Here is a 57,671-nt window from a genome sequence, read left to right as displayed (position 1 = left end):
CCAAGAATTTCGCCACGACGGAGCTGAAAAGAAACATCTGAAAAGCCCGGTCCCGTCAGGCCTTCAACACTCAGAAGAATATCAGAATCATCAATGGCACCCCGCGGCTGGAATTTCTCTTCAAGCTGAACAGAACTGCCAGACATAAGACGGATAAGCTGATCTTCCGTCATGCCGTCCATCGGGTACGTACCGACACTGCGACCATTGCGCAGAACAGTCACGGTGTCTCCCAGACTGAAAATTTCTTCCATTTTGTGCGAGACAAAAACAATTGCACAGCCACTGTCCCGCAACGTGGTAATGATGCGGAAAAGATGTTCCGTCTCGTTCGCCGTGAGGGAGGATGTCGGTTCATCCAGGATCAAAACCTTGAACTCATCCCGGCAGGCCGCACGCGCAATCTGAAGCAGTTGCTGATCTGATACGCTAATGCGACTGACGGTCTGTCCCGGCCGGGCATGAATCCCAAAGCGCTCGATAAACCGGGCTGCCTCCGCTTCCATAGCCTTCCGGGAAATCGTCAGATGACCAAATCCCGAACGATGGAACGGCATGAACATGTTTTCAGCAACCGTCATGGACGGAAACAGATTCAGTTCCTGCGGTACGTAAGCAATACGGGAGAAAAGGCTATGATCTGCCAGAGCATCCTGCCCCTCGATCAGGACCTTTCCTTCGTCAGGTGTGACAAGACCTGTCAGGGTCTTGATCAGCGTGGATTTACCCGCGCCATTTTCTCCGGCCAGGATATGGATTTTGCCCGGCTCAAGCACCAGATCGACGTGATCGAGCGCGACCACACCGGGATAGCTTTTACGGACAGCTTCAACCTGGAGAACCGCCATGATCGTTACTCCTGCCTCAGAGCCAGGCTCAGAGGGTTTTCTTGGTGATGACGTCGATGCCCGTATCGATGTATTTGGGTGTTTTCTGCCCCATCGCGCTCTGCCATGCAGAGACGACAGCCCAGTAACCCTGCATTTCCGGGCGGCTGGACGCTGTTGATTCCGCAACACCATCCCGAATAAGCTGAAGCATATCGTTCAGGTTATCGAGGCCGACTTCCTGGACTTTGCCTGCCTTCCCGCTTTCCCGGATGGCCTGCCCGATGCCGACAGGACCAGATGCATCACAGGCAACCCATCCCACGAGATTGGGGTGCGCCTGCATGATGGCAGAGGCCTGTTTCTGACCTGTCTCGATGCTGTCGTTGTCGATCCCGGTCGCGACAACTTTGATATCCGGGTATTTTGCAAAGACCTTCTTTTCACACTCTGCGCGCAAAGTGTGGTTAGGCGCTGTGGGCACGCCCATCATGATGGCCACTTCACCTTTTTTGCCAATCAATGTGGCAAGCCGTTCTGCCGCAATCGTTCCCTGCTCACAGAAATCGGCGCCCACTGCCGTAATATTCATGCCCTCCGGAGGAAGAGAGTCGAAAACGGTCATGGGAATTTTCTGCTCGATGGCTTCATCCATCGTCGCGCGATTTCCCTTCTCGTCCAGCAGATCAAGAATAAGTCCGTCAGGATGAGTAGCAATCGCTCTTTCAATGATGTCATTCTGGGAAGAGACATCAGCTGTTTGCGGCGCACGGTATTCGATTTCGATTTTCTGTCCCGTGGTTTTGGTGATCATGTCTGCTGCGGCACGAGCACCCGTATTGAGCTTGTCAAACCACGGATGGACAACTTTCGGAATCAGAACAAAGCGCAGCGGCGTGCTGGTGTCAGCGGCCTGTGCAGCAAGTGGCGTTACAGCCAGAACAGCACCAAGGAAAAGAGCTTTTTTCATGTTCGTCGTCTTTCCAGATAACCCGTTCCGGTATCAGATCGGAACAGGAAACGTATTTTCAGCAGTTGGATGTTTGCAGATGATGCTCGGAATATTTCCGGCTCAGTTCTTCAATGCCCGCAACGTTGCCTGCGGACGGCCCAGACGGGTCAAAGCTATGCGCCAGCCAGGCATCCACAATGCTTTTGGCCAGTTCCGGCCCGATGACGCGTGCCCCCATGGTGATGATCTGGGCATCGTTGGAAAGGGCAGCACGCTCTGCAGAATAGGTGTCGTGCGTTAGCGCAGCCCGAATTCCCGGAATTTTATTGGCGGAAATACAAACGCCAATTCCCGTTCCGCAGCACAGGATTCCCCGATCGAAATCCCCATGAGTGATCGCGAGACCAACCCGCTCACTCAGCTCCGAATAGAGCTCAGGATGATCATCTTCAGGGTGCGACATATCAACAACCGTATGCGGCGTTGTGGCGCGAAGATGTGCGGCAATGAGGCCTGCAAGACCTTCTCCGGCCCGATCGCCTCCAATCGCAATGCGCATGATTTTTCTCCGTCTTTATGGGTTACGTTCAGGGGAGGTGCTTGATCCGCTCGTCCTGACGGTGGAGATTTCCGCAATTTTCAGATTGATCCCCGCATTGCGGAGCGTGTCCTCCAGGTCTTTTTCGAGACCTGAATCCGTGATCACCACATCGAATTCCGTTAAATCGGAAAAACGATTGAGCGTGATGACACCAAATTTCGTACTGTCCACGAGCAGGATTTTGCGATCGGAAATATTCATCAAGGCCTGCTTGGCTTTGATGATATCCTGCTCCTGATGATACGCCGTCATTCCGCGAATTGCTGCGACGGACAGGAACAGCGTGTTGACGCGCAGCGATGCCGCGGCCTGCTCACACAGGGTTCCGAAGAACGCGTCAAAATCCATGTTATAGCGACCGCCAAGCAGCAGAAGATTCACATTGGGCTTGCTGGTGAACAGGTTCGCAGTGCCCATGCTGTTCGTGACAACTGTGAGAGATGCACTGTCAGTCAGACGCTCAGCCAGAACGCGGGATGTTGTTGAATCATCCAGTGCAATGATTTCACCTTCTTCGACAAGGCCTGCCGCCACAGCCGCGATGGCCTGTTTGGCCTCCATCGCACGATGGCTCCGCTGGGAAATACTGCCCTCTGAAAACGCTTTTGGAGGCGTAGTCACACCCCCATGCACACGACGTAAAACTCCGCGTTCCGAAAGGACCTGAAGATCGCGGTGAATGGTCATGCGGCTGGTGACAAAACGTCCGGCCAACTCATCAATCTGTGCACCACCACGATCCCGAACATAGTCCAGGATGTTCTGGCGGCGCGCAGAAGCCGAGCGCGTTTCAAAGGTTGCTTGGGGCATCATGCGATGACTCCCTCAGCCAACGCCCGAAAATGCTCCACATTCCAAGCAGCCCGCCCGACGAAAACACCATTCACATTGGGTAACGCGACATAGCCTGCTGCATTGTCCTGTGTGACACTTCCGCCATAGAGGAGTTTAACGGCCGAACCTGCACTGGATCCGGCAATGTTAATCAGGAGCTTCCGCAGGTGATTATGCGTTCTCTCAACGAAAGCTGCATCTGCAGGACGGCCTGACGCACCTATGGCCCAGACAGGTTCATATGCAATGAGAACCTGTGGAACATCGTCTTCAGACACCCCATGAAGGGCGATCTTCAATTGGCGTGCCAGAGTTTCGTTTGTTACGTTATAAGAATATTCATCAGCCGTATCACCGATACAGACGAGCGGCCTCAATCCGTGTCGCAGAGCCGCATGAACCTTGAGATTGACGGTCTGATCCGTTTCTCCAAAATAAGTCCGGCGTTCTGAATGACCAATTTCCACCAGTTCCGCGCCACATTCAGAAATCATGGTCGGGGAAATTTCTCCGGTCCACGCGCCCTCATCCTGCCAGTGCATGTTCTGTGCACCTACTGCCACACGGCTTCCCGAAAGCCTGTCACAGACATCCTTTAGAGATGTAAATGGTGGGATGACGAACGGCTGGAGAGTTGCCGGGAAAGGCATCCGTGCAAGCTCGTTCGCGGCCGCAACAGATGCTGCGGGTCCCTTGTTCATCTTCCAGCTTGTACCAACCCAGATAGCGTCACGCTCCATCGTCCATCTCCGATTTGAGCACCCGATTCGTAACAACTATACTGTTATAAATAACTTCATCAACGATAATTTCGTCACAAAATCCTTGTTATCCTATGGATCCGAAATGATATTTTACGAACATGGTAGAGACCGTTAATTCATAGTTCATTGATATTATTGGGTATAATATACGACAAGAGATATTTATTGAGCCGCCGGTATCCATCACATAAATACGTGATGAATGTTGCTTTTTGTGTGATATCTTCCGGGCGGCGGCTTTATCCTATGCCTGTACCGTCGAATTTCGAATTAAGAGCCGTCAAAGCACAAAGAGGCAGCGCCCAGCCTCTTTCGCTGACAGACAGCACGGCCGGATCAAAATGCGACGACACGCGCATAGTGAAAAAGGCTTGAAACAAAAAACGGCGGGACAAAGCCCGCCGTTTCTGAAGTCACTTTAATTAGCCTGCAATCAGGGCTGAACAACCCGGAGCACAAAGCCCGTCAACTCACTAACAGTCTCAGCCTCCGTCCGGTCAGCTCCCAGCCGCAGCTCAGGAGACAAGGGAGCTTCGTAAGGCGCTGAAACACCCGTGAACTCTGGAATTTTTCCCGAGCGCGCTGCAGCGTAGAGCCCTTTGGGATCACGCTGTTCGCAGGTTTCCAGAGGTGTATCCACAAAAATCTCGTGGAAGCCCTCACCCACAATCAGGCGCGCCAGATCACGGTCTGCCTGAAGGGGCGAGACCAGCGCGACAACCACGGCCTGGCCGCTCTCAGACAGAATTTTTGCGACATGCGCTGCACGACGAATATTCTCGCGACGGTCTTCCGGCGAGAAACCCAGATCGCTGCACAGTCCGGCCCGTAACGTATCTCCATCCAGAACGGTAGCTTTCACGCCCTGTCCCGCCAGAGACACTTCTGCCGCACGAGCCACAGTGCTCTTGCCCGAGCCAGGGAGCCCCGTCAGCCAGAACACGCCACTCTTATGACCACGCGTCTGAGCCTGCTGGACAGCAGAAATACGACTGGCTGTCGGATGGATGGCATGAACACCATCTTCAATCTCAGCCGGACCAATCAGCGGTGCGCCTCCAACAATCCGCTGATGACGATCGACCAGAACGCCACGTCCATCGCCCATTCCCGGAGAGAACGGGTCAAACAGCACGGCGTGAGAAGCAGCGAGCGTGATTTCAGCAAATCCGTCCGGTGGGACCTCATCGCCCTGACGCAATGTCAGGTCATCCAGATCGACAACCGCATCAATGGAGGCCACCGTCACATCATGCTCTGCTGTTGTCAGCCGTAGCGTGAAGCTTTCCCCTACACGAAGAGGCTCACCCCGCAGCCAGAACAGACGCGTGCGAATACGGGCAGAACGCTCTGGTGCTGACGCTTTATCATCTGCCGGGAACAGCAGGTCCCCACGATCCGGCACCAGATCCGGCTCCAGGCGCAGCGCAATGGATTCACCCGCACCAGCAACCGGCAGTTCCGGCGCATGCCAGCGGCAGACTTCTGCAACCGTTGCGATCTGGCCCTGGGCACCAATTGCCAGACGATCGCCCGCACGGACAGTGCCACGCTCGATCCGGCCGGCAACGTAACGCAAGCCATCAAAGCGATAAACGTCCTGCACCGGCATCCTAAACGGCAGAGACAGACGGGACGTCGGCGGCGGCACATTGGCCAGAGCCTCAATCAGCGTCGGCCCCTTGTACCAGGCAGATCGCTCGGAACGGCTGGCAATATTGTCACCATCACGCGCAGACGCCGGAACAACGGCTTCCACTTCGATTTCGAGACGACCAAGAAGCTGGCGGACATCAGACTCGGCCTGAACGATCTTCGACTCATCAAAGCCCAGAACGTCGGACTTGTTCAGCAGCACAATGACGTGCCGGATCCCGATCAGACGCAGCAGCATGGCATGACGCCGCGTCTGCTCCTGCGCACCCTCCTGAGCATCCACCACCAGAACGGCAGCCTCGGCATCGGCGGCACCCGTAATCATGTTGCGCAGAAACTGGCGATGGCCCGGCGCATCCACAATCACGAACTCACGGGAGCCTAGACGGAACGGAATACGCGTGGAATCAACCGTCACGCCCTGATCGCGCTCGATCTGAAGGGAGTCGAGCAGGAAGCTCCACTCCACCGCCAGACCACGCTTGCGGCTGCTCTCAACGATCTGCGCCAGCTTGCCGTCCTGAAGGCTGTCCGTATCGTAAAGCAGACGTCCAATCAAAGTGGATTTACCGTGATCGACGTGCCCGACGATCACGATCGGCGTGGCGGCCGCGCGATACGCTCCAGAGAGTTCCTGGGTTGCGATAATGTCACCCATCTTACAGATACCCCGCCACGCGTAGACGCTCGAATGCGTCTTCTGATTCATGATCCATGGCACGCCCGGCGCGCTCGGATGTCTTGCTGCTTTCCAGCTCGGCAATCACTTCGGCTACGGTCGTGGCATTGCTCTCGATCGGGCTTGTGATGTCCTGGTCACCCAGAGAGCGATAACGCTTACCATCCTTAGCAAAATACAGATCCACGAGGGGGATGCCTTCGCGTTCGATGTAGCGCCAGATGTCGATTTCCCGCCAAGCCAGCAACGGATGGACGCGAATATGCATGCCATCTTCATACGGCGTGGCATACTGGTCCCAGAATTCGGGCGGCTGATTGCGAACATCCCAGCGATGACCGGCGCCACGCGGGCTGAATACGCGTTCCTTCGCACGTGTGGCCTGCTCGTCACGGCGAATACCAGCAATCACACCGCGCAGCTTATGCTTGTCGATCATAGCCGCGAGACCCGCCGTCTTGCGCGCTGCAGAACGTGCAGCGGGCGGCAGGGACGGATCGATTTCTTCGACTGGTGGGCAGTATCCCAGAAGGAGATCCAGATCCCACTTCTTGGTGTACTCATCCCGAAAGGCGTACATTTCCGGGAATTTCTTCTCGGTATCCACATGCATGACCGGGAACGGTACGCGCCCCATGAACGCCTTGCGCGCCAGCCAAACCATGACGTTGCTGTCTTTCCCGAGGGACCACAGCAGCGAGAGGGGCTTCAGTTTCCGATAGGCTTCACGCAGGATGAAAATGCTCTGAGCTTCGAGCTGGTCAAGATCATCCATGACGCGCGGTTCCGCCAGGGTTTGTGTCCGCGTCATTGTCCGCTCCATGTTCATGCCGGCCGATGAATGCCGCATTCTGTCTTGGTCAGACCGGCCCAACGACCTGCCCGCCCGTCTTCTCCGTCTCCAACCGGCCGTGTGCAAGGCGCACAACCGATCGAAGTGTATCCTTTTGAAACCAGAGGATGCCGCGGCAGGTTCCGGCGGCGCATCTCTGCTTCAATTTTCTCTATGCCCCATCCCGCAAGCGGGTTGAGCTTCACGGTGCCATCAGGCTGTGGTTCCACAATGGGAAGAGCTGCCCGTGTTGAGGCCTGACTGCGCTTGCGCCCGGTCAGCCAGACATCAAATTCCGGAAGCACCAGTTCCAAAGGCTCCACTTTACGCAGGGCACAACAGGCATCCGGATCGAATGCCGCGAGCTGATCCTGTGGATCTCTGTTCTCAAGTTCCCGGGCTGGTGGAGAAATGGTCCGAACGTCCTGAAGGCCGAGCGCATCGGAAAGCTCATCACGATAGGAGAGCGTTTCCGGAAAATGGCGACGTGTATCCAGAAAGAAGACCGGCACAGATGGATCTATGCGAGCAATCTCATCCAGAAGAATGGCCGACTCAGCTCCAAATGAGGAAATAACAGCGACGCGGCCTTTCAGGCTCACGAGCGCCTCCTCAAGTGCGTGGCTCTCCGGTGTATCCAAAAGATGTTGAAGTTCGGATTGTGAGAGAGGCATTTACTGCACCCATATCCCTGTTCACACGCGCCAGAATCACGACGTGAAGGAGACATAGGCGCGCTTCACCAATTATTCAACTATTTTATTTTGTATAACCATATTAAATGGTTTAATTGAGTATTTCTCATCGATTGAAGTGCGGCAGAATTTTTGGCCTGATTTACCAATTAATGGTCAAATTTCCCGCAAATGACTCACCCCATAACACCATCATTCCTGAAAATTCCCCGCACCATAAATCTGGCACACTTCATGCATGAACCCAGATATGAAACTGCGTTCATCCTTTTTTGGTCAAGGCTTTCCGCGCTTCCTTGTCGGCCAGACCGTGCAGCCGCAGGTGGTGGCGGAACTGATAATAGGTCAGCCCCAGAAGATCTGCGGCCTGCCGCTGGCTGAACTGCGCCTCCTTGAGGGCCGCTTCCAGCAACGCACGTTCATGACCTTTGACTGTCTCAGCAAAATCCAGCGGGAAGGTTTGGGGAACGTCTCCCTGAACATGACCTTCCCCGATCGAGGCTGGAGCCATAACGCTGCTCCAGTCAGGCGTGACGAACGGATCAAGCACAATCTCATCCAGACGGCGCTCAGCCTGATCCATACGATACACGCTGCGCTCCACCACATTCCGAAGCTCACGGACGTTGCCAGGCCAGTCGTAGTCAATCAGCCGCTGCAAAGCTTTCTGGGAGAACCCCGCGAAAAGCTTTCGGCCAAGTTCCGCGCTCATCCGCGTCGCAAAATGGTCCGCCAGCAGGGGAATATCGTCCTGCCGGGCTCGCAGAGGCGGGACATTGACCACATCGAATGCCAGTCGGTCGAGCAGGTCCGGGCGGAATGTTCCGTCCCGCGCCATGGCCGGAAGATCAGCGTTAGTCGCACCAATCAGACGCACATCAACGCGAATTGTCTCACTGCCGCCAACGCGTTCGAAGCTGCCGTACTCGATAACGCGAAGCAGTTTTTCCTGAACGGCAAGCGACGCTGTGCCAATTTCATCCAGAAACAGCGTCCCGCCGTCCGCGCGCTCAAACCGCGACAGGCGGCGCTTCTGGGCTCCAGTGAAAGCACCAGCTTCATGTCCGAACAGCTCGCTGTCCAACAGCGCTTCCGGAAGAGCCGCGCAGTTCAGCTTGACCAAAGGTGCGTCCCAGCGATCCGACAGCAACGCAAGCCGCGCCGCAACCAGCTCCTTGCCCGTCCCTCGCTCCCCGATCACCAGAACGGGGCGCTTCAGCGGAGCAAGACGGGAGATCTGGTCCAGCATCGCCAGAAATGCCGGAGCCCGCCCGATGGGTGTCGGAACCTCGTCCGCTTGGGTGGATCTCGCCATTTCTGAGCCTCGTTCGCCACTTCAGATTGTCACAACCATAACATCCCCAAAACGAGCCCGCTGACAAGACAGGTCATTGTGCTCTAATCCAGTTCTCAGGAAGGAAAGCGTCATGGGTATTTTTTCTCGGCTCGCCGATATCGTGAACTCCAATCTCAATGCGATTCTCGCCACGGCAGAAGATCCGCAGAAGATGATCCGCCTTGTCATTCAGGAGATGGAAGACACGCTCGTTGAAGTGCGCAGTCAGGCCGTCCGCACCATCGCCGAGCGCAAACAGCTTGAACGTCGCGTGCGCACCATGATGCACGAAGAAGACGAATGGCACCGCAAAGCCACACTGGCCATCGAACGCAACCGGGACGATCTGGCCAAGGCGGCGCTCTCAGCACGTCACACGGTCGAACAGTCCCGCGAAGGGCTTGAACGCCAGATTGCGCAGGTCACGGAAGGTCTTGAGCAGCAAAACGACGACATCACCAAACTTCAGGCTAAACTGGCGGATGCGAAATCCCGTGAGAAAACCCTGACCATGCGTGCCCGCACGGCAGAAGGGCGCCTCAAGACACGTGAAAAGCTCTACGATACCCGCATTGACGACACGCTGAACCGTTTCGAACAGGTCGAGCGCGCTCTGGATGAACTGGAAGGCAAAGCCGAGGCCTATGATCTGGGACGTCGGTCTGGTCGCCCCTCCCTGCACGAAGAGTTGGCCGCTCTGGAAACGGATGCAGCAGTAGAAGATGAATTCGAGACCCTGAAACGCCGGATTGCAGAAAAGAAGCGCGAAGCCTGATGACTGCTGCAAGAAAGTCTGAGTCATGAATGAGGATATCGTCGCTCTTGTCCTGCTTTTTGGCTTTATCCCGGCGCTCGTCCTAGGCCCGCGCCTGTTGCGTGCCCGGACGGGCAACCTTCCCAATCAAGGCATCGCAGACCCACATCTGCAGGCTGCCCTGACACAGGCCGAGGCCCATGCTACGCGTCTGGAAGAAAGGATCGACCAGCTCGAACGCATCCTCGACGAGGATATCCCGGGCTGGAGAGCTAGGAGTTCACGATGACATCCCGCACCGCCCTGCGCATGCTGCTGCTGTCCATGCTGACAGGGGTAGTTTCTGCCTACCCGGCTCAGGCCGCGCGCGTCACCATGTCCGGATCTGATCTGGATATGGCGATTCCCTGCACAGGTCAGGTGCGGATCGTCGTAGACCCAAGCATGAAAGACGGCGCTACTTTAGACAGCAGCAATGCAACGCAGGTGACGATGCGCAGCGGCAAGGAAGAGTCGGACAGCCGCATCTCCATCGCCACGAAAAGTTGCGCGCCCAATGGTAAGGTCACGATCAGTGTGTCGCCTTATACTGGCGTCTCGATCCATGACAGCCATGACACGCATTTCATCATCAAAGGAAAACTGGCGTCCCTTGATGCCAGCCTCGACTCCGCGACGATGGATATCGAGAATACGCAGTCCCTTGATCTGAGCATGCATGGTGCCTCCAGCGTACATATCGGCTCTCTCGAACGGGCGGCCCAGATCGTGGCTTCCGGCACATCAACGCTGATCGCCGACTCTGCACAACTGACCGCTCTATCTGCACAACTGTCGAACGACGCCTCTTTTATGGTGTCACAGGGTAGTATCGAAGCCCTGACGATCGTGACATCAGACAATGCGACCGCCACCGTTCATGGCAACGCTTCCGTTGCAACGGTGACAGCCAACGGCACAGGCGCCGTCAATATTGAGCGCGTCTCCGGCCCGATCGTTCGGTCTGGCAGTGGCGCGGTAAATGTCGGAACCCCGGCGGCAGTCGCTCCGCCGCCTGTCGTGACACCGGCCGCACCACAAGTTACGGCGACGCTGCCAGTCGCTCCTGCGCCCGTTCCCAAAGCTTCGGTACCGGCTCCTCAGCCGCCAGCCGCAACAGAAACGTCTCCGCAGATCAGCCAGCCTTCTGTTCCGGCTCCATCAACATCTGCAGCACCAACACCGGCACCATTGCCGCAGAAACCAGCCCAGCAGGAACAGGAAGCCGTTCAACCTCCTGTTGTCGCCGCCCCCCCCCCGGCTGCCGTCGCACCAAGTACTCCCCCTCCGACGCAGCAGACACCCTCAGTCAGTGTCCCCACGGCGCCGTCGGAAGCTCCTCAGAAGCTGCCACAGGCTCCCCTTCCGGACACTGTGGCACCGCCGCCTGCTCCTTCGACGCCCACAGCTCCGGTCATGCCGCCTCAAGGCGATTCACCAAAACAGGGAGGCTGATGATGAAGACATCCCACGATCTGGTACGTTTTGCAGGGAGCATCCTCGGCCTCCTGCTTGCTACAGGAACGATCAGCCCGGCTCTTTCTCAGGACGCAGCCCCTGCCATTCCTGCTCCCCCGTCTCCACCGGCGCCACCAGCGTTTCCAACTCCAGAAAGTGTAAGCTCCGTCACGGGAGCTACGCTGGAACTGGCACCGACCTGCCTGACAGACCTTCATATTGTTGAGGGTGATACAGCGAAGGTTGTTCAGGGAAATGGCAACCTGACAGCCGCCGGGGACAAGACACTCAAACTTGCTCTGAGTGACCCGTCCTGCAGCACCGAAGTCAGCTCGACAATTCAGGTTCCAGCTGGGACGAATATCCATCTCCGCGGCAACAAGACCGACATCACTGTCACTGGACCATCCGGCCATCTCAGTGGCTTGTCCGGAAGCGGTGACGTACGCGTCAACAGCGCAACGGGTGTGGATCTGCGGATGACCGGATCCGGCAATGTTTCCATTGCGACGGTGACAGGTAATGTGCACGTTCTCAATTTCTCAAGCGGAGACCTGCTTGTCGGGCTCGTAACAGCACCTCGTGTTGAGCTATCCGCGACATCGTCAGGAAACATGCTGCTCAGGAGTGGCTCAGTAGAGAACCTCTCCATTCGGGATCTCGGTTCGTCCGATATCACAGCACATGTCAGTGCCATCTCAGCCAGCCTGTCGCTCTATGGCTCTGGGAACGTTCTGGTCGATAGTGTTTCAGGAACATTATCCCGCAGTCACTACGGCTCGGGAGACCTGACAGTTCATACCACAGGCCCCGGCGTGCATGTCACTGCAGCCGCACCGATTGATGGGCAGGCGATCACGAAAGACATTTTAGCCAGCCTTGGTCAGTCCGTGAATTTCGATTCCGGCACGCAGCAAGGCTGGGAGGCTCTTGGCTCTTTCGGCAAACATAGCAGCGGCCACCATCTGGGCGGCCTCCGTCTTGTTCTGATCGTGGTCTGCGTCTGGCTGGTCCTGCGTCATGCCAGACGTTATCGCAAACGGACCGGGGAGTCCTTTTTTGGTGCTCTCTGGGCCGATATTGCTGAAGGCCTCTCCGCTTTCACGCGAAACTGGCAAACACGCATGGCTGACCGTCGCATGGGAGGACAATCATCTGCAGGTGACGCCCCCCATGTCTATTATACTCGCCGTGCTGTCGATCTGTATGAAGAGGTTATTCACACAGCCAGAGATCAGAGCGCGCGTCATAAACAACGCCACGCCCCGGAGACGACACCTTTCAGTTCAAACCATACTCTGTCGCGCCTGAACGATCGCCTGGCCCGTATGGAGCCAAGGTTGGCGCGCATGGAACAGTTCGTAACCTCCCCGGATTTTGCGCTGGAGCGCCAGTTCCGTGACCTGGAACGCTCCGCCTGAGCAAGACAGACTTTGACGTAGCCGGGCGCGCAGGGTAGGGGCTGAAGGGTGAATGCCGTTCTTGATCCCATAGCGGCCCTTGGCCGTGCCGTCCTCGGACTCGTCCGCCAGTCGGGTGCTCTCGCCATGTTTGCGCTGGAAGGGCTGTCGCATCTCGTGCGGCCACCGTTCTACTGGCGCATCTTCCTGTCCACGCTGATCGAAACGGGGTTCTTCTCCCTTCCGGTTGTGGCCCTGACAGCCCTGTTCTCCGGAGCCGTCATCGCTTTGCAGTCCTATGTCGGGTTTGGGCAGTATCACGTCCAGAGCGCCATCGCCGGGATTGTGGTTCTGGCTGTCACCCGCGAACTGGGGCCGGTTCTGGCAGGACTGATGGTTGCCGGGCGTGTCGGTGCCGCAATGTCTGCCCAGATCGGCACCATGCGCGTCACCGATCAGATCGACGCGCTGACGACCCTTTCGACCAACCCGATGAAATATCTGGTGACGCCACGTCTTCTGGCGGGAACCATCGCCCTGCCCTGTCTCGTCATCGTGGCGGACGTTCTGGGTGTTCTTGGCGGTTTCACCGTATCAGTCGCAAAACTTGGTTTTTCACCGTCCACCTACATCACGGCCACGCTGGATTCGCTGAAGACCATGGACGTGGTGGTCGGCCTGGTTAAAGCGGCAGTCTTTGGTTTCCTGATCGCCCTTCTGGGTTGCTACCACGGCTATAACAGCCGCGGAGGAGCAGAAGGCGTTGGTTCAGCCACCACAGCCGCCGTCGTGGGGGCATCCATTCTGCTTCTGCTGTTTGATTACCTCCTCACAGATCTGTTCTTCTCCCAATGAGCACACCCAAAATCCGCATCCGCGGCCTTTCGAAGGCGTTCGGCTCCAAGGTCGTGCTCGACGGGATCGACCTTGATGTCGAGACCGGCACCTCCATGGTCATCATTGGCGGCTCCGGCTCAGGAAAATCCGTTCTTTTGCGGTGTATCCTTGGCCTGATCGAGCCCGATGCCGGCATTATCGAAATTGACGGCGAGAACGTTCTCACCGCCCCACGTGGGCGGCAGGAAGTCCTGCGGCGACAGATTGGCATGCTGTTCCAGAACGCCGCCCTGTTCGACAGCATGAGCGTTGCGGACAACATTGCGTTCGGGCTTCGGGCCAAGCACTCAGACCGTGACGGCCCAGTTCCGTCCCGATCCAAGGCGCGTGAACTGGCAGGCGGTATCCTCCAGCAGGTTGGATTGGACCCCTCCGTCGGGCAGCTCAGCCCTTCTGAACTGTCAGGCGGCATGCAAAAGCGCGTCGGACTGGCTCGTGCCATTGCCGGACAGCCCAACATTCTGTTCTTCGACGAACCGACCACAGGCCTTGATCCCATCATGGGGGCCGTCATTGACGGCCTGATCGTGGATTGCGTGCAGAAGCTGGGCTCAACGGCTATCGCCATTACGCATGACATGGCTTCAGCGCAGCGGATCGGCAATCAGGCTGCCATGCTTTACCAGGGTAAACTGGTCTGGCAGGGGCTGGCCGCAGACCTGATGAACTCAGGCAATGCAATGGTGGACCAGTTCACGCACGGACGCCGGGAAGGCCCGATCACCATGGAACTTCGCAAATGAAGCCGTTCCGACGCCCTCCCATATCCCGCAGAGTCTGGCAGCGTCTTGGCCTGACATATCTTATCGCGCTGCCGATGGTGTTCATTCTGTTCATGCACCCGCCCAAAAGCCAGAATATCCTTATTCAGGCACTGATCCTGCTTATGATCGTGACGGCTGCCCGCATCATGGCCCGCATCATCATCCGGACAGACGATTAACGCCTTCTCTGACTGGATCATAACGGGAACGCTCCCTATATCGGGAGCACCCAGAGTCCATGTGAAGAGAGATTCCCTTGGCCAAGAAACCAACCGCACGCTTTGTCTGCCAGTCCTGTGGGGCTGTCTATTCCAAATGGGTGGGCAAATGCGAAGCGTGCGGGGAATGGAACACGCTGGTTGAGGAAACGTCTGAACCTACAGCCCGCAAAACGGGCAAGCTGAGCAGCGGACGCCTGCAGACCGTTCGCCTTGATGGCGAGGCCAAGCCGCCCCCACGCATCACGACAAGCATTGCAGAGCTGGATCGCGTTCTTGGCGGCGGTCTTGTGCCTGCGTCCGTTGTTCTGGTTGGCGGTGATCCGGGTATTGGTAAATCCACCCTGATGCTCCAGACAACCTGTGCGCTGGCTCGGAGTGGTCACAAGGTTCTGTATGTCTCGGGCGAAGAATCCGTCGATCAGATCCGCATTCGCGCGCAGAGACTGGAGCTGGACCGGGACAGCAAGACACTGGATTCCTTGGATCTGGCGGCTTCCATCAATGTCGGGGACATCGTGGGATCGCTGGAAAACGATCGGTCCCATACTGTCGTGGTCATTGATTCCATTCAGACCATGTGGCTGGAAAGTGTGGAAAGCTCTCCAGGGTCCGTGGCGCAGGTCCGGGCGAGTGCTTTTGAACTCATCCGTCTGGCCAAAACGCTTGGCTTCGCCCTGATCCTGATCGGTCACGTCACGAAAGAAGGGTCTCTGGCAGGGCCACGTGTGCTGGAACACATGGTTGATGCTGTCATGTATTTTGAAGGTGATCGCGGTCATCAGTTCCGCATCCTGCGTGCAGCCAAAAACCGCTTTGGCGCAACCGATGAAATCGGCGTCTTTGCCATGACTGATACGGGGCTGACGGAGGTACCTAATCCTTCCGCCCTGTTCCTCGCCGAGAGACGCGGCAACATTGCTGGATCGGCTGTGTTTGCCGGCCTTGAAGGCACACGCCCCGTTCTTCTGGAAGTTCAGGCCCTGCTATCCCCAAAAGCTGGCGACGGGGCACCACGTCGCGCCGTTGTCGGATGGGATACCTCTCGCCTGAACATGCTGCTGGCCGTGCTGGATGCGAGATGCGGTTTGAAACTCGCCAATATGGACGTCCATCTGAACGTGGCTGGTGGGTTAAGAGTCAATGAGCCTGCCGCAGACATGGCCGTTGCCGCAGCCCTGATCTCCGCAGCGACAGGCCACCCAACATCTTCAACAGCCGCGTATTTCGGCGAGGTCGGTCTCTCAGGTGAGATCAGGCAGGTCAGTCAGGCTGATCTGAGACTCAAGGAAGTTGCAAAACTGGGATTTGGAGAAGCCATTCTCCCAAGGCGAGTATCTTCTGCCTCGGCACGGGTCAAACCGCCAGCCGGTCTCAAGCTACGGGAAATCGGGCATCTCACGGATCTGGTAGAATTATTCAGCCCTTCCGAAAGCTGAAGTAAAAAGCCTTCATCCATGAAAAAATTCATCATTTAATTGCTAAAAAGCAGTTAAATTAACGAATTATTACCGACACTCCCATTCAAAAAACCCGTATTAAATTATTACATTCCTTTCATCCCTCCAATCGAGGGGGAATCAGAAATACAAGTAAGAATTCTGCAAATACCATATCCTGAAACAGGAACGGATATTGCCATGGATTCTCTACATTTTTCGGGTGACATCGTTCATGGCAACTTCGTCCACTTATACATCCCCCCAGACAGGACAAACATACACGATTGTGTCGGGAGGCTCGACTTCCACTACCTCACAGGTCGTCACAAGCGGGACTGTCGTAGATGGCGCGAAAATCGTAGCAAGTTCCACACCCGTATCTCCAGACTGGTCAGCGCTCCCTCATTATACGGGCGTTCCCGGCTCGCAGATTATCGAAAATTCTGCAGGTGCACTCAACACCATAATCTCCGGGACAAGTTTTCCAGGCGGCGGGGGTATGATCAGCGAGCAGCACTTCGTTTTTGAATCGTCCACCCAAACCATTCAATCCGGAGCATTCGCCAGTAATACAACGCTTGGCCCATTAGCGACGTCCATTATCGAAAACGGGGGTATTTCCTACAACGTCAATATTAGTGGCGGCTGGCTGACCTCCGGGGGCCTTATGACGATTCAGTATGCTCAGTATGCAGCAACACAGATCGTCTCCGATGGTGGAACACTTCACACTGCAACGGTAGGTATAACAAGCTCCAGTCAGCAACCAGCAAGCGGAACCCTGATCCTGTCTGGAGGAAGCGCTGACCATATCACTATAGGAAGCGGCGCAGTTCTTCAGAAATCCGGCACACTCTCGGATGTCACGGTAGGCGTTAAGGGCGTCCTATCCGTCAGTGCAGACCAAAATTCCACAAACGTTACAGGCAATGGCGGAACGATCATTCTGGATCACAACGCTAATCTAACGGGAATTTTCAAGAATAACGCTCAGACGACAATCAGCTTTACCGACCTGGAAAATACAGCCTCTACAGTCAGTGGCGTTTTGGTCCATAATGGCGGAAGCATCAGCCCCTCCAGTGGTTCTACTCTGGAAATCATGTCTGGCGGCCAGGTTCTGCACAGCATTGGGGTGGCAGACGATTTTTCCTCTCCTTATTATTTCCAGACTGCACCTTCGGGAAACGGACTGGATCTGATTGTCGGCACGCCCTGCTACTGCCCTGGAACCCTGATCGCGACACCACAGGGAGAGCGACCTGTCGAACAGCTTTCTATTGGCGACATCGTTCTGACTGCCTCGGGAAAGCATCGTCCAATCCGCTGGATCGGACGGCGGGCCTATGATCCGATTTTTGCCTATGGCAACCGGGATATCCTGCCTATTCTGTTTCGTGCGGGTTCTCTTGGCGACGGACTGCCACGTCGGGATCTGATGATTTCCCCGCTGCACGCGATGCTCATCGACGGACGCCTCATTCCGGCTCTTCATCTGGTCAACGACCTTTCTATTCTTCAGATCGAGAAACCGTCAGAGATCCGCTACATCCATATCGAGCTTGAAAGCCATGACGTCTTGCTCGCAGAGGGAGCACCATCAGAAAGCTTTCTGGACGATAACTCACGCGGGATGTTCCACAACGCTAGCGAATACGATGATCTATACCCGCAGACTTCCAAACAGCCTCCACGCTATTGTGCGCCCAGGCTGGAAGACGGGCCGGAACTCGCACGTATTCACGATAGCCTGAAGCAATACGCACGGAATTTTTTACCCCTTAAAGCCGCCTGATACTCCGAGGATAATTCGCTACCGTGCCGCACCCTCTGGCAGGTTACATTGATGTCTGCAATCGCAATCGTATCGCCGGATGGGCTTTAGATCTGGAGGAGCCTGATCAGCCTGTCTGCCTGCGGATTTTTCAGAATGGCCGCCTCCTTGATGAGGTGACCGCTGAAATATTCCGTACTGATTTGGCCGACTTCGCCAGAGCAGGATATTGCGCGTTTGACTTGACCTGGCTTGAATGTCCTCCTCATGAAGGAGGCATTATTGAAGTTCGAGACAGCAAACATGACTGCCCCCTGAACGGTTCCCCTTTTTATATTGAGCCTCTGCCCAGTGCTCTTGTCGGCTCCATAGATATTACTGACCGTCTGCGTATTGCAGGCTGGGTCCGAGATGACCTGAATCTGGATCGAACAGTCTGGCTGACCGCGGTCATTGATGGCGCTCCCACCGCACATTTTCCAGCGAACCAATTCCGGCGGGATTTACGGGACGCTGGTTTCCAGTCCGGCCGATACGGCTTCGAATACGTGTTCAGCACTGCGCTTGATCCGCTGCAAGACCATACTATCCAGCTTCTGCATGGACAGGAGCGTTTCGGAGATCCCGTTTTCTTACCACGGGCAGATCACCTGGATGATGCTTTCAAAAAGCATTTCAACGCCCTGATCCAAGGCCTGATTACACCGCAGGCAAGACGTGACGCGTTGTCTTTTCTCACAAAGTCAGCAGATGCGCTTCGACACCAGAGCGCGTCAAACATTACCAGTCTCGAGGCTCGCACTCTCGCTCAAAAAGCCAGCCGCCGCCATGAGGACGCTCTCTCTTTTGCTCCCTGTGCGCTTTTCATAGATGACAGAGCTCCTGACCCCACAAGAGATGCAGGATCGGTCGCCTTGTTGTCTCACATGCGAGCGACGCAGGCATTGGGCTACCGATGCTGTTTCATAGCCTCCCGCCTGCCCCCCACAGAGCAGGATCAGGCGCATCTGGCAGTTATGAATATCGACTGCCTTATGCCCCCGGTTTTCACGGGACCTGAAGAGGCCCTCAAACGGCTCGGACCTGGGTTAGACGTAGTTTACCTGCATCGCCTGAATAATGCTGAAAGCTATGCTGCCCTGTGCCGCGCCTTTGCCCCAACAGCCACACTGATCTGGAGTGTTGCGGATCTGGCGTCCCTTCGCCTGCACCGTCAGGCCACTGTGGAAAGCCGTCCAGAGCTTGTGCGCACAGCAATGCGAATTGAAGTGCGGGAAAACATGTGTGCCTGGCTGGCCGATAGCGTTCTGACGCATTCTTCGATCGAAGCCAAGCAACTGGAGCGGATGGTTCCTACGGCCAATATCCATGTTGTGCCTTGGGCGGTTCCCGTCAAAACCCGTGCCCGTCGACACCAAAACAAACCCATCATTGCGTTTGTTGCTCACTTTGCCCATGCCCCCAACACGGACGCTGCAAAATGGCTCATTCTGGATATTTTGCCGCGCCTTAAAAAACGCATTCCCAATCTTGTCTGTCGCCTCATCGGCAGCGCCATGCCGCATGCAGTTCACATGCTTGCAGACAAAGACATAGAAGTGACGGGGCACGTGTCCAACCTTCAAGAGACCTTGTCTGACGTGTCGCTCTGTGTCGCTCCACTCCGTTATGGTGCAGGGATCAAGGGGAAAGTTTTGGATGCGTGGTCTGTTGGGCTGCCAATTGTCATGACGCCCATTGCAGCAGAGGGGTTGGTCGATGCGTCCAATCCGCTATGGGCAAAGTCCATCGCTGACAGTGCGGAAGATTTTGCGGAAAAAACAGCTGCTCTTCTGGTGCCATCTGCGGCAAAGGCTCAGATAGCGGCCGCAAGGAAGCTGCTGAAAGAGCGTTTTTCCGAGCAGGCTATCCAAGCCAATCTGGAAGACATTCTTCCGCCCGTGATGATCGAGACGCCCCCACTGCCAGAGGACAGGTCAGAACCCGTCCTGAACTGATAGTTTTCTAGAACCTGAATGTCACGTTTGACTGCGCATAGCTGCCACTTTGCGCGCCCGCTTTGCGCAAACTCTGTGATGCCATGAACCGCGCTCCATAGATCTGCCAAGTCAGATGATGGTTGATCTGAAGCGTCAACGATGCCTGCGGTACGACGCCCACATATCCTCCCCGATAAGCATAAGCGAATGTATATGGGCCGGATGAACTCCAGATCGCTCCGTTTGCGTTTTCCCGCCACATAAACGGTGCCTTCAGACGCAGGGATGCAAAGCCTTTCCACGGGGTAATGCTGATCACGGGAGACAGGCTGACCAGATTGGACGGTGAAATATAGGTCGTCGTATCCAGATAATTGGTCTGTGGATTAAACGGCGCCATGTACGTGCGCACTGTTCCGTTTCGACCATCCGAACCACCGGAATAGACATCAGCCTGCACACCCAGAAAGGGATGCAAAGGAGACGGCGTATGTCTGTACCCTATGATCGTGTTGACGGCCCAGGCGCGAACGCTGCTTTTTCGCTGCGTCCCGGCATATTGAAACGTCCCGTTCTGATAGAGCGCCCCAACTGAATATTCGACGGATGCGGATGTTCCATACCAGCGAAATCCCAGATTGCCCCGAGAGGATGTTCCTTTAAGAACACGTGCTGCTGTTGGCACCGCCGAGAGACCGCTGCTGTATCTGTACCGAATGTAGAACAGGTCCAGAAACGAATGCACGCGTTCGCCTCCAACGGAAAATGCTGGAACGATCATCGTGGTGTTTCCACCATAAAGACGCGTTCCGTAATCCTCGGTATTGTGAAACATGAGACGACTGTCTGTTTTCGTCTGAACGAAATCATATGCGTCCACACGGATCCGGGGCCAGAGAGCATAAAACCGACCACCATTCCAGGACAGAGGAACGTTTGGGGTTTCGCGATTGTACAATATGTAGGACGGAGCATCGAGGAACTGCTGGCGTCCAAACATAAAGCCTGTATGTGCTCCGGCAACCTTGCCCTTCAGCTCAACAAAGCCCTGTTGCAGGTCCAGCCTCTTGCGATATGTCGAGCCATATCCAAACCCCTTCCAGCCCCCTGCATCCGCATTGATGAGCTGCCCAAAAAGACGGACATGCTCACCCAGATGCAAGTCTGCCCCGATCAGGTTCCGAATGCCGAAGCGGCCTGACTGGGCTTTTCCACTGCGCCCCAGAAATGGCGCTTCCTCATACCAGTTTCGTAACCGCGATTCCCCCGACAAGGTCAGCCAGATCGTGCGACTATTGTTCAGGGCAATAAATTTGAGCGGATCAAAAAAGTCCGTACGCTTGCTCTTGTCTCGCAGGTAACTCCAGTCCTCCGCCCAAGCCGCCGCGCCATAGCGGCCAACCGGGCCAAACCCGGCGGCTTCACCGTTTCCGTAGTTGAAATCACCCCACGGCCCCTGATGACCATTCGGTGCACGGTTCTGCTTGGCAGTGATTCGCCGTGGCTGGCCGACCACGCCAGCATGGGGATAATCCTGGATGATCGGGCGCTCGGTGGAAGGAACCTTAATCCATTCCTCCTCAATCGGAGGGGATTCAATGGGGCTGGTTTTCATAGGAGCCGTCTGGGCGCCTGCGTGATGGCCCAGATTAGCCGTCAACAGAAGCACTCCGGCAATGAGGCTTCTTTCATGACGGAAAGAGACGACAGAAAGAAGCATCGAGAACCACAATTTGACATGAAGAGGCAACGAAAACGAGTGAGCCTCATATTACACAGTATGTAAAGAGAGATTTTATATATAACTTTTTTGTTTTGTTATTTATAGATCCGGGCGAGAGATGGCCATCTGTCCGCGCGTCAGATCGCGCAGGTATTCCGTGATCATCTCTGCCTCTTCAACAGGCACAGCCACCGTCAGCCAAGCACCTTCCGCATCAAAGTCACACAGTGTCTTTTCTGCCCGCCAGCCCGGCAGTTTGGCTTCAACCTGCGCATAAACCGAGAAGGGGCAATGAAATCGCAGGGGCAGGGTTTCGATCCGCTCGATTTTGGCGGCCTCTCGCAGGCAGGCCGCAGCCGCACCGCCATATGCCCGGACAAGCCCACCAGCCCCCAGCTTCACGCCCCCGAACCATCGGGTAACGACAACCATCACATTGTCGAAATCCTGCCCTTCGATTGCGGAAAGGATGGGGCGGCCTGCTGTTCCGGAGGGTTCTCCGTCATCGCTGGCACGATATCTCTGGCCTGTCCGAAAAGCCCAGCAATTATGAGTCGCGTCCGGGACGGCAACCTCGGCGAAGAACGCCAGTGCTGCGGCTTCATCTGCAACAGGAGCCGCGCGCGCAAGGAAAGTGCTGCCCTTGATCACACTTTCATGTTCAGCCAAGCCATCGAGAGTCCACGTCATGGCTTCCATTGTGCCCCATGATGGCGGAAATGTCAGGTTGGGGTAGGGAAATTCTGCCCGTTCTGTTAAGGGTAGGCCCCATGTTTTCGGATCTGATCGGCCGGCTAAATGCCGCCTGTGCACGTCGTGCGCCACTGGTGGTGGTTCTGTTTGCGCTCCTCTGTGCGGGATGTGTCGCACTGAGTATCATGCGCCTGAGTGTGACAACTGATACTGGCAAGATGTTTGCCAGCACCCTGCCCTGGAAACAGCGGACGGATGAGATGAACCGTCTCTTCCCGCAGGATGACAATCAGCTCGTCGCCATCATCGACAGCCGCATCCCCGAACAGGGACGCGCCACGGCCCGCGCCCTTGCTGCCGAACTCAGCAAAGACCATGAGCACTTCGAAATGGTCAGCCTGCCGGGCGATAATCCGTTTTATAACAGTCACGGCTTCCTGTTTCTGGATAAGAAGGACCTCGAACCCCTTCTGGATTCCATCGTTTCAGCCCAGCCTTTTCTTGGAACTCTGGCAGCAGATCCTTCAGCCCGCGGCCTGTTCGGTGCCCTTGGCCTGATTGGGGACGGTATCAAGGCCGGGCAAGGCATTCCCAGCGGCTTCAACGGCGCTCTGGACGGCTTTGCGGACTCTCTGACCAAGGCCGCGGCTGGTCAGCCTCAGGATCTGTCCTGGCAGAATCTTCTTGTCGGTCGTCTGGCCGAACTGGGCAGCCGCTACGAATTCGTCGTCACAAAGCCCAAGCTGGATTATAGCTCCCTTCAACCCGGAGAGGGCGCCACGACGGCAATGCGCAAGGCGATCGACAGCCTTGAATTCGTAAAGTCCGGTCAGGCCACCGGCAGCATTACTGGCGAGGTCAAGCTCAACGACGAAGAGTTCTCGACCGTTGCGCACGGCATGGTGCTTGGTCTGGTCGTTTCGCTGGTTCTGGTCGCACTCTGGCTGATTTTGGCCGTGCATTCCATCCGTGTCATTGTTCCCATTCTGGTGACTCTGATTGCAGGCCTTCTGCTGACGACCGGCTTTGCTGCGCTTAGCGTGAAAGAACTGAATCTCATCTCGGTGGCGTTCGCGATCCTGTTCGTGGGCATTGCTGTGGATTTTGCCATTCAGTACAGCGTCCGCTTCCGGGGACAGCGCAACGAGGATGGCTCCATGCCCTCTTTGCATGATGCCCTCGTTCTCACCGGACAGGAGAGTGGCGCACAGATTCTGGTCGCCTCGCTTGCAACCGCCGCGGGCTTTCTGGCCTTCACCCCGACGAGCTTCATCGGCGTTGCCCAGTTGGGCCTGATTGCAGGCTTCGGGATGCTGATTGCCTTCCTGTGCACCATGACACTGCTCCCGGCCCTGCTGACGCTCTTCCGGGCGAAGCTCGGGAAAGGTGAGCCCGGCTTCACGTTCATGGCGCCCGTCGATCACATGCTGCGTCACAAGCGCAGAAAGGTCGTGGGTGTCTTCGCACTTCTCGGGGTCGTGGGCGTTGCCCTGATGCCGTTGCTGAAGTTCGATGCAGATCCTCTCCACACGAAGAACCCGAACACGGAGGGCATGCATGCCCTGCATCTTCTGGAAGATAACCCCCTTACCACCCCATATTTTGCTCAACTTCTGGTGCCGAATGTTGAGGATGCGGCAAAGAACGCGGCGGCTTTCTCCAAGCTGTCGAGCGTCCATGATGTGTTGTGGCTGGGAGCGCTCGTCCCGGACGATCAGACCGACAAACTGGCCATGATCGAGGACACGGCTTCCATCCTTCTCCCGACAATTACCGTTCAGGACCCATTACCTGCGCCGGATGCCGCAGCCATTCGGGCCTCTGCCATTGCTGCGGCGACTAAACTGGATAGCGTCAAAGATCAGCTCCCCGCACCGCTGGAAAAAATCCGCCAGGCTCTCAACACGCTCTCGACAGCCCCTGACGCCACACTGGTCAATGCCAGCCATGCCCTGACACGCTTTTTGCCGGATCAGCTCTCGATGCTCCGCACGGCGCTTCAGCCGAAGCCCATCACGATCGACAATATCCCCGACGACATCCGGAAGGATTATGCACTTCCCGATGGTCGCCAGCGCCTGACGATCCACCCGAAAGGACAGATTTCCGAGACGCCCGTAATGCACCGGTTTGTGTCCCAGTTGCGTTCGATCAATCCGGATATCAGTGGGCCGGCCATGGAGATCACCGAAAGCGCGAACACCATCGTTCATGCCTTCACGATTGCTGCCATTTCGGCTCTGATCATGATCGGCATCATTCTTCTGGTGGTGCTGCGCCGCATTCTGGATGCAGCTCTTGTTATGGCGCCGCTCCTGCTCTCGGCTCTCCTGACTGTCATCCTGATTGTCACGGTTCCGGAGACACTGAACTACGCCAACATCATTGCTCTTCCCCTGCTTCTCGGGGTTGGCGTGTCTTTCAATATCTATTTCGTGATGAACTGGCGTGAAGGTATCAAGGGGCCGTTGACCTCTCCGACCGCACGGGCGGTTCTATTTTCTGCCCTGACGACAGCAACGGCCTTTGGATCGCTGGCAACATCTGCTCATCCGGGCACTGCGAGTATGGGCCGTCTGCTTCTGATGTCTTTGGGCTGCACACTGATCTGCACACTCTTCTTCGTGCCGGCGCTTCTCCCGAAACGTCCGATCGACGACGCCTGAACTGACATAGTTCGTCACTAATGTGAACGGCTGACCGCAACCGTTCTTTAACTCACAGGTTGAGACCTTCATAACCATGAAGGATCTCTCCGTGAGTGCAGACCATTCAGGACTTCCGCGAGGTATCGACCATGTCGGTGTGACCGTACCCGACATCAACCTTGCCATCCGCTTTCTCGAAGCCGCACTGGGTGCAGTTGCGCTATACCGCAACGTTACTCACACCCAACCCCAACAGGGTCCGCAGACAGAGAAGATACTCGGGCTGCCAACCGGCAGTGTGGTCTGGGAGATGTGTATGATGTCTCTGGGGCATGGACCTGGGCTCGAACTCTTTGAAATTCATGGCCCAGACCAGAGACCGGCCGTCCGCGCCTGTGACTTCGGCGTACAGCACTTTGCCGTCTATGTTGACGATATTCATGCGGCCTGCACCCGCTTCACCAAAGCGGGTGGCGAACTTCTGACAGAGCCACAGGGGCAGCCTTCTCTCGAAGCTGGCCCTGGTAACATGTTCTGCTACGGCCGTGCGCCGTGGGGCATGATTATCGAGCTTCTGTCCACGCCCTCACGCAGCCGCTTTGACGATATCGCCCCAAAGCCTCGCTATCAGCCCCCAGCACGACATGAGGAACAATAAGCCATGCGCCCTATCTCTCTGCTTTTTGCTTTCGCTCTTGGCGTTACCGCATTTTATCACTCGGTTGAAGCTGCAGATCCTGCACCTCCCACGGCATATTACTGGCACAACTGGACGGACCATAATGGCGTCAGCCACATGACGCGCTGTCCGTTTCACAATTACATTCTGAAAACCATGTCCAAGCCAGCAGGCCCGCAATGGCAGGACCGCCTCAAGAGCGGACAGGCTCAGATCATCTCCACCGTGCAACCCCCACATTGGGATGGAAGCTGGCACCCTGACCCGAAAGTCCAGTGGATCATTCCTCTCAAAGGCACATGGTACGTTACCGCAATGGACGGAACACGTGTCGAGATGGGACCAGGGGATGTTTCTTTGGGTGAAGACCAAATGAGCCGTAAGGACTCACAAGGTCACATCGGGCATTTTGCAGGAAATGTCGGCGATGATGCTGTGACACTTATGGTCATTCAGACTAATGAACAGCCGACCACAGATCAGCCATGCCGGTTCAAATAAAACCTCCTTCCAACTGTACTGTCTTTTCCTACTCGCTCGGTATTGAATTTTTCTCAATCGTCACTTTTAAAAAATGAAAGAAAAAATACCGTAGACAAATTTACTTTTTTTGAAGTGTTCACCATTCAATAACAGATAAGCCATATTTTCGTTAAATACATAGTTTGAAATAAATGTGTTGTAATGGACACACCAAGAAAATCTCACTTCAAAACCTCATTGTTACCATTGCGCACAGGAGACATTTCCTTTCAGTTTTGTAATCGAAGATACATTGAGACATGAAACGAAGGGATATCTGCCAGCAATGAACACCTCTTTCCCCACGTTGGGCCGTCCGGGCTTTTCGTTGAAACCTTCCCGGACTTTTTTGAAAATCGCCTTGCTGGCTGGTATTTCCTACACAGCTCTCCCTGTTTCCGAGGCCTGTGCAGAGACGACGAAACACCTTTCTTCCGCGCAGAAGTCGGCTGCGAAAAAGGCGACAGCCCCCCATGCAACGGTTAAGGCCAAGCCTGCTGCAGTTGCTCCGGTGTCTGCGCCCTTCCAGACAATTACGAATACCAACCTGCAAGCCACAGCGTCACCTGCCGCTGAAGTCGTGACCGTCACCGGAACGCGTCTTTCCCAGACGCGCCTGACGAACGTTATGGCTGGCTCGACCGTTGATGCCGCACAGCTCCGTGCCCGTGGTTATACGGACATGGGCATTGCCCTGATGCGTGAAAACACTGCTTTCACGGTAGGTGACAACTCTCCAATCGGTTCACAGGGCAGCTTTGGTGCTGGCCAGTCGTTCGTTTCTCTTCTTGGCCTTGGCTCACAGCGCACCCTGACCCTAGTTGACGGCATGCGCATGGTCGGGGGGTCAACGGCCTCCAACTACGGTGCAGGTTCCGGTTCGCAGGTGGACGTCAGCGCAATCCCGACGTCTCTGATCAAGAAAGTCGATACCCGCCTTGGTGGTGCAGGTGCGGCTTATGGTGCCGATGCTGTTGCAGGCGTCGTGAACTATCAGCTCGACGATCATTTCAAAGGTGTTGATTTCAACGCTCAGGGTAACTGGACGCAAAAGCTGGATGCGCCACAGGAAAAGATCACGTTCAAGGCTGGTACAGACTTTGATCACGGCAAGGGCGGCGTCGTTTTTGACGTGGAATATCGCAATGCCGGCGGCATGGTCGCGAATGATCGTCCTTATACCAGAGGCAGCCTGTCAACCACGTACGCTCGACCTGCATACGATTCGAGCTCGCCTTACGCCCGCGTGCTGACGCCAGGCGTTCGTTTCCTGCAGAATTCGGTCACTGGTCTGCCGACCACAAGCGCCGTTTACGGCCAGCTTCCAGTTAAGGCGGGTAAAGCCGGATACGCTATTCCTAACGCTGCCGGACAGGCGCTGATGTTCAGCCCTAACGGCCAGTCTCTCGTGCCTATCACGTATAATTCTGCTGTGAAGGACGGACTTCGGGCCTCAGGCGGAAACGGCATTGCGCTGCAGGATTACAATCAGCTTTATGCGCCATCTGACAAGCTGAACCTGACCACGCTTGGCCACTATGATTTTACCGATCACCTGCATGCAACATGGCAGGGATGGTACGCCCGCGGAACAGCTTCTAGCCTGGTTGGTCAGGGTACCTGGAACACGCCTCAGTTCGATGACCCGCTGAGCCTCCAAAGCTATCAGACGAACACGGTCGTCAACGGTGCGTACAAACTCAGCACGAACAATCCTTACCTGACGCCCGCCGTTCGCGCGCAGATCGTCAATGCTCTTCAGGCGGCAGGAAAGCCGACGGATACGTTCTATCTGTCACGCTTGAACCAGGATCTTGACGCAGGCATGTATCGTACCACCATGCAGATGTTCCGCTTCCAGGGCGGCCTGAACGGTGATTTCGACACAGTTGGCCGTCATTTCGAGTGGTCTGTGAAGGGTGTGTACGGCAAGTACATGAACGACACCTGGGAACCGTCCATTGCAACCCAGAACCTGACCAATGCGCTGAATGCCACGACGGATGCCAGCGGCAATATCGTCTGCTCTCCAGGCTATACAAACTCTACGGCAGTCACACGGAGCTCCACCTGCTCGCCGTTGAACCCGTTTGGTTATAACCAGATGACGCCAGCCGCCCGCGACTACGTCATTTCGGACGCGCACAGCAAAAACACAAACGCGCAGCGCGATCTTCAGGCAGAAATTCACAGCACGGTTGCCCACCTGCCGGCTGGTGATATCCGCTGGGATCTTGGCTACGAGCATCGTCGTGAAGGCTACAACTTCAACCCAGGTAGCTTCTTCCAGGGTGAGCAGCAGGCAGACGGAACCTACAAGCAGTACGGCAACTCAACCGCCATCCCCATTACGTCAGGTGCCTATCACACGCATGAAGTTTTTGGTGAGCTGGATATTCCGCTTGTTTCCCCGAACATGCATGTCCCGGGCGTTTACAGCCTGTCCGCAACAGCAAACGGCCGCTTCATCAACAACAGCATGACCGGCAACTACTGGACGTACATGTTCGGTGGTGCATGGTGGCCAACGCAGGATTTCGGTCTGTCTGGGAACTATGCTCAGTCCGTTCGTAATCCGTCCGTCACCGAGCTTTTTGCGCCCCAGAGCACGACCTACAATACAGCAGAAGATCCCTGCTCCATCGAGTACATCACCTCTGGTCCTGCGCCTGCAACGAGAGCGGCCAATTGCGCAAAGGAAGGAATTCCCAAGGGCGGTTTCAGCTCGAACATCAATTATTACACAGCGCAGGGCAAATCAGGCGGCAACGCAAAGCTGCAGAACGAAACGTCTCACAGCTACACAGGCACGCTGGATTTCCATCCGCACTTCGTCCGTGGCCTCGACATGACGGCCTCTTTTGTTGATGTCAAAGTCAACAATGAGATCACATCCCTGAGTGTCGGCGATCTGATGAATGCCTGCTATGATTCAGGCTCTTACCCGAACAACGCATATTGCAACTCTTTCAAGCGTGATTCGGACCACCAGGTTGAGAGCTTCACGTCCGGCTATTTCAACATTGCCAACCAGCACATGCAGATCCTGCAGGCGAACATCGATTACTATGTGCCGCTGCAGCGCCTTGGCCTGCCGCAGTCTGCTGGCAACATCGAACTTCGTGGCAACTATTCTCACTACCTGCGCAATCAGCAGACGTATCTTGGCAGCACGTATGTCCTGAATGGTGATACGACGTCTCCGAACAATCTGTTCACGCTGGACTTCAACTATACGCGCGGCCCGATTTTCTTTCAGTGGCAGACCATTTACTATGGTAAGTCCAAGTATGCCCTGCAGGTTTCAGACTATACGTACGAGCATAACAACCGTCCGGGCTTTGCGTATTTTAACACGACGTTTGGCTATCAGATCACAAAGAACATTGATGCCAACTTCATGATCAATAACATTACCGGCGCACTTCCAAAGTATCCCGGCACGGTCAGCCTGACCCGTTATTACGATGCCATTATGGGACGGTCGTTCCAGCTGAACATCGGTGCACATTTCTGATCTTTCAATCTGGATGTGACACAAGAAGGAGGGGCCTCTGGCCCCTCTTTTTTTATGCTCAATGACGCTTCCTGAAGTCAGCAAACGTCACAAAATCTCCTTATTCCGGTGTGTAAAGGAACACTATTTCCGCTAGAGAGGTGCTTGCCAGCGCATTTTCGTTTCCAGTCGCGGTAATGCTTCACACCCATTCACCCCACGCTTTAATCCGGCCTTCAAGACTGGTAAAATTCTGCCGTTTTTTGATGATGTGAGTATCCACTTTTTAGTGGCGTATCTACGGAATGTTCCATCGCAACCAAATGACGGCACCCTTCGAACGTTCCTGCCTCGTCTGAACACATCCTGAAAAGGCAAAAATAAAGCCGGGAGGAACCCCCGGCTTCTTCTCGTGAAACACCTATAGATCAGGCGCTTTCTTTGACCTTGTGCTTGACCTTAACGTCATGCCCCTTGAGCATTCCATGCCAGTACAGGCGGGGGAAAACTTCGGTTTTCAGGAGCCAAGCAAAGCGGCTGGGTTTCCGCTGATCATACGGAAAGCTCGGAGCAACCTTCCCGCCATACAGGAACTCTGCCAACACGACTTTGCCGTAAGACACTGTCAGTGGGCAGGCACCATATCCATCATACGCCCCTGTTTGAGGGCGGCCGTCGAGAGAGGCCAGCAGGTTCGAGACCACAACGGGAGCCTGCTCGCGCGCTGCTGCAGCTGTCTTGGCGTTGCTGGTACCCAGAACATCTCCAGCGCCGAAAACAGTATCATACTTCACATGACGCAGACTTGTAGGGTCTACATCCAGCCAGCCAGCGGCATTGGCAAGGGGGCTTTTCTTGACGAAGTCCGGGGCGGACTGTGGCGGAACAACGTGCAGCATGTCGAATGACCGAACAACAGTTTCGTCCGTGCCAACAATCTGGAAGGTGGCTTCACGTTTCTCCCCATCGACCTTGATGAGGTTCTCTTTCTTATGAAGATTGACCCCATAAAAATCGATCTGCTTCTGGAGGGAAGGCACGTAGTATGCCACGCCAAACAGCGCGTCGCCCGCCATGCAGAAATCGACTTCCGTGCGATGAAGCGACCCTTCCTTGCGCCAGTGATCGCTCGCCAGATAGACAATTTTCTGTGGTGCTCCAGCACACTTGATGGGCATAGGAGGCTGTGTGAAGAGCGCCTTTCCACCATCAAGATGACGAATGCATTCCCACGTGTAGGCAGCCGTTTCACGGGAATAGTTGGACGTCACGCCATTACGGCCCAGCGTCTCGGGTAGTCCCTCGATTTTATCCCAGTCCAACTGAAGGCCGGGGCATACAACCAGCCGACGATATTCCACCATACGGCCACTTTCGAGCGTCACCGTGTTCGCGTCAGGATCGAAAGACACCACACTGTCTCGCAGCCAGGTCACGTCTTTCGGAATCAGGCCACCTTCCTGACGGAGCGTTTCCGCCAGCGTCATTACGCCGGCTCCAACCAGCGTCCAGCCCGGCTGATAGGCGTGCGTCGTAGACGGTTCGATGATGGCAATCGACAGGTTGGGTCGCTGATGTCGAAGCTGCGCTGCAATGGTGATGCCTGCAGCACCCCCACCAACGATGACGACGGAGAAGCGATCCTGCGGGTTGGAATCTGTCATGTTCGATGCTCCAGAGTCATGGGCTGACAAAAGAAGACCCTAAACCAGACGGGCCAGTCTTTCGGTAAGAAGAGTGTAAAACGCGTCGGAATCAATGTGATCAATCCATAACGCATTAGGGAGGCGATCGGTTACCTTCCAAAGATCGACAACGCTCTGTCCCAGACAAAGCGGTGCTTCAATCTCGATCTCGACGTTACATTCCCGTCCGGAGAACAGGCCCGGCCGCAGCAGCCAGCCAATCGTCAGCGGGTCATGGAGTGCACCGCCTTCCCATCCATATTTCAGCTTCTCAAAGCGGTCTTCAGCACCCAGCATCCGGACAACCATATCGCCCACAAGTGTTCCGAGCGCAGCAATGGGTGCCAGCCGCGCAGGCGTCGCAATGGCGCGATGGGTCACATCGAGGGGGAGCAGCGTGACAGGAATACCTGCACCCATCACGATTTTCGCAGCGTGGGGGTCAACGAAGAAGTTGAATTCCGCCGTTGGTGTAATGTTTCCACCTTCGCGCTGCGCACCACCCATTGCGACAATCCGGGAAATTCTGGGCGCAATATCCGGGGCGTGCGTCAGGGCGTGTGCAAGATTGGTCAGAGGACCCAGGCAAACCAGCGTAATAGCGCCTTTCGGCTCCTTCCGCAGCACATCGATCAGATGGGTAGCGGCGTCCATCGGCTGCTCACGGAGACGAGGGGTTGGCAGGTTAGCGCCCCCCATTCCGGTTTCACCATGCACGTATTCAGCACTGATCGGCGCCTTATGAAGAGGCCGTGCGGCACCGGCAAAAACCGGTACATCCTCGCGCCCTGCCAGTTCGAGCAGGGCGCAGGCGTTTTTCGTGGTCTGGGCGAGCGACACGTTGCCAGCAACGGTCATGATCGCTTCGACCTGCAGTTCTGGCGAGGCCAGCGCCAGCAGGATCGCCACGGCATCGTCCTGACCGGGATCCGTGTCGATAATAATCCGGCGGGGGCTGACCTGCGTCATCATGCGTCCTTTTCGTCGTCCTTGAACCAGGCTTCAACCGTCCCCGTGACCTTCAGCGTCATCGGACGGCCTTTGCGGTCCACGGCCTTGCCAACAGACAGACGTGCCCAGCCTTCGCTGATGCAGTATTCCTCAACATTGGTCTTCTCTTCGCCCTTGAGGCGAACACCAACGCCGCGATTCAGCACGCCTTCATTGTAGTATGGACTGTCCGGGCTGGCGCACAGGCGGTCGGGAGGGGTATCGCTCATAATCGGTTCCTTTCTGTCTTCTGTGGCATCTTCTGTAGCGCCGGATGGCCTCGCCTCCAAGTCAGGATGGCTCCCCGGAGACAACCGGCGCTGCTATGATGCGTTTTCCTCCTCAGGAGACCATGAGTTACCATGACATTCATTCGCTTCCGCCGAACGATGGGCGCTACACTTTTCAGCCTTACCTCTCTCGGTGCCGCCCTGTCCGGTTGTGCATCGCAGGATGACGGAGACTCCTATTCCGTCAGCGTCCCGGTGGCAGCGGGTCAGGCGATGCGTCTGGATCACATGATTTCTCATGTTCCAGGTCAGGCATGGCGTCTCACTTATCGCAGCGCAGATGCCCGTAATCCGAAGCAGCTTGTTCGGGTGTCAGCGGAAGTTTTGGTTCCCGCAGGCAAGCCGCCCGCTGGTGGGTGGCCTGTCTTGGCCTGGGCTCATGGAGAAAGTGGCCTGCATCTGACATGTGCGCCTTCTGTCATGGGCCTCGGGACTGTTCAGGAACGCTTTTATGGTCCCTGGCTGCGACAGGGCTTTGCCATTGTCGCCACAGACTATCCGGGGCTTGGGGAGCCCGGGGAGGCACTCCTTCTCAATGCCCGTTCAGAAGGGATGAGCGTCCTGGATTCTGTTCGAGCCGCTCATGAGCGCTTTCCCTCAATCTCGACGACAGTACTTCTCAGTGGCCATTCACAAGGAGCGCAGGCTGCTCTGGCAGCCTCTGCAATGGCGGCATCCTACGCGCCTCAATTGCATATTCTGGGAACGATCGCTGTTGCCCCGCCCTATCTGGATGCGCAGGGCGTTCAGGATCTTTTGCACCCTCGTAATCCGCACAATTTCTCACCAGCTGTTCCGGAACTCCTGTCTCTTGGCGCGTCTCTGGCTCAGGCTGACCCTTCCTTTGACGCCAACGCTGTCTTCACAAACCGGGCTCTGGCTTTGATGCACGACGCCGGAAGCACATGCAGTTCGGATTTCTTTCCGATGGCTCACCGTTCAGGCCTGACACCTGCCACTACACTCAAGCCTGGCGCCGATGCCGTATTGGCGCCAGCACTGAAATGGGCTGAATATCCGTCCCTGTCGCTTTCAACGCCTGTCATGATTGCAACGGGGGCGCAGGATCTGCACTCCTCCCCAACCGAGCAGCATCGTTTGGTAAATGCATTATGTGCCGCAGGAACCTCCGTCAGCCACACGACCTATGGCGGTGCCAGCCATAGTGGCACTCTTGCTGCGGTCACCACAGATGCTCATGGTTTCGCACGAACCCTCCTTGCAGGGCAGAAGCCTACGAACAACTGCCCCGCACAATGACGATCCTTATTACAGGAGCCGGTTCTGGAATTGGTCAGGGACTGGCACGGCGCCTTTCCCGGCCTGGGCAGTTCCTGTCTCTGGGCGATATCCATCCGGAAGGTCTGGCGCTCACCAAGTCCCAGTGTGAGCTCTTGGGCTCAACGGTTCACACGCGCACTCTAGACGTTCGAGACCGACCAGAAATGGAGGACTGGATCAAAAAGTCTGCACCCTCCAGACTGGACATGGTCTTTGCCTGCGCGGGCCTGACTGGCGGCCTTCCTCCTACCGCTGGGGATATTCCTTTGGTCGCGGAACGGGAACAGCACGCCAGAGCCATTTTCGAGACGAATCTGACAGGTGCCCTCAATACCGTTTTTCCAGCGATCGAGCAGATGCGTAGGCAGAAACCAGATCCAAATGGCCAGCGAGGCCGCATCTGTGTGATGTCTTCAGTCGCAAGCTTCGTCTCTTATCCCGGCACACCCTCTTATTCAGCGTCCAAAGCTGCAATTGATCGCTTTATTGTTGCCAGTGCGCCCAGTCTGGAGCGACAGGGCATTTCACTTACAAGCGTCTGTTGCGGTTTTGTGGAAACCCCGATGGTACAGGCCAATCGTTTTCCCATGCCGGGGCTGGTCTCCACGGACAAGGCCGTCCGTCGCATTTTACGTGGAACCCTGCGCGGTCAGAGGCGAATTATGTTTCCCTTCTGGCTGGGGTTAGGAGCGCGCCTGACGGACCTCTTGCCGCCGCGTCTGGCTGAACTTTATTATTGCAGGCAGCCTTCATCCCAACCAGGCGGAATGCCCGATTACTGACCAGTCTCACGGTACGAAAATGACTTTTCGTGTCCTAATAGTAATGACCAAAAGACCATAATCGGGGATAAGCTGTCGGCATGAATTTCTGCCGCTTTTTCATTGACCGCCCCGTCGCAACAATCCTGATGTCTCTTGCCATCTTCATGGCCGGGGTCATCTGCTATCCTCTTCTGCCTGTTGCGACGATGCCGGATGCCACCACGACCAACATCATGGTCGTGGCATCACAGCCGGGCGCGGACCCTCAGCAGATGGCAACCTCTGTCACGACCCCGCTGGAGCGGCGTCTCGGCTCCATTGCCGATGTGAAGAGTATTGAGTCTGACACGAGCCAGGGTCAGGCGCAGATTTTCATTGAGTTCTCGTCTTCCCGGAACATCGACGGTGCCCTGCGAGACGTACAGGCCGCTCTTCGGGCTGCCCGCAGCGATCTTCCCACTGGCACGCTCGACGATGATCCGCAGGCCTTCAAACTGGATGGCAGTGGTTTCCCGGTTTACCTGCTCAGTGTCACGACAGACCAGCTGACACAGGCCGAGCTCTATGATGTGGCCAATATTCAGGTCAAACCTTATCTGGCCAAGGTCAAAGGAGTAGGCCGTGTGGAAGTCGTTGGTTCATCGAACCCGGCCGTTCGCGTGGAGCTTAATCCGGGGCCTCTATATAAATGGGGCATCGGGCTTGAGAATATCCGCTCGGCGCTCGCCTCTGCCAATGCCTTCACGCCAAAGGGTTTCATCGACAGTCATGGCACGCGCATGCTGCTGTCGACCAATGATCAGGCCGTCAAAGCAAGCGAATACAGGGATCTGATCGTCGGGTACCGGAACGGACTGTATCCCGTTCGCCTCAAGGACGTCGCAAACGTCTATGATGGTGTGCAGGACGTTTATCAAACGAGCTACATCAATGGCCACCGGGCCATTACGCTCATCGTTTCCGGCCAGCCCCACGCCAACACCGTGGCGATCGTGGACGGGATCAACGCTAATCTGGACAAACTGCGAGAGGGTCTGCCGGGTAGCGTCAAACTGACTGTCGGCCTCGATACATCTCGCTCCGTTCGGGCGGCCCTTGATGATGCGAGAGACGCCCTCATCATTTCCGTCATTCTGGTGGTCTTGGTTATCCTGCTTTTCTTCCGCAGGGTCATGACCACCGTCATTCCGGCCGTCACTGTGCCGATTGCCCTGTCCGGCACGCTGGCCGCAATGGCCTACTTCAACTTCACTCTGGACGTTCTATCTCTGATGTCCCTGACGATCGCTGTCGGGTTCGTTGTCGATGATGCCATTGTGGTGCTTGAGAACATTGCGCGGCACATTGAAGATGGGATGGATCATTACGAAGCCAGCATTGTTGGCTCGTCGGAAATCGGCTTCACGGTCCTATCCATCAGCGCCTCGCTTGTTGCGGTGTTTATTCCTCTGCTGTTTTTGCCGGGTACTGCAGGCTCGATCATGTTCGAGTTCTGCATGACGATGATTTCAGCCATCGTGATTTCAATGTGGCTGTCCCTCACCCTGACGCCCATGATGTGCGCCCGCATGCTTGAAATTGATCATGGGACCGCTCCCCGTAAGGGTCTTACAGGCGCCATCGTGCGCTTTACTGAAGCGGGGCTGGATGGCCTCGTACGTCTTTACGCTCGCTCCATGCACTGGTGTCTGCGGCACACGATCCTTATGGGTCTGACCCTTCCCCTGAGTTTTATCCTGCTCGTGGGTTCAGTCATCGTCATGCCCAAGGAATTTATCCCTGAGCAGGATATTTCCCTGATTGGCAGTCGCATCCAAGGCGATGCGACCATGTCCTTTGATGAAATTGACCGCAGGCTGCGGGCTGTCGGTGCAATCGTGCAGCGGGACCCGGACGTAACATCCACGACTATTTTCAGTAACGATAAAAACTCCGGCCAGCTCTACCTGCATTTGAAGGAAAAAAGCGAGCGCGCTCCGGTAGCCACAGTGCTGGCCCGTATTCGCAAGGCTGTTCCCGTTGAACCGGGAGCAGACGTGATGTTCTGGAATGTCGGCGGCAATAGCCAAGGGGGAAGCAGCCAGAAGAACACCGGTGCTTACCGCTATGTTCTGCGCAGTGAAGATATTGCCAGCCTCACGGGCTATCTTCCCAAAATGCTTGGGGCGCTGCGGGCCTCAGGAAAGCTGGTCAACCTTTCTTCTGCGACAGAAAGCCAGTCCGTCGCCGCTTACGTCACGGTCCATCGCGATACGGAAGCGCGCTATGGCATCACACCGCAGCTGATCCAGAATGTTCTGTATGATTCCTACGGGCAGACCATCGTCTCCACGATCCACCTTCCCCTGACGACACACCGGGTCGTCATGGTTCTGGGCCCGCAGTATCGAACTGATCCCAACATGCTGCATCAGGTCTGGATTTCAACCTCTGCTGGCACAGCAGCGGGCGGTGTGGCGTCCAACCTGATTAGAGCCAAAGCCTCCGCCAGCGGGACTGAAAGCACGTTTGCATCTCTTGCAACGGCATCTATTCAGAACTCACTGGCCAACCAGATTTCCGGAAACAGTTCCAGCGGTGCCGCTGTATCGTCTTCGACAGAAAAGATGATTCCGCTTGAAAACGTGGCCTCAATTCTCTGGAAACAGCAGCCGCTCGATGTCACCCATCGTTCGGGGTACTATTCGACCGCTATTTCCTTCGATCTGGCGCCCGGCGTGACCTATGCTCAGGGCGTACAGCTCATTCAGGACACGCTGAAAAATACCCATGCTCCAGAAGGTGTTCTGGGCGAGTTCACGGGGACAGCGGGCGATACAACCAAAGTCATGATCAATGCACTGCTGGCGTTCGCAGCAGCCATTGCCGTCATGTATATTGTGCTTGGCATTCTGTATGAGAGCCTGATTCATCCCATCACCATTCTCTCCACGCTGCCCTCTGCCGGCATTGGCGCCATCATAGGGCTATGGTGTTTTGGAATGCCCTTCAGCGTAGTTGCTGTTATCGGCATCATCCTGCTGACAGGCATTGTGAAAAAGAACGCCATTCTGGTGATCGACTTTGCCATTCATGCAGAGCGCCATGATGGATTGTCGCCCAAGGATGCCATTTTCAAAGCATCCATCACGCGTTTCCGTCCAATTCTCATGACTTCTCTCGCTGCGGCCCTCGGTGCTGTGCCGCTTATCATCGGACATGGTTACGGGAGCGAGATGCGGGCCCCGCTGGGCGTCTCTGTGCTCGGAGGTATGATCGTAAGTCAGTTACTCACGCTTTATACTACTCCGATCGTCTATCTCTGGATGGATGCGATTGGAAAATGGGTCCGGCGAATGATGCTCCGCATTGGAAAGCTCTTCCAGCACCGCGCTATGCCCAACAGTGTGCAGAACCAGAGTTAAGCCAGACGAGCGGACTGCTGTTCATTTTGGAGCCTGAAATGTATCAGCGTTTCAGGCTTCTTTATAACGTCGGCAAGTTCACTGCTGCAGGACGGTTTCGGCTGTCAGCAGAAAGAGGGGCAATGCCCGGGATGACCTCTACTTCAGTTCGTCCGGTGACGCGCCCTGTCAAAACCATGTGGCTGTTGGCATTGTAGATATGAACAGTATCGCCTTTGCCGCCTGCCTCCAGAACAGTTCCTGACACTGTCAGGCGAACTCCCGGCAAAGTGTACGACAGAACCACGGGCGATCCCCGGCGCACTAATTGAGGGTGCACAAGTTGCGAGGATGCCAGAACCTGTCCCGCAGACAGACTGCCTCTTGCTTCCAGGCCAACTGCATCATCAATGGTCTGCAACGCGTCTTCAGGCACATCGGATGACCGGACCAAAGTAACACTCACATCTTCAGGCAGCACAGGCTGCCCCGGACGAAGCCCATGACGAAGCGTCACGGCCCGGACCTCCATGGTCACAGAGCCATTCACCGAAAAGGATGTTGCTTTCCCACCCGATCTGGATGGAACTTCCATACGAGCATTGAAATGGCCACCCCCTCGTGGTGGACGCTCCAGATGCAGAAGAATGGGAACCGTCTGCTCCTGCGCAGGAACTGGCACAGACCGAAAACCACTCAGGGTAATTTCAACATGAGCGTCCTGAGGCAAATCCAGCCCCTGACGCAAAACCGGTAGAATATCATCCTCCCCGATTAAACGTGTGGCCCTCGTCACCGTCGTAGAGACCAAGGGCGATGCATCTGGCCAGTCCACACTAAACTGTGCAGCAATCGCTGTCAGTTGCGGGCCACCTACAACATAATTCGCGCCGAGTGCAGGAGCGTCTCCGATATCGGCGTCCTGCGCTGACGTCAGGCCTGAAAACAGATCGGAAAGATGAACACGAGCATGATCGATACTGATATTCGTGCGGAGCGTGGCCGCATGGACGGAACCCGTTGCTACAGCTGAAAACACCAGCAGTCCGACTTGCCACCACCCTTCTTTCACGTTTAGCGGCCGCCAAGGTTGTTAAGCGTCTGCATCATGTCGTCTGCTGACGTAATGACCTTGCTGTTCATTTCGTACGCACGCTGCGCCGTAATGAGATCTGTAATTTCCGTCACAACATTGACGTTCGAGTTCTCAACATAGCCTTGCATGACACTGCCATAACCCGTTGTATTCGGGGTTCCGAGCATCGCATCGCCAGAAGCTGTGGTAGGCGTGAACAGGTTCTGGCCCATCGCGTCCAGGCCATTTTCATTCGTGAAGGTCGCCAGCTGGAGCTGACCGACAACAGTTGAATTGTTCTGCCCGGCGACGGTTACGCTGACCTGCCCGGACTGATCAATGCTGACACTCTGGGCATTATTGGGGATCGTGATGGTCGGGCTTAGCTGGTAGCCATCAGCTGTGACAAGCGATCCCGTATTGTCCATCGAGAAGGTACCATCTCGCGTGTAAGCCAACTGTCCGGAGGGGAGCTGGATCTGGAAGTATCCCTTGCCCTGCACGGCTAGATCCAGAGAGTTACTTGTCTGTTCAAGACTGCCCTGATCGTTAATGCGATAAATAGCGGCTGTTTTTACGCCCAGACCAACCTGTGCACCAGCAGGCACAGTCGTGCCTGTATCAGACGAACTCGTGCCGACCCGGCGGATATTCTGGTAGATGAGATCCTGGAACTCAGCACGAGACCGTTTGTATCCGGTCGTACTCATGTTCGCGATGTTGTTCGAAATAGTCTCAACGTTGGTCTGTTGGGCCTGCATGCCCGTTCCAGCGATATCGAGTGCACGCATGTGGCTTTAATCCTTGTCCCGTCAGGACGTCTGTCAGGCGGAGACCTGAACGATTTTATCGATGGCGTTCTGCTGACGTGTCGCCTCGGCGTTGACGAACTGCGCCATGAAATCGAAATTGCGCTGGATATCCATCATCTTCGTGACCTCGGACATCATCTGCACATTACTGCCCTCGACCATGCCTTGCAGGATCGAAGGCCTGTCCACGGCATCGGTTGGCTGGTCTGATCGGAGAAGATGACTGCCCTCAGCCTGGAGAGTGTTATTGTCCCGTGCAGTCACGATACCAATCTGCCCGGCTTCACCGGTTTCAGTGGTTATGACACCGTCCGAAGAAATGGTGAGTTGATGATCCGTTACTGGCAGCACGATGGGCTGCCCCTCCCGGTCCAGAAGGGCGTTACCACTTTCGTCAACTACCGTTCCGTCCTGCTGCTTCTCAAAACGGCCAGCGCGCGTCAGGCGCACACCGTTGGCGGTTTGCACCTGGAAATACCCCTCTCCACCCAAGGCAAGATCGAGCGGGTTTCCCGTCTGCTGCATGTCGCCCTGCTGAAAGTCACGATAGGTCGCGCGATCCTGAGTATAGGCCTGGGTCTCAGCGCCTGTGGGCTGGGTACTTCCGTGCTGCCGGGAAAGGTAGTCACTGAACAGAACGTTTTCGCGTTTGTAACCAACCGTAGAAGCATTGGACATGTTGTCTGCCACCACCGACATGGCGCGTTGCTGGGCATCCATGCGCGAAAGGGCAATATAGGTGCTGTTCTCCACGGCTGAAGCTCCGGCATTCCACTGTCATGGAGGAAGCTTAACTCTCAGACCCTTTCCCAATCGTTAACTGCACCCGTCAGGACGAGTCGTCCTGACGGTATGGAGAGCCTGCTGCCAGGGCTTCGGCTTCATCCAGAAGAGCGCTCCGCTCTTCCTCAAGAAAAGCCGCAACAGCTCTCCCCAGTCCCGGATCCAAAAAGGCGTGCGCCGAGCGCGTAAGAGCTGGCAGATAACCGCGCTGGATCTTGTGTTCCCCTTGCGCGCCAGCTTCCACACGGGTCAACCCATGGGCAATGGCAAAATCGATGGCCTGATAGTAGCACAGCTCAAAATGAAGAAAGGGCCACTCACCGTCACATCCCCAGTTCCGCCCGAAGAGAGTATCTTTCCCCATCAGATTCAGGGCCCCAGCCACAGGGCGACCTTCATGCTCCGCGAGCATCAGGACGACGCTGTTGCCCAAGCGCTCTGAAAGCATCGGGAAAAAGCTTTCAGACAGGTAAGCACTCCCCCATTTTCGATCGACCGTAGACTGATAGAATCGATAGAAGGCTTTCCAGTCCGCAGCGGAAATATCTGCGCCTTGCCTTGTCACGAAGGTAAGGCCAGCGGTCTGGGCTGTTTTGCGTTCCTTACGAATGGCCTTGCGCTTACGGGATGACAGGGCATTCAGGAAATCCTCGAAAGACGCGTATCCCTGATTTTGCCAGTGATACTGAATACCTAGGCGCTTGAGGTATCCGGAGCTTTCAAATGCCTCCATTGAGGCATCATCACAAAATGTCGCATGTACGGAGGACAGACCCAGTTGCCCGGCTGCTTGCATTAAAGCCGATGCCAGCGCTCGTGCGACGGCCTGTGGTTCCAACTGATCAGGCCGGACAAGAAGACGCGGACCTGGGACTGGGGAAAACGGAACCGCGCACTGGAACTTGGGATAATAGTGCCCTCCAGCAGCTTCATAGGCCCGGGCCCAGGACTGATCGAAGACGTATTCACCCATGGAGTGGGCTTTTCCATAGAGAGGAGCGAGCGCTACGATCGTTCCATTGGGAGCGCGTAGTGCAGCATGCCTGACAAGCCATCCGGTTCGGTCTGCGACGGATCCACTGTCTTCCAGAGCCGAAAGAAACCCGAAGGACACAAACGGATTTTCGTCGCCGGCGCATGCATTCCATTCAGCCGGGCCGATTTCATGGATGGACGCATGAAGCGTCAGCGTCCAATCAGTCGCTTCTGATGGCGGGGGAGTAGAGGCGCTCATGACGGCTGATCCTGCAAACGTACATAACCCATAGGGCAAACGTGTTGATCAGGCATGGAAAAGGCAACGTCTTACTGTCTTTTCCATGAATTTGGATGGGCAAGAAGCCCATCCAGTCCGGTGAAATTAGACGACTTCGAACAGGGCTTCCACTTCAACCGGTGCATTCACTGGCAGGCTTGGAACGCCAATTGTGGAGCGGGCATGACGACCTGTATCTCCGAAGACTTCAACCGCGAGATCAGACGCACCATTCATGACAACAGCATGTTCCGTGAATTCCGGTGTGCAGGCAATGAAACCACCGAGACGCACAACCCGCTTGATGCGGGACAGATCACCGCCCAGAGCGGCCTTGGCCTGGGAAATGACGTTGATGAGGCATGCGCGTGCACAGGCTACACCTGCATGATTGGAGACTTCGTCGCCCAGCTTGCCGGTAATGAGCAGCTTACCATCCACGAGAGGAAGCTGACCCGAAACGACCAGCAGATTGCCTGTCAGGACAGTCGTAACGTAATTCGCAACCGGTGCAGCAGCTTCCGGCAGTGTGATTTCAAGGGCGGCGAGACGATCTTCAGGGGTGTTGGACATGAGTGTTCTCCTGTGAATGGACTGTCATGTTGAAGCGCATAGACGTCGATGCCAAGGGTGAACCGTCACACGGCTGATCCCTCTTCGCCGGCAAGTGTTCGGCGACTGCGCTCAAGCTCTTCGGCATAGCGACGCAGAGCGTGCTGTTCCGTCAGGATACCAACCACCTGACGGGACTGAAGATCTTCCACGACAACGAGGGCATCGGCTTCTGCACGTTCGAACAGTTCCACGGCTTCCCGAACTGTCAGCAGAGGCGTCAACATGGCGTTTTCGAAATGGGCGAGGCTCTGAACGGCCGTTGAGGCCGCGGGAACGGCCTGGAGCTCTGCCACATTAACCATCCCCACATAGCGGCTGTCCCGATCCAACAGGACAACTCTCTGCGCGGAACCCAACGGAAAAAGAGCCTGTGCCCGGTTCAGGGGGGTGTCAGACGAGATGGTTCGCACCTGTCCGCGCATCATGCGCCGAACGTTCAGAGAGCGCATCCACCCGATATCCACGGCAGAGCGAATGGATTCACCACGCAGATGAAAGCGCCATGTGGCGAAGCTGTAGCCGAACAGACGCCTCACAGTGAGGAGCGACAAAACAGCGGCCACGAATGTTGCACCGCTCATGGAAATACTGCCGGTCAGTTCCAGAAGCAGACACACCATGGTCATGGGGCTGCCGATGATGGCCACGGCCATGGCGCTCATGCCAATCAGAGCACAAGCCGTCAAGGACACTGGCGCCAAGCCGATCCATTCAAGCAGCGCGCCATACACTGTCCCGGCAAGGCTCCCGAGGTACAGAGATGCAAAGAACAGGCCTCCGCGAAATCCGGAGCCGATGGAAATGCAGGAGGCCAGCGCTTTCAATATCAGCAGGCCGAGAGCCAGACGGGGCGTAATCCATCCCGCAAAAACCACTCGCATGGCGTCATGTCCCGCCGACAGGACTGATGGGTGAATGACTGCCAATCCACCAACCATCAGTCCGCCGACAGCAGGCTTCAGCCACACAGGGCCAGGGAGCTTGCGAAACACAACCTCGGTCTGTGTCACACAATACATGACGCCGATGGCGGTCAGAGCAGACAGAATGCTGATGACAACAACACTGACACTCCCATCCCACGTCAGGGTCCCCGGATCTGCAATCACAACCGCGGCAGGCATGTGACCAAACAGATGCGCCACACCCACACCGGCAAGAGCCGCAACAGCGACGGGTGACAGACTGACGAGAGAGTAAGAGCCGATCACGAGTTCAAAGGCGTAAAAAGCCCCCGCCACCGGCGCGTTGAATGCCGCACCGATCGCCGCACCAGCAGCCGCGCCCACCAGAACACGCAGATCTTCACGACGGACCCGGAAAGACTGGCCAATGCGGGACCCAAGAGCAGAGGCAATCTGTGTAAACCCTGCTTCGAGGCCGATTGAGCCCCCTATGCCATTGGACAGGATCGTTTGAAGCGCAACGATCGTGCTGTCTCGCACAGACATGCGACCACCATGCAGAGCATTGGCTTCAATGGGATCGACCGGACGGCGTGGCATAACTTTTGCAACCACCGCACCGAATATTCCAAGGACAAGGCCGCCCAGTGTCAGGACAAGGAGAAGACGCCATGGGGGGAGCCATGTCAGGCCGGAAAGGTGACCGTCCACAGTGTTACCGCGACCGAATAGTGCGCTGTGAAGAAACAGGGTGACGGTTGTAACAATCACAACACACAGCCCGGACAGTCCCCCGACCACGGCAGCCAGAACAGTCAGCCAGATCTCGTCAGCGCGCACCATCGCACGCAGCGTCACCGGAGCCTGGGTGGGGTGACGAACGAGCTCGCGCAGATGGCGACTCACGCGAAAACGCAATTCGTTACGGGTGGGACTGGTGGACAAGAGGTCTCCCCGGCGGCAGGTGTAGTTCTGTTTGGCTGGAACGCTGCTTGCGATCAACCGCTGTCATGGAAGGATCATGCATGAAACTCAACGCCATCGAACGCGGGGACGGACAGGAAACGGTCGTTTTCCTGCATGGACTGTTTGGACGCGCCCGTAATCTTGGTTTTCTTCAGCGTGAGGCAGCCCAGACATTTCGGACGATCGCCCTGGACCTTCGCAATCACGGAGACAGTCCGCATGGCCCCGTTAGCTACGCGGCCATGGCGCAGGATGTGCTGGAAACCCTTGATGATCTCGGGGTCGATTCCTTTTCGGTCGTCGGACATTCCATGGGTGGGAAGGTTGCAATGATGCTCGCTCTGGCAGAGCCAGACCGTGTAGTCCGCCTGATGGTCGCTGATATGGCCCCCGCGCGGACCCAGCAGGGCCATGGAGATATGATTGCCCGACTGGATGCCATCACGTTTCCGCCAGACCTGACCCGGAGTGGCGCGCTGGACTTGCTGGAACCCGTCACAGGCAGCAGAGCCGTCGCGGAACTGATGGCTCAGAATGTTCGCCTCGACGGCACGCCGGGCTGGGCCATTGGATTTGATGACATTACGCACGGGATACGTCTGATCGAAGATTGGCCTGAAATTCAGGCTATTCCTTATGAAGGGCCTGCTCTTTTCCTTCGTGGGGGCAATTCCGACTATGTCAGGCCGGAGCACCACCCCCTGATCATGGCACTGTTTCCTCATGCCCGGATACAAACGCTGGAGGGCGCAGGTCACTGGCTTCATGCGGAGCAGCCCCGCCCTTTCATTGTTGAAATGATGACGTTCCTCAACGAACCGGCCAACTCTCCAGACTAACCCGTCAACACGTTGGGAGCAGTTTTTCGCCCTTCTTCCGCCACGCGCCAGCAATACCAGGCCAGCGCGGAGCGATGTGGGGAAAAGGGAAGCGTTTCAATTTTCAGGGCTTTGGGCTTCGGCGCAATGTCCAGCCCTTTAATCCGGCGCCAGCCTTCCCGGACACCAAAGTCATCCACCGGCATCACATCGGGCCGGTTCAACGTCAGCATCAGCAGCATCTCAACGGTCCATCGTCCGACACCACGAAGGGTTATGAGCCGCTGGATCAGGTCCTCGTCTTCCAGTGCATCAGCATCTTGTCGGCTGGGCACAAGTCCATCCAAGCGAGCCTGCGCAACGCCCCGCATGGCGCTCTGCTTGCTGGCAGACAGGCCGCAGGCACGCAGAGCATCTTCGGACAAAGCAAGAAGGGCATCAGGTGCTGGAGGCGTGCCATCCTCGGACGCCTCAGGGCCAAGAAGGCATAGCCGCCCGAAGATACGGCGCGCAGCCACACCGTGGAGCTGTTGCCCGGCGATGGCACGGAGGAGGGCGTCATATGGCTCCTGATCGCCTCTTCCCTGAAGGCGACAGGGACCAATCCTGCGAACTGCGGCTGCAACATCCGGATCAACGGAAAGACACGATATGAGACTGTCTGTCATGAAGCTGTCTTTCCTGCCAGGAACATGGCGCTTTGTCTCTTTCGTGAACTGGCCATTACTGCCATGATAGTGACAGACGCAATGCCCACCCCCAGACCGGATACCAGCCTGCCGGATGACGAACCCGCCCGCCCTGGTGCATAAAGCCTGGCGATGACTTGCCGCCACCTTTCCTCTTTTGAGCAGGCCCGCAACCTATGAGCGGGAAAATGCCGTCTGCCAATGGCAAGGTGGAGCGTCGCGAGCCAAAGCTGTTCGCTGCGTCCTTACGCCCTGTGAATGCACATCTTCAGTCACCGAAGGGATTCCGGTCCCGGCTGAAGGATTATGTCCCACCTGCGAAAAGCCCGGTTCGTCCCGTCCTGACGCCCATGATGCGTCCACAGACCATTGTGGAACCGGGGCCGACTGTTCCGTTCTGCATTTCTGCTGGCCTTCATGCGGCAGTCCTCGCCCTGCTGCTTACGCAGCATCAGGGCGTGCATGGTTCACCTGCAGGAAGTGAGCAGCCGCAGGTTGAGATGGTCTTTGACCAGCCTCCCTCAAAAAGCAGCATGCAGGGACCGCGCGCCAATGATCAGGGGGGCGCTCCGCCACCACCGCCTGCCCAGAGCCAGGAAGAAACCCAGCAGGAACAGCAGCAGCCAGAGCAACAACAATCTGCGCCAACACCTGCCGTACCGACGCCTGAAACGCCGTCGGCCCCGCCCGTGCCCGAAGAGTCGTCGTCCGAGCTTCCCAAGACCACGCCGTCTCAGCAGGTTACGCCGGGCGCCGCACCCAGCCAGAGAAACACACAGACGACGTCGCACAGTCATCGTGCCCATCGCTCGAACCGGTCACAGAACAACAATCCGTTCGCCCATCCGATGGATCTGTCCTTCGGTGAACAGCCATCGCCCTACCGGCACCGTCGTGGACGTGCGGCAGGCTCGGGCGGGCCGATTGACATGTCGCTGGGGCCGCTCAGCATGAATGGCGCCATTAACGCGCCTTATCAGACACGCACCAGCGTGAAGGGCGTCAGTGAAGACTACGGCAGCGAGATTGATCGCTGGATCCGGTCTCACATGTATTATCCGGAAGATGCCGCCCGCGCCGGAGAGGATGGTCCATCTTCTGTCCATGTTGTTCTGGACAGATTCGGGCATGTGAAAACAGTCCGGCTGACGGGCCAGTCCGGCTCCTACTCACTGGATGCTGCCACGACGGGTATGTTCCAGGGGGCCAAACTGCCGCCCGTGCCGCCGGACATGAAGGGCGACCACTTCGATATCGATGTGACGATCAATTACATTCTGATCCGCCGCTAATCCGCAGTTTCGACATCGGCGAAGTGATCCCTTACACTTCGCCGATCTCTTTATCACTGTTCCGGAGCCCTGATGCGCCGTTTCCTGCCTGTTCTGCTGCCCCTCTGTCTGGCTGGCTGCTTCAGCATGCCCCGCCCTTTCTCGGACCCGGGACAACAGGCCCGGCAGCTCGCAACGGCAAACCTGCCTCCTGCCCGACTGGCCGTTCCGACATCTTCCGAGTCCTTGTTGTCCGATGATGCTGCGAAGCTGTGGGCTCATGACGTTGCGGAAGCCATGGTGGCACAGTCGGTGCCGGCTATTGCCCAGCCGAAAAAGCCGGGTGACTGGTGGCTGAAACTGAGCGCAAGCACACGCAACGGAGCGGTGGTGCCGCACTACGTCATCATGACGCCTGAGGGGAAAGCGCGTGCTGAAGGCGATGGTGCACCAGTTGATATGGCAGGCTGGAGTGCGGGAGATCCGTTGGCCATTAAGGGCGCCGCCATGCAAGAAGCTCCGGAACTGGCCAATCTCCTGACCGGTATTCAGGCGGATATGATGCAGCAGGACCCTCACAGCCTCATGCGTCGTGCCGCTCATATCTATTTTGAAGGCGTCAAAGGAGCGCCCGGTGACGGAAATACCTCTCTCGCCCGGGCGTTCTATGCCTCGCTGCCTGACAAGACAAACTCTGTGCAGACCAATGCCAAGAACGCGGATTTTACGGTTCAGGGCGTCGTGAAGGTCACAACTGCGGGGACCGTTGATAAAACTTTGATGCAGCACATTGAGATCGTCTGGCATGTCATCACACCAGACGGCAAGGAAGCCGGGGCAGCAACACAGCTTCACGATGTTCCAGCTCATTCCCTGGATAATGCGTGGGGCGACACGGCTATCATGGCTGCTGAAGAAGCCGCGGGCGCTGTGCGGACCATCATCACCAATTATTCTGGCCGGGAGCACAAGCCGCTGCCCGCATCAACACAAACTGTGAAACCATCCGACGCAAAGCACGCTTAATTTCAGCTCACGCACTCTGTGAGCGCTATTTTCGAGGTTTTGACCCTCAGTCCTTTCATGCCCTCGGAAAGAGAGCCGAATGCTTGCCCGCGCGTCACAGACTAAAGAATCCCCTGTCATCGTCTGGTTCAGGGATGACCTTCGCCTAGCAGATCACCCTGCCCTACAGGCTGCTGTAGAAACCGGACGACCTTTGATCTGCGTTTACATTCTTGATGATGAGAAACCTGCACTCCACCGTCTGGGAGCGGCATCCCGGTGGTGGCTGCGTGGCGCACTGGCCGAGCTAAGAAAATCTCTGGCTCAATACCATGGAGCGCTCCTGACGCTTTATGGGTCCGCAGAGACGCTGATCCCTGCGCTTGCAAAAGAAACCGGCGCTGACTGCGTTTTCTGGCATCACCGGTTTCATGCTAAAGAGCGGGAACAGGACGACCGTATTGCTGATGCGCTCAGCAAAAACGGCGTCTCGACGAAGGCAGAATGGGGAACAGTCCTGCTGGATCCTGAACGGGTCCGCACGAAGGAAGAAAAATTCTATCGCGTTTTCACGGCCTTCTGGAAAGCGTTTCAGCTTCAGGACGTTCCGGATCCTGTAGATGCGCCATCCCACCTGTCGTTCTTCCCTGTTAAGGACGATTTGCTTCCGGATCATCGTCTTGATGAGAAGGGTCTCCTCCCCACCCAGCCTGACTGGGCCGCCGGGTTGCGGTCTAACTGGGAGCCGGGGGAAACCGAGGGACAGGAGCACCTGGAGGACTTCCTGAAACACGACTGTGCCCGTTATGGAACCGGTCGGGACGAGTTAGGGCGTGAAGGAACCTCGCGGCTGTCCCCTTATCTGGCATCCGGGGCGATCTCTCCGCGGCAGGTTTGGGCCGCGATTCAACGTAAAGGAGCTTCCGAAGAAGGCGCGAGGATTTTTCTCTCCGAGATCGGGTGGCGGGAGTTCGCGAAATACACCCTTTTCCATCAGCCTCTTCTTCCCGAAGCCAGCCTGAATCAGAAATTTTCATCCATGTCGTGGCGCACGAGCCAAACAGATTTGGAAGCATGGCAACAGGGACGTACCGGCATTCCTGTTGTGGATGCTGGCATGCGGCAGCTCTGGGTGACGGGGTGGATGCATAATCGGGCGAGAATGATCGTCGGATCATTTTTGACGAAGCATCTGCTGATTGACTGGCGTGAAGGGGAAGCCTGGTTCCGTGACACCTTGGTAGACGCGGACTGGGCGAGTAATGCCATGAACTGGCAGTGGGTTGCTGGGACGGGCATTGATGCTGCGCCGTTCTTCCGGATTTTTAATCCGACCAGACAGGGTATAAAATTTGATCCTGACGGCGATTATATCCGCCAATGGGTGCCAGAGCTGAAAAAGCTCTCAGGAAAGGCACTGTTCGAGCCTTGGAACGCTCGGGAAGATGAACTGCGCCACGCTGGCGTCATTCTGGGAAAGACTTACCCACATCCGATCGTCGAGCTTCAGGACGGTCGGGACCGGGCCATGAAAGCGTTTCGCTCTCTGTAACGTAAGAAAGAATGCCAGCCGGAGTAATCCGGCTGGTGAGGCTGTCTCAGAGACCGCCGTTCAGGAAGTTCGTCGCATCGCTGCGGCTCTTCTTGCCCAGTGCATTCAGACGGTTCTTCTGTTCCTGCGGCGCATTGCGCAGCTTCTGAAGCTTTTCCGTCTGTGCGGTACGGGCTGTATTCAGCTTGTCACGCTCGCTGTTGATCTTGTTCTGAATGTTGGCTTTTTCGTTAGCCGGTGCATTCGCGTACTTGTCTTTGAGTGCCTGGATTTTCTGCGTGCGCTCAGCTTGGGCTGCAGCAGATTGCGTCTGGTAGTTCTTCACGCGGTTGTTGAGATTGTCTTCTTTCTGGGCAAGATTCCCAAGGAAGTCATTCTGAGTGCTCTGCGTAGCTGCAGCCGGATCGGCTGCGTAGGCCTGGGAGGCTACTGAAACCGAACCGGTCAGCAGGCTGACAGCAAGAAGCGAACGGAAGAAAATACGGTTTTTCATGAAGTCTCCTGTAATCATCTTGCAGGAAGACACCAGCACTTCGTGGCGGGAATGTGGCTTCCCGGTAAATAAACTTCTATTCGAGGCCTTCCGCAATTATAGCGATGCGATCAGGTTGCATAATTGTAATGTGAGTAATGCCACGAATGCTTATCAGACCTTCCCGTTTAAAGGCGCTCAGAACACGGCTGACTGTTTCAATAGTCAGTCCAAGATAATCCGCGATATCGGTCCGCGGCATGGGTAGATCCAGCTCAATCGGCGCATGAGGCTCTGGTACTGGCGCTGAGAGCAGCCGGGCGCGCTCCATCAGGAAGGTTGCAAGACGCTCGCGCGCCGTCTTTCGGCCCAACAGGGTCATACGAGCCTGCATCAGGGTCAGTTCACGAGACGCTTCCTGACGCAGCCGATGCTCCAGATTGGGAAAGCGATTTGTGAGTCGCTGCATCGACGCATGGGGAAAACGACACAGAACCGCAGTGCCGAGCGCCTCTGCACCGAATGCATAGCTCGTGGACGCTGCAAGCCCAAGGAAATCTCCACCTTCAGCAAAACCGGTAATCTGGCGGCGTCCGTCTGGAAGAAGTGTAAAAAGTTTAACGCGTCCACCAGTCACAACGAAAAAATCATGGGCTGGCTCGCCCTCTTCTATAAATGAACGTCCATCCGGAACAGTCATTTTTGAAGATTCACTAGCAAGTATAGCAAGATCACAATCGTCTATTGCACTACAGATACTATGTTCGCGACCAATGCAGTGGGCACAGCGATCGTGGACTTCGTCCGGGATACGCGTTGATGTCATGATGATTGGAACTCTCCCGGCCTGTAACATTTGCTGTGCCGCCACACCCATAGCACATAATTCCCCAGACTTGATCCAGGTCAAGGTGAGGCGGGGGGAGGAGTGCTTTGTGAGGTCAACTATTGTTGATGGAACCTCTTTAACATGAAGACTTCAGCTCTTGCGCTGGTCGCCGCCCTAGGTCTGGTGGCATCACCTGCTTTCGCTCAGACAACGGCCCCTGTCGTTGCTCCTCAGGCTACTGTTTCCGCTCCGATGACGGCGGCTCCGGTACCACAGGTCAACATCATTCCCCCGTCATCCGGCCACTGCGGTCTGTTCGAGACCTGCGCGAACACAAAGATCGGTCTGGGCAAGGGTGACTTCCTGATCCGTCTGTCTGCTCTGGGTGTTCTTCCGCAGGATACGTCTTCCCGCGTGAAGGTGATCGGTGGCCGCGTGAAAGCAACCAATCAGGTAGCTCCTGAATTCACGTTCGAATATTTCTTCACGGATCATATCTCTCTGGATCTGATCGCAGCCAGCACCCGTCATGAACTGGCCGCTGAAGACACGGCTCTGGGCAAGGTTGATCTGGGTAGCACGTGGGTTCTGCCGCCGACGCTGACGCTGGCCTGGCACTTCCGCCCGCACAAGCGCTTCAACCCATATGTGGGTGTCGGCCTGACGCTGGCGTTCTTCCACAATATCAGCCCGGCTGGTGGTGCGGTTCAGAAGCTTGATCTGCGTACGACGGTTGGTCCGGCTGCCAATGTTGGTTTTGATTATCAGCTCGTCGGCAACTGGTTCTTCAACTTTGACGCCAAGCAGATGTGGCTGTCCGTTCCGGCCTTCATCAACGAGCGCGGCGGGGCTTCTGGCCCATACATCCACGCCCGTGACAGCCTGAACCCGACCACGGTTGCAGCCGGTATTGAATACCGCTTCTGATCTGCTCCAGCAGTTCAAGACGGCCAAAGCAGCTCATCCCCTGGGGGTGAGCTGCTTTTTTTATGTAATTTTTGGGTCAAAACGATAAAATTTTTGCAATATGTTGCTGGAAGCCTTTAGAAAATCCAAGTTTTCAGCTTCTAGTGATGCTGACCGATGATTATGTCACGTAGCGCTTGCCATGAAATCGTCGGGGTTCTGAAGTAGCAGGACGGTTCATGCTTCTGCCGCATTTGCGGCATTGGTCGTCTGGCAGATACGGGGTTTTCAAAAAGTATGCGTGTTGCGCGCGCCAGCGCTCTGGCTCTCGGCCTGCTGGGTCTGGTTTTCCTTGTTCTTTTCTTGAGAACCTATTTCTTCGCTCCGCCGCATGCGGCTATCCCCGAGCAACCTATGTTTGCCCGGCAGAATGGTAGTCTCGTCTTGCGGGATGGCAGCCCTTTGCAGAAACGCCTTGTGATCGCTCCGGTTTCCCTGTCGCATGCCACGGCAGGGGTGACTCTGCCTGCGCAGGTGGTTGCCATACCCGATCATCAGGTCAATGTGCTGGCACCAGCAACGGGCCGGATCATGAGTGTGGCAGTTCAGCTCGGCCAGCATGTTTCACGTGGGCAGGTACTGGCGACGATTGCAGCCAGCGATCTGGATCAGGCCTGGGCCGACGATCGTCGGGCCCGCGCTGCACTGGATTTCTCCAAACGTGCCTATGACCGTGCGCGCGGCGTGCTCGCTGCTGGCGGAAATGCCGTGAAAGACCTCGAATCTGCACGCAATGATCTGGCTCAGGCAGAAGCAGAAGCCCTGAGAACCCATCAGCGGCTACAGGTTCTGGGCGCGCGCTCCGATTACGCTGCGAAGGGACAGGTCCCTCTCGTATCGCCCGTTGATGGTGTTGTTTCCGCAGCCAACATGGCTGTGGGGCAGAACATCACGGACTCAACGGCCATTCAGATGACGCTGCTGGATCTCTCTTCCGTGTGGGTCGCTGCGGCTGTGCCGGAAAGCCGCATAGCTGACATCACGGCAGGAGCCACACTGGATGTCACGTTCCCGGCCCTCCCCGCTCAGACCTGCTCCGGCCCGGTTGCGACACTGGACCCTGAATTGAAGCCTGATACACGGCGGCTCAACGTTTACGTTGTTTGCCCCAATACGAACGGCCAGCTGCGGCCGGGTATATTCGCTTCGGCCAATCTGAGTGTTTCGGAAAACGATGTTGTCCAGGTGCCAAAATCCGCATTATTGATGAACAACGATCAGGTTTCGGTTTTCGTCGAAACTGCTCCCGGGACTTTTCGTCGGCGTGAGGTCACCATCAATTACGACGAAGGTGACAATGTACTTGTTCTCTCCGGCCTGTCAGCGGGTGAGCGTGTTGTGACCAGCGGCGCCATCCTGCTGAACGACGACTGACCGGAACGGGCCAGCCATCATGATCGAACGTTTTATCTCCTGGTGTTTCGTGCGCCGGAACATCGTCTTCTTTGCCGCCGTCCTGCTTGCCGTCATGGGAAGCATTGCGTGGCGTGTCCTCCCTGTTGAAGCCTATCCGGACCTTGGGTCTGTCAGCGTTCTTGTAACGACCCAGCAGTCCGGTCTGGCTGCGGAGGAAATGGAGCAGCAGGTCACGATCCCTCTGGAGCGCATGCTTGCCAGCGTTCCCGGTGTTTCGGACAGTCGCTCCACCAGCACATTTGGGCTGTCTCTCATCACGCTGATTTTCCGGGATGGGACAGATGTGTTCTGGGCCCGACAGCAGGTTGAAACCATCCTTGCCAGCAACCCGCTTTCCAATGGCGCGCAGCCTTCCCTAGGGCCAATTTCCGGCCCGACGGGCGAGATCTATCGCTATACGCTGGAGTCAGACGACAAAAACCTGATGCAGTTGTCGGACGTCCAAAAATGGACGGTTATTCCTGCCCTGCTTCACGTACCAGGAGTGGTCAGCGTTGATAATTTCGGCGGGTTCACGAGGGAATATCAGCTTGTCCTCAATCCCTCCGCGCTGTTCCGCTATAATATTGGCCTGGAAGATGTTCTGACGGCCATCCGCAATAACAACATCAATGCCGGTGGGGGTCGCGTCACACGAGGGGAGCAATCCTACATCGTTCGTGGTGTCGGCATGATCCATTCACTTGCAGATATGGGTAACATCGCCGTAGCCCAGCGAAATGGTGTCCCCGTGCTGGTGCGGGACCTCGGAACGGTGCAATTCGGGCATCAGGTTCGCGAAGGCATTCTGGGGAAGGATCATAACCCCGATACCATTGAGGGTGTCGTCACCATGCTGAGTGGTGAAAACCCTTCCGTAGTTCTGGAAAACCTGCACCAGACGGTTGCGAAGCTTCAGACGCAGCTTGCCCCCCAGCATATCCGCGTCGTTCCCTATATCGACCGAGACAATCTGGTTCTCTCCACGACCCACAAGGTCACGGAAACCATGATTGAGGGCATTCTGCTGGTTGTCGTGATCCTGACGCTCTTTCTGGGAAGTCCGCGCAGCGCCGTTGTCACGGCCATCACCATTCCACTTGCGCTGTCCGTCGTCTTCACGCTCATGCATTTCCTTGGCATGTCCGCCAATCTGTTTTCGCTCGGTGCCGTCGACTTTGGCGTGATCGTGGATGGCGCCATCGTCATCACCGAGACCATTCTGCGTGTTCGTGAGGAAAAGCCTACCGAAGCATTGGACTCTTCTGAAGTTCTGACGGTAGCCAAGCGAGCCGGGCATGCCATCTTCTCATCCACTCTCGTGATTATTCTGGCATACAGCCCGCTCTTTGCTTTCGAAGGAAGCGAAGGGAAGCTGTTCCGGCCCATGGCTTATACGGTCAGTTTCGCACTCCTGGGGGCGCTGCTCTGCGCACTGGCCCTGATCCCGTCGCTGAGCTTTCTGGCACTTCAAAAACCCCGTCATATCTGGCGCAATCGCCCGCTCGAATGGCTGCATGGTCGTTACAGCTACTGGCTTGGGCATTTTATTGATCGCCCCCTCTTTGCTTATGGAGCCGGTCTGGGCGCTCTGGTAGCTGTGGTCTTCCTCGGGGCAACGATCGGCCGTGAGTTCCTACCTGATCTTGATGAAGGCGCCCTGTGGCTACAGGTCCAGATGCCGACCGGGATTTCGATGGAGAAGGGCGAACAGATCGCCAATGAACTGCGGGATGCCGTGAGAGAGTTCCCGGAAACCTCTTATGCCATCACTCAGTTAGGTCGCTCTGACGACGGCACGGATCCGTGGACGCCATCTCACATCGAAATGCCAGTTGGCCTGAAGCCTTATGACCAATGGCCTTCGGGAGAAACAAAGGCACAATTCGTCCAGCGGCTACATGATCGGCTGCAGAAGATACCAAGTATCGATTTCGGTATCAGCCAGCCGATTGAAGATCAGATGAGTGATCTTGTTGGCGGGGCGCACAGCCCGCTGGTCCTTCGTGTCTACGGCAATGACTTTCAGGAACTTCGCCACGTTGGACAGCAGATTGTGGATGTCCTCCATAAGGTTCCTGGTACGGCTGAGGCTTCGATCTTTCAGGAGCCCAGAATTCCCCAGATCGATGTAACGGCTGATCGGCTTGCGGCTGCCCGCTACGGAATCAATATTTCCGATATTTCGGATATCGTGTCCTACGCAATCGGGGATGCCCCTATTTCCACAGTCTATGAAGATGATCGCTTCTATGACGCGACACTGCGGATTCCCCGGAAAGACGCGCAGGATCTCCAAAGTCTTTCGCAGCTTCCACTACTGACTGCACAGGGCGCTTTTGTGCCGCTCTCCCAGGTGGCCCAGGTCGGTCTGCGCATGGGTGAGAGCAATATCGCTCACGAGATGAGCCATCGTCAGATCACCATCCGGGTCGATAATGGCCAGCGTCCCCTGTCACAGTATCTTGCTGATGCTCAGGCCCGCATTGAGCAATCGGTGCATTACGACAAGCAGAAGTACACTTTGGAATGGGCAGGCACATTCCAGCAGCAGGAACGCGCGCAGAAGCGTCTTGCCGTTGCTCTGGCCGTCATGTTTGCCATGATGCTGGTTCTGTTATTCATCGAATTCGGCAAAATCCGCCAGGCACTGCTCATTCTCAGCGTTGTTCCGCTCGCGACGCTGGGTGGCCTGATTGCGCTGCATGTGCGTGGAGAGACCCTGAATATCGCTACAGCTGTAGGCTTTATCGCCCTTTTCGGTGTGGCTGTGCAGAATGGCATCATCATGATTTCCAGCATCAACCGGCACCGTGCCGAAGGCCGTTCTGTGCGGGATGCTACGATTATGGGAGCGGGTGAGCGTTTCCGACCGGTTCTTATGACGGCAACCGTCGCCAGTGCAGGCATGCTCCCCGCAGCACTGGCAACTGGCGTTGGCACGGACGTGCAGCGTGGGCTTGCAACAGTCGTCGTAGGCGGGCTTGGGATTGCAACACTGCTGACCCTCTTTGCATTGCCCGTCTACTTCAGTGAGCTTGAAATGTGGGTGGAACGTCGGGATGCCCGTCGTCCGCGCCCGTCTGAAGAGAATGGAGCCCCGACATGAAGCGGGTTCTTAAAAATACGACCGCCCTTCTGGGGTCGGTTCTGATATCAGCCTGCGCAGTCGGTCCGGACTTTCATCGTCCGGACCTTCCAAAGGACGTAAACTATCAAGCTACGCCGCTTGCGGGGACGTCCGGCAATGCCCAAACCGGGACAGGAGTGGCTCAGCACTTCCAGAGCGGCGTAGATATTCCTGGAAAGTGGTGGGAAGTCTTCCGCAACCCGCAGCTTAATGCGCTTGTTGAGCAGGCTCTGACCAACAACCAGTCCATGAAAGCCATGCAGACAGGACTGAAGTCTGCATGGGAGCAACGGCGTATAGAAGGGGCTGGTCTGTATCCGACAGTCTCGGCCTCTTTTAATCCAACACGCAATAAGACCTCACGCGTTTACTCCCCGGTTCCGAACAACAACACGTGGCTGTATAATGTTCATACCGCTCAGCTGACGATCGGATATGTTCCGGATCTCTGGGGTGGGACGCGGCGAGCGATTGAGGCCGCGGGCGCGCAGGCTGAAATTCAGAAATTTCAGCTTGAAGCTACCGCTCTCACTCTGATCTCCGATCTGGTGAGCGCAACAATTGACGAGGCCACGCTTCGTGCGCAGATCGAAGCGACACAGGATCTGATTGCCAGCCAGAAATCGGCTCTCAAGCTGATTACGGCCCGGCAGAAATTCGGAGACGCGTCCGAGCAGGACATGGTGGCGCAGCTTGCTTCGGTGGCGCAGCTTGAAGCTACCCTTCCCTCTCTGAATCTTCAGTTGGCTCAAACCCGGGATCAGTTAGCTGTTCTGGTTGGGGTGGCACCCAATACTCCGCTGCCGACCTTCAGGCTGGAACAGTTTACGCTTCCGCAGACATTGCCGGTCTCCCTGCCCTCAGACCTTTTGAATCAACGACCGGATATTCGAGCGGCGCAGGCGCAGATCCAGTCTGCAAGTGCGCAGATTGGTGTGGCGATCGCCAACCGTCTGCCCAACGTGCAGCTTAGTGCCCTCCCAGGGCAGGCCGTCGGGACCATGAGCGACTTCTTCAAACCCGGGTATGGAAACTGGACGATCGCTGCAACTGTCATGCAGCCAATCTTCCAGGGCGG

48 protein-coding genes (2 of these 48 cut by a window edge) are annotated in these 57,671 nt (G+C 56.3%); 25 read left to right on the top strand and 23 right to left on the bottom strand.

The window, feature by feature from the left end; genetic code table 11:
* The 9 genes from KP708_RS00760 to pspF form a co-directional block, all read right to left on the bottom strand.
* A protein-coding gene (locus KP708_RS00760; protein WP_215749775.1) for a sugar ABC transporter ATP-binding protein crosses the window boundary here: on the bottom strand, positions 1 to 848 show its 5' portion. Its footprint begins 658 nt before the window's first position; only the first 848 of its 1,506 coding nucleotides appear in the window; the start codon lies at positions 846 to 848; its stop codon lies off the left edge, out of view.
* 28 nt (positions 849 to 876) lie between these two features.
* The gene (locus KP708_RS00755; protein WP_215749773.1) at positions 877 to 1,797 is read right to left on the bottom strand and encodes a substrate-binding domain-containing protein; all 921 of its coding nucleotides are present in this window, start codon (positions 1,795 to 1,797) and stop codon (positions 877 to 879) included.
* A gap of 58 nt (positions 1,798 to 1,855) precedes the next feature.
* On the bottom strand, positions 1,856 to 2,338 hold the full coding sequence (locus KP708_RS00750; protein WP_046900499.1) for an RpiB/LacA/LacB family sugar-phosphate isomerase: 483 nt from the start codon (positions 2,336 to 2,338) through the stop codon (positions 1,856 to 1,858).
* Between the two features lie 15 nt (positions 2,339 to 2,353).
* Positions 2,354 to 3,193 (bottom strand): DeoR/GlpR family DNA-binding transcription regulator, encoded by an 840-nt coding sequence (locus KP708_RS00745; RefSeq protein WP_202206957.1) that lies wholly within the window; start codon positions 3,191 to 3,193, stop codon positions 2,354 to 2,356.
* Positions 3,190 to 3,954 carry a triose-phosphate isomerase gene (locus KP708_RS00740; protein WP_215749772.1) on the bottom strand — a complete coding sequence of 255 codons (765 nt, stop codon included), beginning with the start codon at positions 3,952 to 3,954 and terminating at the stop codon, positions 3,190 to 3,192. The genes KP708_RS00745 and KP708_RS00740 overlap by 4 nt, the downstream gene beginning before the upstream one ends.
* Before the next feature lie 457 nt (positions 3,955 to 4,411).
* Positions 4,412 to 6,292 (bottom strand): adenylyl-sulfate kinase, encoded by a 1,881-nt coding sequence (cysC, locus tag KP708_RS00735; RefSeq protein ID WP_215750106.1) that lies wholly within the window; start codon positions 6,290 to 6,292, stop codon positions 4,412 to 4,414.
* A gap of 1 nt (position 6,293) precedes the next feature.
* Positions 6,294 to 7,088 (bottom strand): sulfate adenylyltransferase subunit CysD, encoded by a 795-nt coding sequence (gene cysD / locus KP708_RS00730; RefSeq protein WP_064275312.1) that lies wholly within the window; start codon positions 7,086 to 7,088, stop codon positions 6,294 to 6,296.
* 50 nt (positions 7,089 to 7,138) lie between these two features.
* Positions 7,139 to 7,819, bottom strand: a complete 681-nt coding sequence (locus tag KP708_RS00725; RefSeq protein ID WP_215749770.1) for a phosphoadenylyl-sulfate reductase — start codon at positions 7,817 to 7,819, stop codon at positions 7,139 to 7,141.
* Positions 7,820 to 8,102: 283 nt separating this feature from the next.
* A complete protein-coding gene (gene pspF / locus KP708_RS00720; RefSeq protein ID WP_215749768.1) occupies positions 8,103 to 9,155 on the bottom strand; it encodes a phage shock protein operon transcriptional activator in 1,053 nt (350 codons plus the stop codon).
* Between the two features lie 112 nt (positions 9,156 to 9,267).
* Here pspF and pspA point away from each other — a divergent pair, with 112 nt between their 5' ends.
* The 10 genes from pspA to KP708_RS00670 all read left to right on the top strand — a co-directional run bounded on the left by pspA (position 9,268) and on the right by KP708_RS00670 (position 19,919).
* Complete coding sequence (gene pspA, locus KP708_RS00715) at positions 9,268 to 9,951, top strand: phage shock protein PspA (protein WP_046900493.1); 684 nt, start codon at positions 9,268 to 9,270, stop codon at positions 9,949 to 9,951.
* A 25-nt stretch (positions 9,952 to 9,976) separates the two neighbouring features.
* Entirely contained in the window at positions 9,977 to 10,219 is a 243-nt protein-coding gene (gene pspB / locus KP708_RS00710) for an envelope stress response membrane protein PspB (RefSeq protein ID WP_143412284.1), read from the top strand.
* Positions 10,216 to 11,424: a hypothetical protein gene (locus KP708_RS00705; RefSeq protein ID WP_215749766.1), complete on the top strand. Its 1,209-nt coding sequence runs from the start codon at positions 10,216 to 10,218 to the stop codon at positions 11,422 to 11,424. The genes pspB and KP708_RS00705 overlap by 4 nt, the downstream gene beginning before the upstream one ends.
* Entirely contained in the window at positions 11,424 to 12,848 is a 1,425-nt protein-coding gene (locus KP708_RS00700; RefSeq protein WP_252347324.1) for a GIN domain-containing protein, read from the top strand. The genes KP708_RS00705 and KP708_RS00700 overlap by 1 nt, the downstream gene beginning before the upstream one ends.
* 48 nt (positions 12,849 to 12,896) lie before the next feature.
* Positions 12,897 to 13,682, top strand: coding sequence for an ABC transporter permease (locus tag KP708_RS00695; RefSeq protein ID WP_211513922.1), 786 nt, complete (start codon positions 12,897 to 12,899; stop codon positions 13,680 to 13,682).
* On the top strand, positions 13,679 to 14,467 hold the full coding sequence (locus KP708_RS00690) for an ABC transporter ATP-binding protein (protein ID WP_215749764.1): 789 nt from the start codon (positions 13,679 to 13,681) through the stop codon (positions 14,465 to 14,467). The genes KP708_RS00695 and KP708_RS00690 overlap by 4 nt, the downstream gene beginning before the upstream one ends.
* Entirely contained in the window at positions 14,464 to 14,667 is a 204-nt protein-coding gene (locus KP708_RS00685) for a hypothetical protein (protein WP_064275240.1), read from the top strand. The genes KP708_RS00690 and KP708_RS00685 overlap by 4 nt, the downstream gene beginning before the upstream one ends.
* Positions 14,668 to 14,744: 77 nt before the next feature.
* Positions 14,745 to 16,145, top strand: a complete 1,401-nt coding sequence (gene radA, locus KP708_RS00680) for a DNA repair protein RadA (protein WP_215749752.1) — start codon at positions 14,745 to 14,747, stop codon at positions 16,143 to 16,145.
* Positions 16,146 to 16,380: 235 nt separating this feature from the next.
* A complete protein-coding gene (locus KP708_RS00675; protein ID WP_215749749.1) occupies positions 16,381 to 17,943 on the top strand; it encodes a Hint domain-containing protein in 1,563 nt (520 codons plus the stop codon).
* A 23-nt stretch (positions 17,944 to 17,966) separates the two neighbouring features.
* Positions 17,967 to 19,919 (top strand): glycosyltransferase family 4 protein, encoded by a 1,953-nt coding sequence (locus KP708_RS00670; RefSeq protein ID WP_215749746.1) that lies wholly within the window; start codon positions 17,967 to 17,969, stop codon positions 19,917 to 19,919.
* A gap of 7 nt (positions 19,920 to 19,926) precedes the next feature.
* Here KP708_RS00670 and KP708_RS00665 read toward each other — a convergent pair whose 3' ends face one another.
* Together KP708_RS00665 and KP708_RS00660 are read right to left on the bottom strand one after the other, a co-directional pair.
* Complete coding sequence (locus KP708_RS00665; RefSeq protein ID WP_408872092.1) at positions 19,927 to 21,570, bottom strand: alginate export family protein; 1,644 nt, start codon at positions 21,568 to 21,570, stop codon at positions 19,927 to 19,929.
* Between the two features lie 153 nt (positions 21,571 to 21,723).
* Positions 21,724 to 22,323 carry a YigZ family protein gene (locus KP708_RS00660; protein ID WP_215749743.1) on the bottom strand — a complete coding sequence of 200 codons (600 nt, stop codon included), beginning with the start codon at positions 22,321 to 22,323 and terminating at the stop codon, positions 21,724 to 21,726.
* A gap of 71 nt (positions 22,324 to 22,394) precedes the next feature.
* On the opposite strand from KP708_RS00660, the gene KP708_RS00655 reads away from it, so the two are divergent.
* The 4 genes from KP708_RS00655 to KP708_RS00640 all read left to right on the top strand — a co-directional run bounded on the left by KP708_RS00655 (position 22,395) and on the right by KP708_RS00640 (position 29,683).
* On the top strand, positions 22,395 to 24,983 hold the full coding sequence (locus KP708_RS00655; protein WP_215749740.1) for an MMPL family transporter: 2,589 nt from the start codon (positions 22,395 to 22,397) through the stop codon (positions 24,981 to 24,983).
* A gap of 91 nt (positions 24,984 to 25,074) precedes the next feature.
* Complete coding sequence (locus tag KP708_RS00650) at positions 25,075 to 25,623, top strand: VOC family protein (RefSeq protein WP_371823795.1); 549 nt, start codon at positions 25,075 to 25,077, stop codon at positions 25,621 to 25,623.
* A gap of 3 nt (positions 25,624 to 25,626) precedes the next feature.
* Positions 25,627 to 26,145, top strand: a complete 519-nt coding sequence (locus KP708_RS00645) for a cupin domain-containing protein (RefSeq protein WP_215749737.1) — start codon at positions 25,627 to 25,629, stop codon at positions 26,143 to 26,145.
* A gap of 307 nt (positions 26,146 to 26,452) precedes the next feature.
* Positions 26,453 to 29,683, top strand: coding sequence for a TonB-dependent receptor (locus KP708_RS00640; protein WP_215749735.1), 3,231 nt, complete (start codon positions 26,453 to 26,455; stop codon positions 29,681 to 29,683).
* 407 nt (positions 29,684 to 30,090) lie between these two features.
* Here the strand turns inward: KP708_RS00640 and KP708_RS00635 are convergent, their stop codons facing one another.
* From KP708_RS00635 to KP708_RS00625, 3 genes are read right to left on the bottom strand one after another with little or no spacing between them, the layout of a single operon-like run.
* Positions 30,091 to 31,326: an FAD/NAD(P)-binding oxidoreductase gene (locus KP708_RS00635; protein WP_215749732.1), complete on the bottom strand. Its 1,236-nt coding sequence runs from the start codon at positions 31,324 to 31,326 to the stop codon at positions 30,091 to 30,093.
* A 39-nt stretch (positions 31,327 to 31,365) separates the two neighbouring features.
* Positions 31,366 to 32,319, bottom strand: a complete 954-nt coding sequence (locus KP708_RS00630) for a nucleoside hydrolase (RefSeq protein WP_215749729.1) — start codon at positions 32,317 to 32,319, stop codon at positions 31,366 to 31,368.
* Entirely contained in the window at positions 32,316 to 32,567 is a 252-nt protein-coding gene (locus KP708_RS00625) for a DUF3297 family protein (RefSeq protein WP_215749727.1), read from the bottom strand. The genes KP708_RS00630 and KP708_RS00625 overlap by 4 nt, the downstream gene beginning before the upstream one ends.
* Before the next feature lie 132 nt (positions 32,568 to 32,699).
* Between KP708_RS00625 and KP708_RS00620 the strand changes: the two genes are divergently transcribed.
* The 3 genes from KP708_RS00620 to KP708_RS00610 all read left to right on the top strand — a co-directional run bounded on the left by KP708_RS00620 (position 32,700) and on the right by KP708_RS00610 (position 38,076).
* Entirely contained in the window at positions 32,700 to 33,887 is a 1,188-nt protein-coding gene (locus tag KP708_RS00620; protein ID WP_215749725.1) for a lipase family protein, read from the top strand.
* Positions 33,884 to 34,690, top strand: coding sequence for an SDR family oxidoreductase (locus tag KP708_RS00615; protein WP_215749722.1), 807 nt, complete (start codon positions 33,884 to 33,886; stop codon positions 34,688 to 34,690). Before KP708_RS00620 ends, KP708_RS00615 begins: the two co-directional genes overlap by 4 nt.
* 80 nt (positions 34,691 to 34,770) lie before the next feature.
* Entirely contained in the window at positions 34,771 to 38,076 is a 3,306-nt protein-coding gene (locus tag KP708_RS00610) for an efflux RND transporter permease subunit (RefSeq protein WP_252347322.1), read from the top strand.
* Positions 38,077 to 38,137: 61 nt separating this feature from the next.
* On the opposite strand, the gene flgA is transcribed toward KP708_RS00610, so the two are convergent.
* The 6 genes from flgA to KP708_RS00580 all read right to left on the bottom strand — a co-directional run bounded on the left by flgA (position 38,138) and on the right by KP708_RS00580 (position 44,394).
* Entirely contained in the window at positions 38,138 to 39,094 is a 957-nt protein-coding gene (gene flgA, locus KP708_RS00605; protein ID WP_371823794.1) for a flagellar basal body P-ring formation chaperone FlgA, read from the bottom strand.
* A 35-nt stretch (positions 39,095 to 39,129) separates the two neighbouring features.
* The gene (gene flgG / locus KP708_RS00600; RefSeq protein WP_046900475.1) at positions 39,130 to 39,921 is read right to left on the bottom strand and encodes a flagellar basal-body rod protein FlgG; all 792 of its coding nucleotides are present in this window, start codon (positions 39,919 to 39,921) and stop codon (positions 39,130 to 39,132) included.
* Positions 39,922 to 39,954: 33 nt separating this feature from the next.
* On the bottom strand, positions 39,955 to 40,695 hold the full coding sequence (gene flgF / locus KP708_RS00595; RefSeq protein ID WP_215749719.1) for a flagellar basal-body rod protein FlgF: 741 nt from the start codon (positions 40,693 to 40,695) through the stop codon (positions 39,955 to 39,957).
* Positions 40,696 to 40,771: 76 nt separating this feature from the next.
* Positions 40,772 to 41,959 (bottom strand): GNAT family N-acetyltransferase, encoded by a 1,188-nt coding sequence (locus tag KP708_RS00590; RefSeq protein WP_215749716.1) that lies wholly within the window; start codon positions 41,957 to 41,959, stop codon positions 40,772 to 40,774.
* 126 nt (positions 41,960 to 42,085) lie between these two features.
* Positions 42,086 to 42,553 (bottom strand): RidA family protein, encoded by a 468-nt coding sequence (locus KP708_RS00585; RefSeq protein WP_215749714.1) that lies wholly within the window; start codon positions 42,551 to 42,553, stop codon positions 42,086 to 42,088.
* A gap of 65 nt (positions 42,554 to 42,618) precedes the next feature.
* Positions 42,619 to 44,394, bottom strand: coding sequence for a chloride channel protein (locus tag KP708_RS00580; protein ID WP_215750102.1), 1,776 nt, complete (start codon positions 44,392 to 44,394; stop codon positions 42,619 to 42,621).
* A gap of 131 nt (positions 44,395 to 44,525) precedes the next feature.
* On the opposite strand from KP708_RS00580, the gene KP708_RS00575 reads away from it, so the two are divergent.
* Positions 44,526 to 45,305 (top strand): alpha/beta fold hydrolase, encoded by a 780-nt coding sequence (locus tag KP708_RS00575; RefSeq protein ID WP_215749712.1) that lies wholly within the window; start codon positions 44,526 to 44,528, stop codon positions 45,303 to 45,305.
* Here the strand turns inward: KP708_RS00575 and KP708_RS00570 are convergent.
* Positions 45,302 to 45,952 carry a DNA-3-methyladenine glycosylase gene (locus tag KP708_RS00570; protein ID WP_046900471.1) on the bottom strand — a complete coding sequence of 217 codons (651 nt, stop codon included), beginning with the start codon at positions 45,950 to 45,952 and terminating at the stop codon, positions 45,302 to 45,304. The two genes, KP708_RS00575 and KP708_RS00570, sit on opposite strands and share 4 nt — an antisense overlap.
* Before the next feature lie 209 nt (positions 45,953 to 46,161).
* Between KP708_RS00570 and KP708_RS00565 the strand changes: the two genes are divergently transcribed.
* The 3 genes from KP708_RS00565 (at position 46,162) to KP708_RS00555 (ending at position 49,801) form a co-directional block, all read left to right on the top strand.
* Positions 46,162 to 47,265 (top strand): energy transducer TonB, encoded by a 1,104-nt coding sequence (locus tag KP708_RS00565; RefSeq protein ID WP_252347321.1) that lies wholly within the window; start codon positions 46,162 to 46,164, stop codon positions 47,263 to 47,265.
* Between the two features lie 72 nt (positions 47,266 to 47,337).
* Positions 47,338 to 48,270: a hypothetical protein gene (locus KP708_RS00560; protein ID WP_211500353.1), complete on the top strand. Its 933-nt coding sequence runs from the start codon at positions 47,338 to 47,340 to the stop codon at positions 48,268 to 48,270.
* Between the two features lie 79 nt (positions 48,271 to 48,349).
* Entirely contained in the window at positions 48,350 to 49,801 is a 1,452-nt protein-coding gene (locus KP708_RS00555) for a deoxyribodipyrimidine photo-lyase (protein WP_215749706.1), read from the top strand.
* A gap of 46 nt (positions 49,802 to 49,847) precedes the next feature.
* Here the strand turns inward: KP708_RS00555 and KP708_RS00550 are convergent, their stop codons facing one another.
* Both KP708_RS00550 and KP708_RS00545 read right to left on the bottom strand, forming a co-directional pair.
* Positions 49,848 to 50,294, bottom strand: coding sequence for a hypothetical protein (locus KP708_RS00550; RefSeq protein ID WP_215749702.1), 447 nt, complete (start codon positions 50,292 to 50,294; stop codon positions 49,848 to 49,850).
* A 76-nt stretch (positions 50,295 to 50,370) separates the two neighbouring features.
* Positions 50,371 to 50,973, bottom strand: coding sequence for a Crp/Fnr family transcriptional regulator (locus KP708_RS00545; RefSeq protein WP_252348071.1), 603 nt, complete (start codon positions 50,971 to 50,973; stop codon positions 50,371 to 50,373).
* A 270-nt stretch (positions 50,974 to 51,243) separates the two neighbouring features.
* Between KP708_RS00545 and KP708_RS00540 the strand changes: the two genes are divergently transcribed.
* From KP708_RS00540 to KP708_RS00525, 4 genes are all read left to right on the top strand, one after another.
* Complete coding sequence (locus KP708_RS00540; RefSeq protein WP_202206931.1) at positions 51,244 to 52,029, top strand: OmpW family protein; 786 nt, start codon at positions 51,244 to 51,246, stop codon at positions 52,027 to 52,029.
* Between the two features lie 276 nt (positions 52,030 to 52,305).
* On the top strand, positions 52,306 to 53,442 hold the full coding sequence (locus tag KP708_RS00535) for an efflux RND transporter periplasmic adaptor subunit (RefSeq protein ID WP_215749698.1): 1,137 nt from the start codon (positions 52,306 to 52,308) through the stop codon (positions 53,440 to 53,442).
* 19 nt (positions 53,443 to 53,461) lie between these two features.
* A complete protein-coding gene (locus KP708_RS00530) occupies positions 53,462 to 56,572 on the top strand; it encodes an efflux RND transporter permease subunit (RefSeq protein WP_215749696.1) in 3,111 nt (1,036 codons plus the stop codon).
* A protein-coding gene (locus tag KP708_RS00525; protein WP_215749694.1) for an efflux transporter outer membrane subunit crosses the window boundary here: on the top strand, positions 56,569 to 57,671 show its 5' portion. The gene runs 409 nt beyond the window's last position; only the first 1,103 of its 1,512 coding nucleotides appear in the window; its start codon is at positions 56,569 to 56,571; its stop codon lies off the right edge, out of view. The genes KP708_RS00530 and KP708_RS00525 overlap by 4 nt, the downstream gene beginning before the upstream one ends.

The sequence above is a fragment of the Gluconobacter sp. P5H9_a genome, from assembly GCF_018812085.1.
Lineage (GTDB): Bacteria > Pseudomonadota > Alphaproteobacteria > Acetobacterales > Acetobacteraceae > Gluconobacter.
Note: the sequence above shows the minus strand (reverse complement) of the source record. Positions and strands in the feature narration are given on the sequence as shown.

Bases quoted from the DNA above. Each gene is read 5' to 3' on its own strand.
- KP708_RS00755 (WP_215749773.1), bottom strand. From the start codon at position 1,797: ATGAAAAAAGCTCTTTTCCTTGGTGCTGTTCTGGCTGTAACGCCACTT.
- KP708_RS00750 (WP_046900499.1), bottom strand. From the start codon at position 2,338: ATGCGCATTGCGATTGGAGGCGATCGGGCCGGAGAAGGTCTTGCAGGC.
- KP708_RS00745 (WP_202206957.1), bottom strand. From the start codon at position 3,193: ATGATGCCCCAAGCAACCTTTGAAACGCGCTCGGCTTCTGCGCGCCGC.
- KP708_RS00740 (WP_215749772.1), bottom strand. From the start codon at position 3,954: ATGGAGCGTGACGCTATCTGGGTTGGTACAAGCTGGAAGATGAACAAG.
- cysC (WP_215750106.1), bottom strand. From the start codon at position 6,292: ATGGGTGACATTATCGCAACCCAGGAACTCTCTGGAGCGTATCGCGCG.
- cysD (WP_064275312.1), bottom strand. From the start codon at position 7,088: ATGGATGATCTTGACCAGCTCGAAGCTCAGAGCATTTTCATCCTGCGT.
- KP708_RS00725 (WP_215749770.1), bottom strand. From the start codon at position 7,819: ATGCCTCTCTCACAATCCGAACTTCAACATCTTTTGGATACACCGGAG.
- pspF (WP_215749768.1), bottom strand. From the start codon at position 9,155: ATGGCGAGATCCACCCAAGCGGACGAGGTTCCGACACCCATCGGGCGG.
- pspA (WP_046900493.1), top strand. From the start codon at position 9,268: ATGGGTATTTTTTCTCGGCTCGCCGATATCGTGAACTCCAATCTCAAT.
- pspB (WP_143412284.1), top strand. From the start codon at position 9,977: ATGAATGAGGATATCGTCGCTCTTGTCCTGCTTTTTGGCTTTATCCCG.
- KP708_RS00705 (WP_215749766.1), top strand. From the start codon at position 10,216: ATGACATCCCGCACCGCCCTGCGCATGCTGCTGCTGTCCATGCTGACA.
- KP708_RS00700 (WP_252347324.1), top strand. From the start codon at position 11,424: ATGATGAAGACATCCCACGATCTGGTACGTTTTGCAGGGAGCATCCTC.
- KP708_RS00690 (WP_215749764.1), top strand. From the start codon at position 13,679: ATGAGCACACCCAAAATCCGCATCCGCGGCCTTTCGAAGGCGTTCGGC.
- KP708_RS00685 (WP_064275240.1), top strand. From the start codon at position 14,464: ATGAAGCCGTTCCGACGCCCTCCCATATCCCGCAGAGTCTGGCAGCGT.
- KP708_RS00675 (WP_215749749.1), top strand. From the start codon at position 16,381: ATGGCAACTTCGTCCACTTATACATCCCCCCAGACAGGACAAACATAC.
- KP708_RS00660 (WP_215749743.1), bottom strand. From the start codon at position 22,323: ATGGAAGCCATGACGTGGACTCTCGATGGCTTGGCTGAACATGAAAGT.
- KP708_RS00655 (WP_215749740.1), top strand. From the start codon at position 22,395: ATGTTTTCGGATCTGATCGGCCGGCTAAATGCCGCCTGTGCACGTCGT.
- KP708_RS00645 (WP_215749737.1), top strand. From the start codon at position 25,627: ATGCGCCCTATCTCTCTGCTTTTTGCTTTCGCTCTTGGCGTTACCGCA.
- KP708_RS00640 (WP_215749735.1), top strand. From the start codon at position 26,453: ATGAACACCTCTTTCCCCACGTTGGGCCGTCCGGGCTTTTCGTTGAAA.
- KP708_RS00635 (WP_215749732.1), bottom strand. From the start codon at position 31,326: ATGACAGATTCCAACCCGCAGGATCGCTTCTCCGTCGTCATCGTTGGT.
- KP708_RS00630 (WP_215749729.1), bottom strand. From the start codon at position 32,319: ATGATGACGCAGGTCAGCCCCCGCCGGATTATTATCGACACGGATCCC.
- KP708_RS00625 (WP_215749727.1), bottom strand. From the start codon at position 32,567: ATGAGCGATACCCCTCCCGACCGCCTGTGCGCCAGCCCGGACAGTCCA.
- KP708_RS00620 (WP_215749725.1), top strand. From the start codon at position 32,700: ATGACATTCATTCGCTTCCGCCGAACGATGGGCGCTACACTTTTCAGC.
- KP708_RS00615 (WP_215749722.1), top strand. From the start codon at position 33,884: ATGACGATCCTTATTACAGGAGCCGGTTCTGGAATTGGTCAGGGACTG.
- KP708_RS00610 (WP_252347322.1), top strand. From the start codon at position 34,771: ATGAATTTCTGCCGCTTTTTCATTGACCGCCCCGTCGCAACAATCCTG.
- flgG (WP_046900475.1), bottom strand. From the start codon at position 39,921: ATGCGTGCACTCGATATCGCTGGAACGGGCATGCAGGCCCAACAGACC.
- KP708_RS00590 (WP_215749716.1), bottom strand. From the start codon at position 41,959: ATGAGCGCCTCTACTCCCCCGCCATCAGAAGCGACTGATTGGACGCTG.
- KP708_RS00585 (WP_215749714.1), bottom strand. From the start codon at position 42,553: ATGTCCAACACCCCTGAAGATCGTCTCGCCGCCCTTGAAATCACACTG.
- KP708_RS00575 (WP_215749712.1), top strand. From the start codon at position 44,526: ATGAAACTCAACGCCATCGAACGCGGGGACGGACAGGAAACGGTCGTT.
- KP708_RS00570 (WP_046900471.1), bottom strand. From the start codon at position 45,952: ATGACAGACAGTCTCATATCGTGTCTTTCCGTTGATCCGGATGTTGCA.
- KP708_RS00565 (WP_252347321.1), top strand. From the start codon at position 46,162: ATGCCGTCTGCCAATGGCAAGGTGGAGCGTCGCGAGCCAAAGCTGTTC.
- KP708_RS00560 (WP_211500353.1), top strand. From the start codon at position 47,338: ATGCGCCGTTTCCTGCCTGTTCTGCTGCCCCTCTGTCTGGCTGGCTGC.
- KP708_RS00555 (WP_215749706.1), top strand. From the start codon at position 48,350: ATGCTTGCCCGCGCGTCACAGACTAAAGAATCCCCTGTCATCGTCTGG.
- KP708_RS00550 (WP_215749702.1), bottom strand. From the start codon at position 50,294: ATGAAAAACCGTATTTTCTTCCGTTCGCTTCTTGCTGTCAGCCTGCTG.
- KP708_RS00545 (WP_252348071.1), bottom strand. From the start codon at position 50,973: ATGACTGTTCCGGATGGACGTTCATTTATAGAAGAGGGCGAGCCAGCC.
- KP708_RS00540 (WP_202206931.1), top strand. From the start codon at position 51,244: ATGAAGACTTCAGCTCTTGCGCTGGTCGCCGCCCTAGGTCTGGTGGCA.
- KP708_RS00535 (WP_215749698.1), top strand. From the start codon at position 52,306: ATGCGTGTTGCGCGCGCCAGCGCTCTGGCTCTCGGCCTGCTGGGTCTG.
- KP708_RS00530 (WP_215749696.1), top strand. From the start codon at position 53,462: ATGATCGAACGTTTTATCTCCTGGTGTTTCGTGCGCCGGAACATCGTC.